Origin of the sequence: Bacteroides sp. HPS0048, assembly GCF_964240755.1 — a bacterium.
In the GTDB taxonomy this organism is placed as follows: domain Bacteria; phylum Bacteroidota; class Bacteroidia; order Bacteroidales; family Bacteroidaceae; genus Bacteroides; species Bacteroides nordii.
Genome location: NZ_CAXSVC010000001.1, coordinates 1 through 57,671, shown reverse-complemented (window position 1 = coordinate 57,671; position 57,671 = coordinate 1). Strand labels below are relative to the sequence as shown.

49 protein-coding genes and 1 tRNA gene (1 of these 50 running past the window's edge) are annotated in these 57,671 nt (G+C 39.3%); 21 read left to right on the top strand and 29 right to left on the bottom strand.

All coding sequences use genetic code 11. The features are described from left to right. The 6 genes from ACESQI_RS00250 to ACESQI_RS00225 all read left to right on the top strand — a co-directional run. On the top strand, positions 1–1,127 hold the 3' portion of the coding sequence (locus tag ACESQI_RS00250) for an FG-GAP-like repeat-containing protein (RefSeq protein WP_281961834.1). The gene continues 5,791 nt to the left of window position 1, outside the view; 1,127 of the gene's 6,918 nt are visible here — the last part of the coding sequence; the start codon falls outside the window, past its left edge; the stop codon is at positions 1,125–1,127. Positions 1,128–1,136: 9 nt separating this feature from the next. Further along, positions 1,137–1,670 carry an imm11 family protein gene (locus tag ACESQI_RS00245; protein WP_195661043.1) on the top strand — a complete coding sequence of 178 codons (534 nt, stop codon included), beginning with the start codon at positions 1,137–1,139 and terminating at the stop codon, positions 1,668–1,670. Between the two features lie 99 nt (positions 1,671–1,769). Continuing rightward, entirely contained in the window at positions 1,770–2,300 is a 531-nt protein-coding gene (locus tag ACESQI_RS00240; RefSeq protein ID WP_195661044.1) for a hypothetical protein, read from the top strand. A gap of 11 nt (positions 2,301–2,311) precedes the next feature. Next, on the top strand, positions 2,312–2,749 hold the full coding sequence (locus ACESQI_RS00235; protein ID WP_195661045.1) for a hypothetical protein: 438 nt from the start codon (positions 2,312–2,314) through the stop codon (positions 2,747–2,749). Between the two features lie 101 nt (positions 2,750–2,850). Further along, positions 2,851–3,111, top strand: a complete 261-nt coding sequence (locus tag ACESQI_RS00230; protein WP_373125315.1) for a hypothetical protein — start codon at positions 2,851–2,853, stop codon at positions 3,109–3,111. A gap of 244 nt (positions 3,112–3,355) precedes the next feature. Continuing rightward, on the top strand, positions 3,356–3,844 hold the full coding sequence (locus tag ACESQI_RS00225; protein WP_122201202.1) for a hypothetical protein: 489 nt from the start codon (positions 3,356–3,358) through the stop codon (positions 3,842–3,844). A gap of 1,068 nt (positions 3,845–4,912) precedes the next feature. Here the strand turns inward: ACESQI_RS00225 and ACESQI_RS00220 are convergent. The 20 genes from ACESQI_RS00220 to metK form a co-directional block, all read right to left on the bottom strand. Next, complete coding sequence (locus ACESQI_RS00220) at positions 4,913–5,203, bottom strand: helix-turn-helix domain-containing protein (RefSeq protein ID WP_182416612.1); 291 nt, start codon at positions 5,201–5,203, stop codon at positions 4,913–4,915. Positions 5,204–5,207: 4 nt separating this feature from the next. Then, positions 5,208–5,558, bottom strand: a complete 351-nt coding sequence (locus ACESQI_RS00215) for a type II toxin-antitoxin system RelE/ParE family toxin (RefSeq protein ID WP_373125314.1) — start codon at positions 5,556–5,558, stop codon at positions 5,208–5,210. A 193-nt stretch (positions 5,559–5,751) separates the two neighbouring features. Then, positions 5,752–5,822 (bottom strand) — tRNA-Gln (locus tag ACESQI_RS00210). Between the two features lie 80 nt (positions 5,823–5,902). Beyond that, a complete protein-coding gene (tyrS, locus tag ACESQI_RS00205) occupies positions 5,903–7,195 on the bottom strand; it encodes a tyrosine--tRNA ligase (RefSeq protein ID WP_007483200.1) in 1,293 nt (430 codons plus the stop codon). A gap of 68 nt (positions 7,196–7,263) precedes the next feature. Further along, positions 7,264–7,905, bottom strand: a complete 642-nt coding sequence (locus ACESQI_RS00200) for a TatD family hydrolase (RefSeq protein WP_256142113.1) — start codon at positions 7,903–7,905, stop codon at positions 7,264–7,266. 6 nt (positions 7,906–7,911) lie between these two features. Continuing rightward, positions 7,912–8,133: a membrane protein insertion efficiency factor YidD gene (gene yidD, locus ACESQI_RS00195; protein WP_195350415.1), complete on the bottom strand. Its 222-nt coding sequence runs from the start codon at positions 8,131–8,133 to the stop codon at positions 7,912–7,914. Continuing rightward, positions 8,130–8,510, bottom strand: coding sequence for a ribonuclease P protein component (rnpA, locus tag ACESQI_RS00190; protein ID WP_002558556.1), 381 nt, complete (start codon positions 8,508–8,510; stop codon positions 8,130–8,132). The genes yidD and rnpA overlap by 4 nt, the downstream gene beginning before the upstream one ends. A 100-nt stretch (positions 8,511–8,610) precedes the next feature. Beyond that, positions 8,611–9,363, bottom strand: a complete 753-nt coding sequence (locus ACESQI_RS00185) for a uroporphyrinogen-III synthase (protein ID WP_002558555.1) — start codon at positions 9,361–9,363, stop codon at positions 8,611–8,613. A 4-nt stretch (positions 9,364–9,367) separates the two neighbouring features. Continuing rightward, positions 9,368–10,093, bottom strand: coding sequence for a DUF4271 domain-containing protein (locus ACESQI_RS00180; protein ID WP_002558554.1), 726 nt, complete (start codon positions 10,091–10,093; stop codon positions 9,368–9,370). Next, a complete protein-coding gene (locus ACESQI_RS00175) occupies positions 10,090–10,677 on the bottom strand; it encodes a TIGR00730 family Rossman fold protein (protein ID WP_256142110.1) in 588 nt (195 codons plus the stop codon). The genes ACESQI_RS00180 and ACESQI_RS00175 overlap by 4 nt, the downstream gene beginning before the upstream one ends. 220 nt (positions 10,678–10,897) lie before the next feature. Then, positions 10,898–15,793: a C25 family cysteine peptidase gene (locus tag ACESQI_RS00170; RefSeq protein WP_373125313.1), complete on the bottom strand. Its 4,896-nt coding sequence runs from the start codon at positions 15,791–15,793 to the stop codon at positions 10,898–10,900. 4 nt (positions 15,794–15,797) lie between these two features. Next, complete coding sequence (locus ACESQI_RS00165) at positions 15,798–16,820, bottom strand: leucine-rich repeat protein (protein ID WP_368107029.1); 1,023 nt, start codon at positions 16,818–16,820, stop codon at positions 15,798–15,800. A gap of 21 nt (positions 16,821–16,841) precedes the next feature. Further along, on the bottom strand, positions 16,842–18,491 hold the full coding sequence (locus ACESQI_RS00160; protein WP_256142107.1) for a leucine-rich repeat protein: 1,650 nt from the start codon (positions 18,489–18,491) through the stop codon (positions 16,842–16,844). A gap of 17 nt (positions 18,492–18,508) precedes the next feature. Beyond that, complete coding sequence (locus tag ACESQI_RS00155) at positions 18,509–19,594, bottom strand: leucine-rich repeat domain-containing protein (protein ID WP_256142106.1); 1,086 nt, start codon at positions 19,592–19,594, stop codon at positions 18,509–18,511. Between the two features lie 13 nt (positions 19,595–19,607). Next, entirely contained in the window at positions 19,608–20,888 is a 1,281-nt protein-coding gene (locus ACESQI_RS00150) for a tail fiber domain-containing protein (RefSeq protein WP_256142105.1), read from the bottom strand. A gap of 54 nt (positions 20,889–20,942) precedes the next feature. Further along, positions 20,943–22,181 (bottom strand): T9SS type A sorting domain-containing protein, encoded by a 1,239-nt coding sequence (locus tag ACESQI_RS00145; protein ID WP_256142104.1) that lies wholly within the window; start codon positions 22,179–22,181, stop codon positions 20,943–20,945. A gap of 318 nt (positions 22,182–22,499) precedes the next feature. Continuing rightward, complete coding sequence (locus ACESQI_RS00140; RefSeq protein ID WP_373125312.1) at positions 22,500–22,907, bottom strand: DUF3244 domain-containing protein; 408 nt, start codon at positions 22,905–22,907, stop codon at positions 22,500–22,502. 176 nt (positions 22,908–23,083) lie between these two features. Beyond that, on the bottom strand, positions 23,084–24,790 hold the full coding sequence (locus ACESQI_RS00135) for a tetratricopeptide repeat protein (protein WP_373125311.1): 1,707 nt from the start codon (positions 24,788–24,790) through the stop codon (positions 23,084–23,086). A 332-nt stretch (positions 24,791–25,122) separates the two neighbouring features. Beyond that, entirely contained in the window at positions 25,123–26,913 is a 1,791-nt protein-coding gene (locus ACESQI_RS00130; RefSeq protein ID WP_279209722.1) for a helix-turn-helix domain-containing protein, read from the bottom strand. Between the two features lie 525 nt (positions 26,914–27,438). Further along, complete coding sequence (gene metK, locus ACESQI_RS00125; protein ID WP_373125310.1) at positions 27,439–28,731, bottom strand: methionine adenosyltransferase; 1,293 nt, start codon at positions 28,729–28,731, stop codon at positions 27,439–27,441. A gap of 223 nt (positions 28,732–28,954) precedes the next feature. On the opposite strand from metK, the gene ACESQI_RS00120 reads away from it, so the two are divergent. Beyond that, entirely contained in the window at positions 28,955–29,137 is a 183-nt protein-coding gene (locus ACESQI_RS00120; RefSeq protein WP_081768103.1) for a hypothetical protein, read from the top strand. Here the strand turns inward: ACESQI_RS00120 and folK are convergent. From folK to ACESQI_RS00085, 7 genes are all read right to left on the bottom strand, one after another. After that, a complete protein-coding gene (gene folK, locus ACESQI_RS00115) occupies positions 29,112–29,579 on the bottom strand; it encodes a 2-amino-4-hydroxy-6-hydroxymethyldihydropteridine diphosphokinase (protein WP_373125309.1) in 468 nt (155 codons plus the stop codon). The genes ACESQI_RS00120 and folK overlap by 26 nt on opposite strands. A 103-nt stretch (positions 29,580–29,682) precedes the next feature. Beyond that, entirely contained in the window at positions 29,683–30,738 is a 1,056-nt protein-coding gene (gene queA, locus ACESQI_RS00110) for a tRNA preQ1(34) S-adenosylmethionine ribosyltransferase-isomerase QueA (protein ID WP_002558532.1), read from the bottom strand. A gap of 19 nt (positions 30,739–30,757) precedes the next feature. Beyond that, a complete protein-coding gene (gene truB, locus ACESQI_RS00105; RefSeq protein ID WP_002558531.1) occupies positions 30,758–31,471 on the bottom strand; it encodes a tRNA pseudouridine(55) synthase TruB in 714 nt (237 codons plus the stop codon). Next, positions 31,471–32,325, bottom strand: coding sequence for an undecaprenyl-diphosphate phosphatase (locus ACESQI_RS00100; RefSeq protein WP_002558530.1), 855 nt, complete (start codon positions 32,323–32,325; stop codon positions 31,471–31,473). Before ACESQI_RS00100 ends, truB begins: the two co-directional genes overlap by 1 nt. Positions 32,326–32,327: 2 nt before the next feature. Then, on the bottom strand, positions 32,328–32,567 hold the full coding sequence (locus tag ACESQI_RS00095) for a DUF3098 domain-containing protein (protein WP_002558529.1): 240 nt from the start codon (positions 32,565–32,567) through the stop codon (positions 32,328–32,330). Between the two features lie 53 nt (positions 32,568–32,620). Then, on the bottom strand, positions 32,621–33,502 hold the full coding sequence (locus ACESQI_RS00090; protein WP_007483168.1) for an ABC transporter permease: 882 nt from the start codon (positions 33,500–33,502) through the stop codon (positions 32,621–32,623). Further along, positions 33,502–34,401 (bottom strand): methyltransferase domain-containing protein, encoded by a 900-nt coding sequence (locus ACESQI_RS00085; RefSeq protein WP_007483166.1) that lies wholly within the window; start codon positions 34,399–34,401, stop codon positions 33,502–33,504. Before ACESQI_RS00085 ends, ACESQI_RS00090 begins: the two co-directional genes overlap by 1 nt. A 267-nt stretch (positions 34,402–34,668) precedes the next feature. On the opposite strand from ACESQI_RS00085, the gene ACESQI_RS00080 reads away from it, so the two are divergent. The 12 genes from ACESQI_RS00080 to ACESQI_RS00025 all read left to right on the top strand — a co-directional run bounded on the left by ACESQI_RS00080 (position 34,669) and on the right by ACESQI_RS00025 (position 51,937). Beyond that, positions 34,669–35,256, top strand: a complete 588-nt coding sequence (locus tag ACESQI_RS00080; protein ID WP_002558526.1) for an RNA polymerase sigma-70 factor — start codon at positions 34,669–34,671, stop codon at positions 35,254–35,256. Positions 35,257–35,392: 136 nt separating this feature from the next. Further along, positions 35,393–36,397: a FecR family protein gene (locus tag ACESQI_RS00075; protein ID WP_195661062.1), complete on the top strand. Its 1,005-nt coding sequence runs from the start codon at positions 35,393–35,395 to the stop codon at positions 36,395–36,397. A gap of 110 nt (positions 36,398–36,507) precedes the next feature. After that, positions 36,508–40,059, top strand: a complete 3,552-nt coding sequence (locus tag ACESQI_RS00070; protein ID WP_223381677.1) for a TonB-dependent receptor — start codon at positions 36,508–36,510, stop codon at positions 40,057–40,059. A gap of 16 nt (positions 40,060–40,075) precedes the next feature. Then, positions 40,076–41,554, top strand: a complete 1,479-nt coding sequence (locus tag ACESQI_RS00065) for a RagB/SusD family nutrient uptake outer membrane protein (protein WP_368111992.1) — start codon at positions 40,076–40,078, stop codon at positions 41,552–41,554. Positions 41,555–41,648: 94 nt separating this feature from the next. After that, positions 41,649–43,601, top strand: coding sequence for a putative Ig domain-containing protein (locus tag ACESQI_RS00060; RefSeq protein WP_368111991.1), 1,953 nt, complete (start codon positions 41,649–41,651; stop codon positions 43,599–43,601). Between the two features lie 68 nt (positions 43,602–43,669). Then, the gene (locus ACESQI_RS00055) at positions 43,670–45,472 is read left to right on the top strand and encodes a T9SS type A sorting domain-containing protein (protein WP_373125308.1); all 1,803 of its coding nucleotides are present in this window, start codon (positions 43,670–43,672) and stop codon (positions 45,470–45,472) included. A 4-nt stretch (positions 45,473–45,476) separates the two neighbouring features. Further along, the gene (locus ACESQI_RS00050) at positions 45,477–46,745 is read left to right on the top strand and encodes an MFS transporter (protein ID WP_002558520.1); all 1,269 of its coding nucleotides are present in this window, start codon (positions 45,477–45,479) and stop codon (positions 46,743–46,745) included. 19 nt (positions 46,746–46,764) lie between these two features. Further along, positions 46,765–47,595 carry an endonuclease/exonuclease/phosphatase family protein gene (locus ACESQI_RS00045; protein ID WP_002558519.1) on the top strand — a complete coding sequence of 277 codons (831 nt, stop codon included), beginning with the start codon at positions 46,765–46,767 and terminating at the stop codon, positions 47,593–47,595. A 21-nt stretch (positions 47,596–47,616) separates the two neighbouring features. After that, complete coding sequence (locus ACESQI_RS00040; RefSeq protein ID WP_007483155.1) at positions 47,617–48,456, top strand: endonuclease/exonuclease/phosphatase family protein; 840 nt, start codon at positions 47,617–47,619, stop codon at positions 48,454–48,456. 21 nt (positions 48,457–48,477) lie between these two features. After that, positions 48,478–49,182: an N-acetylmannosamine-6-phosphate 2-epimerase gene (locus ACESQI_RS00035; protein ID WP_002558517.1), complete on the top strand. Its 705-nt coding sequence runs from the start codon at positions 48,478–48,480 to the stop codon at positions 49,180–49,182. Positions 49,183–49,211: 29 nt separating this feature from the next. Then, a complete protein-coding gene (locus ACESQI_RS00030) occupies positions 49,212–50,660 on the top strand; it encodes a phosphoglucomutase (protein WP_373125307.1) in 1,449 nt (482 codons plus the stop codon). Between the two features lie 2 nt (positions 50,661–50,662). After that, entirely contained in the window at positions 50,663–51,937 is a 1,275-nt protein-coding gene (locus ACESQI_RS00025) for an acetylxylan esterase (protein WP_373125306.1), read from the top strand. Positions 51,938–52,080: 143 nt separating this feature from the next. Here the strand turns inward: ACESQI_RS00025 and ACESQI_RS00020 are convergent, their stop codons facing one another. Together ACESQI_RS00020 and miaB are read right to left on the bottom strand one after the other, a co-directional pair. Then, positions 52,081–53,187 carry a glycoside hydrolase family 105 protein gene (locus tag ACESQI_RS00020; protein WP_373125305.1) on the bottom strand — a complete coding sequence of 369 codons (1,107 nt, stop codon included), beginning with the start codon at positions 53,185–53,187 and terminating at the stop codon, positions 52,081–52,083. Between the two features lie 381 nt (positions 53,188–53,568). After that, on the bottom strand, positions 53,569–54,942 hold the full coding sequence (miaB, locus tag ACESQI_RS00015; protein ID WP_002558513.1) for a tRNA (N6-isopentenyl adenosine(37)-C2)-methylthiotransferase MiaB: 1,374 nt from the start codon (positions 54,940–54,942) through the stop codon (positions 53,569–53,571). Between the two features lie 331 nt (positions 54,943–55,273). On the opposite strand from miaB, the gene ACESQI_RS00010 reads away from it, so the two are divergent. Together ACESQI_RS00010 and ACESQI_RS00005 are read left to right on the top strand one after the other, a co-directional pair. Next, entirely contained in the window at positions 55,274–55,624 is a 351-nt protein-coding gene (locus ACESQI_RS00010) for a hypothetical protein (protein ID WP_234130684.1), read from the top strand. A 33-nt stretch (positions 55,625–55,657) separates the two neighbouring features. Continuing rightward, the gene (locus ACESQI_RS00005) at positions 55,658–57,157 is read left to right on the top strand and encodes an acetyl-CoA hydrolase/transferase family protein (protein ID WP_002558511.1); all 1,500 of its coding nucleotides are present in this window, start codon (positions 55,658–55,660) and stop codon (positions 57,155–57,157) included. Positions 57,158–57,671: the final 514 nt, after the last annotated feature.

Below are 57,671 nucleotides of genomic sequence, written 5' to 3'. Positions count from 1 at the left end.
GTGATGAAGTATTCAAAGCTTCCTATGATGTTTGGGGCAAGCGCACAGTAACGAATAATACCTTTAAATTCCACCGTGGCTATACGGGTCACGAACATTTGGACGAATTCCAACTGATCGACATGAACGGCCGTATGTACGACCCATTGCTGGCAAGGTTCTTGAGTCCCGACCCGTTCGTGCAGATGCCGGATTTCTCGCAAAGTTTCAACAGGTATTCGTATTGTGTAAATAATCCGTTGATATATACGGATCCCGATGGTGAGTTCTGGCATATCGTTATCGGTGCAGTTGTTGGAGGAGCTATAAACTGGATATCCAATGGTGCTGACTTTAGTTGGGAGGGGCTATCGTATTTTGCTACGGGTGCCGCCTCCGGAGCGTTGACTATGGCGTTCCCTGGTGCCGCTATGGGTATCGCCGCCGGTACAGGTGCCATTAATTCTACGCTTAACCAGGGATTCAATAACGGTTGGAATAATATCAGCCTACCGCAAATTGCGTTCGATGGCATAATGGCTGGTGCTATGTCTTATGCCGGTGGTCAGGTTGCCGGTAAGTTTTCAGCTCCTCTTGATAAGCTTACCAAAAACATACAGTCACCGCTGCTTAAGAACCTGATTACCCATGAGATTTCCGGCTTACCTTTCGGTACCCTGATGGGTGGTGTGGTGGCTGAATTGGATGACAATCCTGAGACTTCTTTCTTGGACGGCATGTGGAATGGAGCCAAAATGAGTCTCATGACAAGTGGACTATCAGCTATAGGAGCGGCGGCGCAGTATTCGCTGGATAATAAGGCAAATGTACTGACAGGGAAACCCATATTACCAAAAGAAATGCATCATTTTGCAACTAATAAGAATTCCCGGTTTACACCTCAAATGGAAGATATTGTAGAAAAATATGGCCTCAATTTGGATGGAGACTGGAATAAGGCTAAATTGCCTCACACTGGGAGACATCCTAATAAATACCATCAATGGACTCTTGATCGAATGACGGAGATTGATGCAATGCCCGGTATGAACCAACAAGCATTCATTAAACAGTTTAAATTGAGAGTAATAAAACCGGTTATTAATAATCCATGGATGTTAAAGAAATCATTTTGGATAAATAAATAAGTAGTAATTATGAACAAGAAATTTTACTATCTCCTCCTGAAGGATAATAAAAAAATTGGGGTATTATATGCCCCTAAGGGTACAGATACGCGTTTTGGAGAGAGAGTTCTCCCAGTAATTGGTTATGAGAATATGACTTTTCAATTAAAAGGCGGTATGTATGCTCCTTTTATGAACTCAAATGTTAATCCATATTTTGCCAATGAAGAGCTGAAACAATTGATAGAGCAGAATCTTCCTGCGGATTACCCCTTGGAGTTTTTACCTGTCAAAACAATGAGTGAAGAATATGGTGAAAATCTGTATTATATCATCCATTTTACCAAGATCTTTGATGTAATTGATGAAAAGCATTCGAAATATGTTCCAGGAACAGATAGTATTGCAGTACCCTGTATTGATTATAACAAAGCAAAAGATTTGGATTTTTTCAATTCGACAGCTCGTAGAGGCAGCTTCATTGTTTCCGATAAAATAAAGAAGTTGATGAAAAAACGGAAGTTGGATACCGGAATAGAGTTTTGGGAGTGGCGTTCTCTTTAATCGCTTGTTTCATTAATTAGTTTTGGAGTTACTTCGTATAATTTCGGAACAGGCGAATGGGGTTATCTTGGTAAAAAGGGGAACAAATGGTATGAAAATATGGGATATGGGTTTGGGGCGTTGGCCAATCTAACAGATGTTATATCGTTATTTGGTGGTGAAATAAATGCCGATTTGATAGTGGAAAAGAAAGATGCTATTAGTCATTCGGCTTTGGTTAATGAATCCGCAGAAATTAATGTTTCGGTAGGACCATATACAGAATTAGGAGAAGGAATTGATATGGCTGCATTAAAAAATAAAACAAGTACTATCAAAGAACTTTCAAGGACAATGAAAGGAAAAATTTGGGAAAATCACGCAAATGACGGAGCTGGTTGGAAAGTTTTCATTAACAATGTTAATGAAAATATTTTATCTAAACTTTCAGAAAGTCTTCAATTGAAAATGGACAATCAGACTTTAATGTGGAATTTACTTGGAAAAAGTTGTGTTGGTTACACATCAAAAGCCCTTTGGTCTGTTGGAATTCCTAGTTTAGGTGGAATTCATCCTTATTGGTTGCAACTTCAAATGATAACCCGACAAGTTGGTATTTATTCCAGTCCGTATCTTTATCAAATTCCATAATTTGCAATAATATGAAGAAATTATTTATAATAGTGTGTTTAGAAATACTAGTACTCAGTTGTTCCTCCATTCATAAATATAATTCAAATGATACGATGGAACAAACTGATAAAGTAGAAACAGATGATAATTTATTATTGAACGAAATAGAAAGTACATATCTCAATCGAATTTTTGAAGCTACTCGAAAAGATTTTGATTTTACAAATAAGAAAGTTGCTTTTCTAACAGGCAGTTTGGGCAAAACAATGAGTAGTAAGGAACATTATTTTGATATGCACGAAAAACATTCAACCAACGCAAACTATCCTTGCGATAATGGTACTTTGTACACTTTCAATGCTGTACAAAAATCAGAGAGCGACGGTTATGATGCTGTGATTGTATATTGGAATAAATTTGTAACACCAATAGAAACAGTAGTTGAAAGATTAAAAAAGAAACGTTAAAAGGTTTCTTAAAAAATAAGATAATAACCACCGATCGCTTCTGAGTTGTCGCTTTTGAAAAATTAAAAAAAATAGGACATATAATAGAAGCTACTGATGGAATGACATTTGTGTCAACAGGTGGACCAACTGCGTATACAAGTGCTGCCAAAGGTACTATATATGCTGAGTTTAAAGTACCTAAAAGCAGTTTGATACAAGGAGGAAAGCCTAATTGGTATAAAGTTATTGGTCCAAATGCCAATTATAATCAAAAAGCTCTCCTAAATAGACAAGGTAGGCAAATGTTGCCTGAAGTAAGAAAAACATCATCAATATTGCAAATTAAAAAGTGGAGTGATGAAAGACTTAGAATGGTTTAAGAAAGAAGTGGCTCCACTTTTAGTAGATTATGAAATAGAATATCGCTATTACAATCAAGATGATTTTAGTTCTCTTAATCAAATAGTTTTCGAGTCGTTAAAAAATGGGGACAGATAGACTTTTGAAGATCAGGTTGCCGGTAAGTTCTCAGCTCCTCTTGATAAGCTTACCAAAAACATACAGTCACCGCTGCTTAAGAACCTGATTACCCATGAGATTTCCGGCTTACCTTTCGGTACCCTGATGGGTGGTGTGGTGGCTGAATTGGATGACAATCCTGAAACTTCTTTCTTGGACGGCATGTGGAATGGAGCCAAAATGAGTCTCATGACAAGTGGACTATCAGCTATAGGAACGGCGGCGCAGTATTCGCTAGATAATAAGATAAATGTACTGACAGGAGTTTCCGACCAAAATCAGCAAATACAGCAGACTGCAATGCAATTAGGTTTGCGTAGTGCGCAACAAGGCGTAAAACAAGAAATAGTAGATATGTATTATGAACAAATGAGAAATGGTACTTTTAGTGATAAATCTGGCGCTGCTGGATTTTATCACAAGGGGACAAGAACCATTACTGATGGTAATCATCGGATAAATGCTGCTATAAAATATTATTTATCAACAGGTAATGATAAATTTATCAGTTCATTACTAAACAATGGAAATTTCATTATTAATAATCCTATAAATTATGGCTATAAATCATACAAGTTTCCAGTCATCCGATAATTATTATCTTAAGATATATAACTTGGAAAATACAAGTTCTTTTACCGTGGTTAAAGGTAAATTTTATGCATGCTTTTCTGCAATACATAATTTAGGGAGGATTGTATCTCTCAAAAATAGAAGAACTGCTTTTCCTTTATGTATATTCAACAAGAAGGTCACTTCTCCTATCATCATAGGAGAAATAAAGATAGAAAAAAAACAGATATATATTTTAAAAATTTCAAAATATTCAAACATATTAAACTTTATAGTTTACTGAAGAAGTATGATTTCTCTGATAGTGAAATAAAGCTATTGTATGAAGAGTTTAATATGGATTACAAAATATATGCAGATGATATAATACACATAAGAATAAAAGCTGCCATATTAATAAATATATTATTCAAGAAAAGCAATCTAATACTATTTCATACGGCTGGACTTACATATCCTTCGAGTATGATAATCTATCAAAGGATTTATAGGCGATTGCAAGAGTATCCGGAGAAATCGGCTATCGTGTTTGAGTATAGAGAAGAGCTTAAACGAATAGCTTTTGAAGAAGTGTCTGTGGATAATATAAATAATTATGAGGAATGGATAATAAGATGAATGTGCTGACGGAGGACCTAAAGGAGGAAAGCCTAATTAAAGTTTCCTGAATAATCCGTTGATATATACGGAGCCCAAATGAGTTCTGACATATCATTATCGGTGCGACTGTTGGAGGAACTATAAATTAGATATCCAATATCACCGACTTTAGCTGGGAGGATCTATCGTATTTTGCTACGGGTGCCGCTTCCGTATTTCTATTTCCAGTAAAGCATGGAGAAAGAAAAAAAAACGTAGATGCCGTAAAATTGTAAAGACGCACATCCTCTTCACACCATGCACTGACCTAAAAGCGATGTGCAAATCACTCTCTTTTGCCAAGGCAGATACAACCTAGCCGGGCGGTAATGATGAAGGCTACGAAGGAGAAAGCCCAAGCGTACAAACATCGCTAAATGTTCTTTATATCTTATAAGAGAAGACAAAAACAATTCGCCCGGGTGATTTCCATCATCCGGGCGAAGTCGTTTAAATTTGTACTTCAATATTCAGCTTACCACCAAGCCCCCTTTCAACTATATCTATCAAGGTTTTCAGTGTCAAGTTACCTCCGTCATTCTCTACTTTAGAGATAAATGTACGTTTCTTGTTTATACGTTCGGCCAGTTGCGCCTGCGTCATTTCTTTCTTCTGACGGGCATTACGAATTTGAATACCAATGCGCAGTGTTTCCAGTTCACGTTCTAATTCGTCTCGCCTGGATGTACCTTTCACACCGTAAATTTCATCTTTAAATTGATCGAATGTTGTAATATCCATTATTTTACCTCCTCTTTTTATCATCAAAATATTCAGCCATCAATCGGACAGCCCTATCAATCTCTTTTTTAGGTGTTTTTTGCATTTTCTTTTGGAAACCGGAAAGTAAAACCACTAACTGCCCCTTATCAAAAAAACAAAAAATACGAAATGTATCGCTACCCAAGGTTACACGTATCTCGTACAAACCGTCTGTACCCTCCATATATTTAAGATACTTCGTAGGAACACATTCTATATATTCCAGTATCTCTAAGATTTTAGCAATCTTATTCTGCACTTTCGGAGATTGCTCCCTATAGAACTCTTTAAAGTATGACTTATACAAAATGAGTTCCCTAACCTTCTTCACCATGCTGTAAAGGTAACATATAAATGACACATAGACAAGAAAAAAGTTCAGTAATTAGAGATTTTTACATACCTCTTATTTCACACTCTCTATAGAGTAGGAAAAGTATGAAAAGAAAAATCCCGCTAAATAGCCATATTTAGCGGGATTTAGTGTTTTTTACAATAAAGTTGTTGTCTTATCAAGACATTGTTCGTTGTCCCACCAAGATTCGAACTTAGACAAACAGAACCAAAAACTGTTGTGCTACCATTACACCATGGGACAAACTAACTGTGCTTTCTGTTAAAAAGCGGTGCAAAGATAGTGTTATATGTCTAATTCTCCAAATATTTTGCTACTTTTTTTTATTTAGCAATGATCAGATAATAGTTCTTCTTACCACGCTGAACAAGTAAATACTTCTCGTCAAGCAGGTCTGCAGTGGTTATAACCTGGTCAAAAGCAGCCAGTTTCTCTTTATTCAAAGAAACTCCCCCACCCTGCACCAGCTTACGCATTTCACCTTTGGATGCAAATACAGCAGCATCATCCACAAACAAATCAACTGCCTTTACACCTTCCACCAATGCATCACGGGATACTTCAAACTGAGGAACACCCTCAAAAACCGCCAATAGCGTGTCTTCATCAAGTTTTCTCAGCGCATCAGAGGTTGCATTACCAAACAAGATATTCGAGGCGTCTACAGCCGCATTATAATCCTCTTCAGAGTGAACCATGATTGTCACTTCTTTTGCCAGGCGTTTTTGAAGTACACGCAAGTGCGGAGCCTGCTGATGTTCTGCAATCAACGAATCAATCTCTTCTTTCGACAAAGCAGTAAATATCTTGATATAACGTTCGGCATCCGAATCGCTCACATTCAACCAGAATTGGAAGAACTTATACGGAGAAGTATATTTTGCATCCAACCATACATTTCCCGATTCTGTCTTACCGAACTTACCACCATCGGCTTTTGTAATCAACGGACAAGTCAAGGCAAAAACCTCTCCCCCATTCGTACGGCGTATCAGTTCAGCACCAGTGGTGATATTACCCCATTGATCCGAACCACCCATCTGAAGCTTACAACCTCTCGTCTGGTTCAGATGCAGGAAGTCATATCCCTGAAGAAGCTGATAAGTAAACTCGGTGAATGACAAACCATCACGAGCTTCGCCATTCAGACGTCTCTTAACCGAATCTTTTGCCATCATATAATTTACAGTGATGTGCTTGCCCACCTCACGAACAAAATCAAGGAAAGTAAATTCTTTCATCCAGTCATAATTGTTGACCAGCTCAGCCCGATTCGGAACATCCGACTCAAAATCCAGAAACTTAGCCAACTGCTTCTTTATACAAGCCTGATTATGACGCAACGTCTCTTCGTTCAACAGATTACGCTCTGCCGATTTACCGGATGGATCGCCAATCATACCTGTTGCACCACCGATGAGTGCCAATGGTTTATGACCACAACGCTGAAGGTGGCGGAGCATCATTACGCCACACAAGTGACCAATATGCAGCGAATCAGCAGTCGGATCAATTCCGAGATAAGCCGTTACTTGCTCCTTAGCTAACAATTCTTCTGTGCCTGGCATCATATCCTGTAACATGCCACGCCATCTTAATTCTTCTACAAAATTCATCGAATGATATTAGTTTTTAAATATTTAGTCTGGGCAAAAGTACGACTCTTTCTTCGAAGAAACAACTCTTATTCATTAAAAAATACATTCTTAATGTTACGCTGTACCCGCTCTGTGAGTTCTCCCACAGACATATTCAGTGTATCAGCCACTTTCTTATAAATTTCATGAATATCCGTCTCTGCATCATCTGTTTCCAGAAACAATCGGTCAAGTGGTACAGCACGTAAAGTATCTTCGTTGTATCTGGCACCGAATGAGAGGTAAAATCCATGTCGGATAAGTTGCAAAGCAAGAGGCTTTTTCCCTCGAAAACCATGTAATATCCAGGGAATAAGGCCAGGGCTACGACCTTTCATCAAACTGATGATTTCCGTAGATTTCACATTATGAATTAAAACGGGCTTCAGCAGACGTTCTGCAATACCCAACTGCCGCAAGAAGATACGTTCCTGAACCGGTAACAATTCTTTATGTACCAGTTTATCAATACCGCACTCACCAACAGCCAATACCTGAGGATGCATAGCTAACTCCTCAAACAAACCCCAATCAATCTCATCCTCCAGTTCTACATCCCAGGGATGAATGCCTATTGAATAATATCGCCCCGGCTCCGGAGAAAATTCTTCTTTGAGAAAACGAATATTCTTAATTGCAGAAAACGTACTTTCCGCCAAGTGATGGGTATGTATATCTAATAGTTCCATAAGCAATCAAGGCACAGGGTCATAGCCGGAACCACCCCATGGATGGCAACGCAGAATTCTTCTTACAGCCAGATAAAGCCCTTTGAATGGTCCGTGTTTCTTGATCGCCTCAATAGCATACTGCGAACAGGTAGGAGTAAAGCGACAAGAAGGAGGGGTCATAGGTGAAATACAAGCCCGGTAAAAGTAAATAGGAAGCAACAATATGTAAGACAAAAAGCGCCTCATTCCAGCTTCTCTGCTATGCGGGCAAGCAAAATCTTCACCTTGTTCTCTATTTCAGCAGAGGAGAACAATTCATTCGACAGATAGATAAAAGCAACAGCCACCCCTTGTTCCTTCTCTTCCAAAGCCTGCCACAATCCACCCTTATTTTTACGGTAAGCTTCGCGTATCTGCCGCTTCACCCGATTGCGTTTCACAGCACGCTTAAACCGTTTTTTAGGAACACTGATAAGGATAGATGCAGGCACTTCCTGCCTGTCAACAGACATATACACTGCACGCAAAGGAAAGACAGAAAATGAACGCGAAGCCCCGCCTGCAAACATCTTCTCAATAACAATCTTACTATAGAGCCTTTCGGCCTTGCACAATGTATTCATCTTCTCCGGTTACAAGTTAAAAAAATTACGAGCTACAAGCACTAACACACGTACAATACGTAGCACCCGTAGCTCGTAGCCCGTAACTTATTCCTTTCTTTTATTTTCCCTTATTGTTTTCCTTAATAAACATATCCAGTGCAGCTGTCATAGAAGGAGCCTGCACAGTAGGAGCCTCCAGGTCTAAACGAAGGCCGGCATCACGAACAGCTTGTGCTGTAGTAGAGCCAAATGTTCCGATCTTAATATTCTTTTGATCAAAATCCGGAAAGTTCTTCTTTAATGAAGAAACGCCGGCAGGACTAAAGAACACCAACATATCATAGTCAAACTCTTCTCCCTCTCCAAAATCGTTGCTGACAGTACGATACATTACAACTTCCGTATGCTGAACATTATGCTTGTCCAGCAGGTTCTTAATGTCATCATTATGCACATCAGACATTGGCACAAGATACTTTTCAGTCTTATGCTTTACGATAGAAGGAATGAGATCCTCAATCTTACCCGTAGCTCCGAAAAAGATCTTACGCTTACGATATTGCACATACTTCTGTATGTATAGCGCGATTTGCTCCGTCACACAGAAATACTTCATCGTCTCCGGAATCGTCACACGAAGCTCCGTGCAAAGGTGGAAGAAATGATCAATCGCATGACGCGAAGTAAATATGACAGCTGTGTGGTCAAGTATTGACACCTTCTGTTGTCTAACCTCTTTAGCAGAAACACTTTCCACTTTGATAAAGGGGCGGAAATCTATTTTTACGCCATACTTCTCAGCAATGTCGTAATATGGAGATTTCTCCGAAGCAGGCTTAGGCTGCGACACAAGTACTTTCTTAATTTTCAACGTCCTAAAATTTTATTACCAATATATTGTTTAGCTCTCTCAAACCCTGATACAAAAGCAAACAGGGTATGATTTCAAGGGCACAAAAGTACAAAATTAAAAGGAAAATGCTGCTAATATTATCGAAAAAAAGCTTTAACCACTTATAGAACATCAATATTTTAGTAAAAATTATCAGAAACAATCCGATTGAAACTAAAAATATGATTTTCAGATCGAAGTAAACAAGGAACAATACGAATGGGAAAAGGGAAAATCCAAGATAATAGATCAATGTAGAATAAGATTCCAGCCAAAGGCTTGTCCGATTTTTGTCAAAAAACACCCATCCTAAAAAAGAATAGAGCATCCATTTAAACAATAGATAAAGCAAACAGGCAAGTATATAGACTCCAAGCAGCAGGCGGGGAGAGACTTCTTCCATCAAAGCCGGTTGCACATCATTGAAATAATTAAAAATACAGATTCCGCTCAAAATACAGGTTTGCAGTACTAACAACAACAGATACCGAACATCTGCTGCCGTAGAAACAGCAAAGATACTGGTACGTTCCCGATGCAGTACAAAATCCTTTGCCTGTTGAGAAAGAAACTTCTTACTACGTGCCAGTGCAAAAGAAGACAAAAAGAAACAAGTCAGCAATATCAATGCTACTACATCATCCGTGCGGGGAGAGTAGGGGAGAGGCATTCCCTCAAAGCCCGATGTCAGCATTAACCACATACTCATATCGCAGCAAACTTTCGAATAGACGCATCCCAGACAGGAACCGTATATATCAGCTCCACAGCCTCTTCTGGTGTAGTAGCCACATGCCAGATCTCTCCGTGCTGACGCCTCATAAAGTTTTCGTCAATAGCACGCGTAAGCATATCGAGCAACGGATCAAAGAAACCATTCGTATTTAGTATAACAATCGGATTAAAATAAAGCCCCAACTGCTTCCAGGTAATAATTTCGAGTAACTCCTCCAATGTACCACAACCACCGGGCAACGCAATAACAGCATCACTCAAATCAGCCATCAATTGCTTGCGCTCGTGCATACTTTCCACTTCTACCAGTTTACTTAATCCTGTGTGATGCCATCCCTGTTCTACCATAAACTTCGGAATTACTCCGGTCACCTCTCCACCATTTTCAAGAACAGCATCTGCCACCGAGCGCATCAGCCCGATACTACCTGCCCCATTAATGAGCCGGATACGGCGTTTAGCAAGCAATTGCCCCAACTGTCGGGCGGCATTAAAGTAAACTTCATCTATCTTGGTACTTGATGCGCTGTAGACGCATACTGAATTTATCTGGTTCATAAGTTGGCTCTCTCATTAGTTACGCTTGCAAAAGTACAGGATTTCATCAAGATAACCACAAAAGAGGCCAAGAATTAAAAACAGAAATATTGTATATCTCAAGCAAAAAGAAAAGATGTCTTAATACAAATAATTAAAAGAAACTTAAGTATCCCTCCTCCAGTTTTCCTTTAGCATCCATATTTCAGACATCTTTTTAAGTCCACTCTATAAATATCATTTAAGGCACATCAATCGCCCCACAAGGTAAATCCAGCACTGCGCCATTCTCCATCTCAAATCCGGCACCGCTTCGTAACTTGATCAGACTGTTGTTTTTGACAACCACTGTACCCCCTTTCTGCACCACAAGCCGTGCATTCAGGATACTGCCACCGTCTACTTCAAGTGTAGCCCCCGAACGAACTATTACCGATGAAGTATTATTCAGCGTCATCGTCTTATCACCTGGAACCACCAGGCGTCCCGATTGTAATACCACGTTTCCGCAAGGAGATTCCCCATCCCATGTTTCATTGGCATTTATCAGCATTGGTTTACAAACTGTCGGAAAATACTCTCCGGTATTTTGCGGGTTACCACGATAAACGCCCCATTCTATTGCTGTAGGAATACCTTCGGTCTTCCACACATACAAATCTTTTTCATTACCGGCAATTAGCTCATTTTTACCATCATTATCAATATCTGCCACACAAGGGGCCACCAGAAATCCTTCATCCGATATTATTGGAAACCCTACAATATCACTTCCGTCATTATGTAAAGCATAAATAAAGTTTTTACAACAAAAAACAACATCCGGTATAGCATCTCCATCCACATCGGCCAAAACAGGAGCATCTATATTGGCAGCATAATTCTCTTGTGGAAACAATCCATTAATAGGTTTACTAAAAAGAAAATCACCTGTATGCTTCCATGCCTTCACCATTTCATGACCTAATATAACCACTTCCAGGTGACCGTCATTATTAATATCACCCACGGACAGAGTATGATCAAGAGTAGCCCCTACAACATTAACCGTATATGGAATAGTCTGACTACCATCCCAGCCGGCAACCGTTTTATCGCCCTCCAGGCTAATGGCGAAAATATGACTTTCGGCCATTTGCCGCTGCGAGAACAATATTTCTTTTTTTCCATCCTCATTCAAATCACATACTACTGGAGCAGATGCCAACCTAAGAATACCTGCTCCCCAGAATGGATTCGTTGTAAAAGGAGTTCCATCCTGCCGCCAGATATAAATACCCAAAGAATCATAAGAAGCTATGATTTCCATTTGGCCGTCGTTATCCAGATCAGCAACAGTTAAAGCAGAATAGTTACAACTTCTACCATCATTAACATTCGGATTTATTCGCCTCAATTCATTACCATTATGATCCAGAATAAAAATATCAGAAGTCTGATGCGATTTAATAACAACCTCCATCGTCCCATCCGAACTCCCATCTAAATTGGCTATTACCGGACTTTGAAACATTGAATAAGGAATCTTTTTTTCCCATAACAAATCCGGTTTATGATCTCCATCCTTATCAAATGGAGAATAACAGCGAACAGCGTTTTTATCTCTGTATAGATCGTCCCACGTAGATACTACAATATTTTGTTCCCCATTCCCAGCTAAGTCTCCAAAAGCCACTTGGCCTGTCAGCATTGTTGGTGTTTTAGCAAAACCGCTGACCGTAGTTACATTTCCATCGATATCAAACAATTCCTCACCCGTAGGCCGGAATCCCATCAAATAGCTGGTACGAGTTTCATACCGATCTTCGTAAATCCAAAATATTTCTTGTTTACCGTCATTATCTACATCTGCAATATTAGGGCTGGATACAGATGAATAAGCACCAGTAGAAATTCGTCGTGGGAACGGACTTACCACCGGATACGAAGTCCATGTACGATAAGCCGGGCTCCAGCTACTTTCATTCCCGTTAGTTGAAATTGTTGAGATTTTATAATGATAGGTAGCAAGTTTAGCAAGATTATCATCCAAATAATAGGCAGCAGTTAGAGGGAATTTATTCAATTTCTGATAGACACCATTTTCACCATTGTTACTGCGATATATGTTATAACCGGCCACATTGCTTACTGGTGTCCAATACACATTTATCGAAGAACTATAAGAGAGGGTATTAATGGTTGACGCATCTATCATAGCAGGTCGCAACAATGGATTCACCGGAAAACTCCAGATCTTTCCATACTCATTACTAAGCTGTAATGTTAAGTTCAACCCTCCTGTATAGTTACTTGCTGTTTGAAATTGGAAAGCAACCGTATTACTCTTAGTCTCAGCAAAAGGAATAGCCGGATATACAATTGGTGTAGACGAACACGATATCTGGGCATTGTTTGAAATAAGTACAGCTTTCACCCCTGTAGCCACAGCCTTCCCCATATTCATTAAATCAATATTCATCTTCACTGTTTCTCCTGCCTCAACTGTCGTATTTCCATTACTTGTCCAAGTAACCTTTTGATTACCAATCTCTATTTCAGGAGCAAAAACATCCACCAGGAATTTTTCATTAACGAAATTCGTACCATTTTGTATCTTTAAAGTAAACTCTATCGGGTCCTGAGCACTCTTGAGGTGCTCTCTACAGTTCTTATCAATAGTAAATACAAATTTTGTACCCGACACCTGGTTACTTCCTGCATTGATTTTACCAAATGAAACCACATCATTAATCATACTGATTTCCGAAGAATTACAAGTTAATTTTCCTGTCACAACATCCGAAACCGTACTTCCTTCATTTTTTAACGCAACAGAAAGTTCAACCGTTTCTCCTGCATCCAATTGTTTATCATTGTTCCCATTACTACCTCCCGTTTTATCATCATCAAATACCAAATCTGAAATATGAAGAACCGCTTTCGGACTTACACTGACGGGAATCGTTGTTTCAAAAGGACGGAAATTATTTGTAGTAACCGTAACATCAACCACACCGGATGTATACGGAGTAAAAGTAAAAGAATGTACCGCCCGGTCATTTATAGTTAAAGTAGAATATCCTTCTCCTTCTTTCATCAAACAGACCAGTGCCTCCTGATTTACAGGCAAATTATTGATTTGTATAGAAATTGTGTTCTCACCATTGGTTATGGTATTAGGGGTGACAGATACATTCAACGTTTGTGGAACTGCTGTCCATACAGACATTTCCGGATCTCCCAAAAGGGTTAGTCGGCAATTATCACTATTCCTACTGCCAATAGTCGCTTGAAATACATAGCCCAAATTATGATAAGTTGATTCATTGGAATATAAAGCCTTTAATAAATTATTAAGTTGAAAATGCTCATTAGCTCGTCCTCTATCTGCGTTACCTATATATGCCACTGCACCACCATTGGGATTATGTATAAAATGCTCTGCAATACAATCTTCATTAAAAGTAGCCGGTTCACAACCACTTGACAATACTATTTGTAAATAATTCCCATTTGTCAACAAATCCACATCTGTGTTATGTATCGCCTCATTTTTATCCAAAGAAGAAGCTCCCATTCCTCTTGGAGAAGAATGATCCATGTGATAAACTAAATGAAAATGATTTAACCCTGAATTCCCCCCATTTTGAAGCGCAGCCATAAAATTATTTTTATTTAGTTCTTCTCCACGAGACTTCGTTACATATTTTGAATGTTTATTGCAAGTACAATTGTAATGGTCAAAAAGAAACCAACGATTCAATTGAGAATATGAACTATAATATCCATCTATAGAACTTCTTGCATCAACACTCAAAAAACCAGTATTTTCATCTTTGTCAATGAATGCGTCTATGTTAAGACTATTAAGTATATAAGAGTAATCAATATTGGCATTAGCTTTTTCATACATCAACACTTTATTTACAAAGTTTTCAGCCTCACTAATATTTTTTACAGGAGCACGTCCTAAATATATGTCCCTTCCAAAATCAGCATGATCTAAATTTATTTTAGCAGAAGGGTATTTATTTGCTGTTTGATATTGGTAATATTCATTGTAAACATGATTATTATTCATATTCCAATTCCCATCTAATGCTGTAAAATATAAATCTTGTGCTCGTATGGTAGAATCCTTTTTATATACATCAGTCTTTTCATTATAACTATCATAGCGATCAGTCCCATTAGTACCCATTCGCTCTGGAATAATATTAGTATCTCCTCCTAAGAGAACAAAGAAATCACTTCCCCAATTCTGTCTACATTTCTTTAGATAGTTTCTTATTTTCTCAGCAAGATCACATCCTTCATTTTGTGCCTGTACTTCTTCTATTGTCATAACAACAGTTGGCACTCCTTTTTTCGTTTTCCAATCTGCCAAACGTTGAAAAGTAGGTTTTAATTCATTCTTAGTCACAATCAAATACTCAGGAATAATATTTACTATCGTATTAGAAGCACCCAAACTCCTTTCATTCATATTCAATGATTCATTGGATATTATTCCAGTTCTCTGATTTGAAAAACGATTCATGTCTTGCTTGTTCTTCACTTTAGAATAAACAAAACGATAGGCACGATTTGCCGATTTGGAAGATTGATATTGTGGATATTCAGTAACTCCGCGTGATTGCATATAATTTATTGTAAATGTCAAATCCAATAAGGACAATGCTTTATTTAGAGGAACATATTCGAAAGGACAAACTTCAACTGTCACTACATGATACCCATGTTCGTATACATCAGAAATGATCTTCACATTTTCTGTAGGGTAAGCAAGAGATGAATTATAAATGGCGCCATCCGGTTTGAGCGATGATGTTGCAAAATCATTTCCTATTGAAATAGGAGGATCAACAGGTACAATCAACAAACTTCTATTCAACAAGTTTTTCCCTTTCACAACCACATCAATATTGGTAACTTGCGCATCAAAAGGAATAACGAATGATTCTATAATAACCGGAAGTTTAGGGGTATTTACCTGTTCCGTAAATTCAGAACTCTTTTCCCACATAACACAATCAAATTCTTCCATACGCGAAAACGAAAGATCCGACTCCTCTACACGGATTGTTTCTGATAACTGAGCTTTAAGCTGTGTAGAAATCAGAATAAATATAACAATAAAAAAGTAGCGTGTCATATCCTTAAAAATTTAATTTAATTGTATAATTACTCCCATCTTCATAAATAACCTGTAGTAAACCGAAAAATCCATCAAGAGAAGAAATATCACAAATCGTATGACAACTATTCACCTGATTCTTTTCACGTACAATACTCCCATTTAGATTGATTAACCTTACCGTATCCATCGACTTTAAAGCTTCTATGTAAATTGCTCCATCCACACGATTAACTTTCAAAGAAGAAACCGAATCTTCAGAAATTCCTTGTGGAGGTCCAGGAGTATACCCTTTTATAGTCCCGAACGTATTCCACTGAGAAGCAGTTTTATATAATTCTTCAGACTCTTTTGGAACCAATAAAGTACTATTGCCAACATTGTTTTCAGTAAACACTTCACCTTCCAATTCGGGAGGAATTAATACATCACATTTAAAATTTAAATTATAAGATGATGACTTTGAACGTATTGGTATATCCTTATAAATATCATCAAATGCGTGCTCTCGAATTAAATGCACACTACCAGGAATGTAAATTCCAGAACGGAAGTAACAATCTTGAAATGCGTACCTGTCAATTATTTCAATATTCTCTAAATAACCAACTATAATTCCAGGAGCTATATGTACAGTTTTCCTATCTTCTGAATAGACAAAACCATTCTCTGACACTTGGCAATAAGAATTACCCTGACTAACTTCAAAATACCTTTCAGCAGTTAGCCCAAAAACATGATTTCCAAGAATTGGAAACTTTCCTGTAATGATAAAATGGGATGCCCCATAATAAAAAGCAGAATCGTTTATATGAGTTAATGTAGTTGGCAATGTCACTTTTTCAACCCAAGCTCCTACAAATGCTTTTTTACCTATGATCTCCGTACCTTCAGGTATTATATATTCTTTATAAAACTTATCTGTAGGATACTTTATCAAAGTCTTTCCATCAGCTGAGAAGGTAACTCCATCAACAACTCTATTTTGTGAACACAACAAAGTGCTCCAAAATATGAAAATCGAAAATTGTAAGATTCTATTCATAATTCTTTCCGATTAAATTAATTAGAAGTTTAATTTGAGAACTTCACTATCTCCGTCTTTAAAAATCACATGTAGTAAACCGAAAAATCCATCAAGAAAAGAAATATCACAAATCGTATGACAACTATTCACCTGATTCTTTTCATGTACAACATTTCCATTTAAATCGATTAATCTTACTGTTTCCAATGGCTTTAAAGCTTCTATGTAAATTGCTCCATCCACGCGATTAACTTTCAAAGAAGAAACTGAATTTTCAGAAATTCCTTGTGGAGGACGAGGAGTTTCTATAGTTCCAAATGTATTCCACTGAGGAGTGGCTTTGTATAATTCCTCAGATCCTTTTGGAACCAATAAAGTACTATTGCCAACATTGTTTTCAGTAAACACTTCACCTTCCAATTCGGGAGGGGTCAATGCATCACAGGCAAATTTGAAATTATAATACGAAGGCTCTGAACGTGTTGGCAAGGCAGGTTTAATATCATCAAAGGCATGCTCTCTAATCAAACGCACACTATTAGGAATATAAATATCTCCATAACGGAAGTAAGTATCTTGAAATGCATACCGGTCTATTATTTCAACACAACAATAAGAATAATGCTGGAAATCTCTTGGAGCAAAATGTAAGACTTTTCCGTCATTTGAATAAACACTCCCATCCTCTGATGTATGACAATATGGATTATCGTTATCAGTAATAATAGAAATACTTTTATCATAAAAAATATGCTTCCCGAGAATTGGAAATTGTCCTGTAACAACCAAAAAAGAATTATAAGAGATATTATCATAAAAAGCAGAATCGTTTATGTGAGTCAATGTGGTTGGTAGTATCATTTTCCCAATGTTAGCTCCTCCCATAACCTTTGTACCAATTTCTCTAACCCCCTCAGGAATTCTATCATATGTTTTACATGCCGGCACTAAAAGCAAACACTTATTATCTTTTGAATAAAGAGCACCATCGATAGAAACACAATTACAATCATCTCCCATGACATTAAATGAAGAAATTTTAGTTCCCGCAAATATCCCCAATCCTCTATTGGCAGGGAACTGCTTCCAAGTAACCGAAATGGCTTGACACCAGGAAAATGCATAATCTCCAATCTCCTTCAAAGTAGAAGGAAGTATAAGTTCATTCACATGAGCCCCTTCAAAAGCATATTCAGAAATAATTTCTGTACTCTCGGGAACTATATACTTATTTTTAGGTTCAAGACTGTTATATGTAGGAAAATGGAGTAATACCTTTTTGTCAGATGAAAAAAGTACGCCATCAATTGCAATACAATTTAGACACGTTTCTGATGTCTGAAACTCTTTAATTGGATTATTAACAAATATGGGACTTACTATTTGCTGAGGATATGTGTTAAAAACTACAATTTCCAAACAAGAACAAGATTTTATAGCTTGCGAATTCATTTTCATTAAAGATGAAGGTAGAGTAATCTTGCGTAAATGTTCATTCATATCAATTGCATATGACATTATAATTTCCGTACCTTCGGGTACCACATACTCCTCGTCTGTTTTATCTTTCGGATATTTAATCAGAGTCCTTCCATCTGTTGAGAAGGTAACCCCATCAACCACTATATTCTGAGAATACAACAAAGTACTCCAAAATATAAAAATCAAAAATTGTAATATTCTATTCATAAATTCTTTCCGATTAATTAAAAGTTTAATTTAATAACTTCTCTATCTCCATCTTTATAGACTACTTGTAGTAAACCAACAAACTTACCACATATAGGAATATTTAAAGAAAAACTATTATCAACTACCTTTTTATATATAATATATCCATCTATGTTTACTATTTCTACTGAATAAATATTTTTCTCTGAATCTATATGAAGGTTATTATCAGAAATATTCATTCTCAAAAATGATACTTCATTATTCGAAATTCCTTGTGGTAGATGAGTCCCAGATATACACCTAAATTCATTCCATTGAGGAGATGCTTTATACAATTTTACAGATTCCTCCAAAACAAATAAATAAGTATAACCCACATTTTCTTTATTGAAAACTTCTCCATCTAATATAGGAGGTTCTGATGCCCAACAAGTATACGATACAACTCCCCCAGAACGAACAGGTTCAACACTTTCTACATTATCAAAAGCATGTCCACCGATGACTCTTACAGAAGAAGGGATTACTATTTCTCCGTAATCAATCCAGCAATTTTGAAAAGCGCCTCTATATATGATTTCAACTCCCTCCGGAATACGAATGATTGCCCCCATAGGAGCAGCATACAGAATCTTATCATCCATGGAATAAATGAATTCATTATCTGTCATTTTGCAATACAAATTATTTTCATCAACATAAAAATGTCTAATGGCATTTGCAAAAACATTTCCTTTTAGAATTGGAAACTCACCTGTAATCGTCAGATTAATCCCAATACTTCTTAAACTATAAAAAGCACTATCACCTATACTTTTGAGCTTCTCTGGTAATTCAAGATAATATATATTACTCTTGCAAAATGCTTTGGCAGGAATTTCTTCTATATCTACTTCTCTCATAACCAATTCTTCCAATTGAGGCATGTATTCTCTGAAAATAACAAAATCATTATCATTCATTCCACCAATTAAGGTTAACTTTTTCACTTTAGCCAATTGTGTTTCTGTGAGATTATCTTTCAATGTACCAGGAGTAATATGCAAAGTTAAAGACTCTTGTGCTTGAAGTAAATCACAGCAAATACTAATAAAGAAATAGAGCATTATTTTTTTCATAATTACCTCACATTTATTCGGTTAATATCATCTTTTTCGTATCAACTTCTTGGCCATCTACAATCAATGAATACATATACATTCCCGGAGTCAACTCATAGCCATTGATAGTTACCGAACCATTTCCTCGTGACTCAATATTGAGCTGTTTTATCTGTTTTCCTTGAAGGTTATAGATATGAATACTGGCTCTGGAAGATGCTTCGGGGATAAAGAAAGAAATAGTAGTCTGTTCCTTAAAAGGATTGGGTATATTGGAATAAAGTTTGGCTTTCAGCTTTTCATCCAGCAATGAGTTTACATCTGATTGTTCATCTACAGCACCAATAGCAGATCTGGTTTGAACGATCTTAGATTGTCTTAATTCATCAATTTCGTTCTGCTGTTTATCTATTTCGTTTTGTTGTTCTTTGATGGCTTCCACTAATAAAGGAATAATTTCAGAATAAGCAATGGCCTTCTTTCCATTGGGTAATGTATAAACAGCTTCCGGGAATATTTCTTCCAATTCCTGAGCGATAAAACCGGACTTCTTTCTTTTCTTTTCAGCTTTTATCTTATTAACGATTTCAACCGGTACAGGAGACTGAGCGGATAAAGTATCTCTGGAAGAAACATCACTTTGAAGAGTGCTTGCAGTAGTTGATTCATCAGCCTGTTCCTTTAACTTATAGGTAACACCTCTCATTTGTCTGATCGTATTCAGGCTATTGTTTATTGAACTTATATTTTCTTTATAGGATTCATCAGAAGCTGTCAGTATACTACCCTTTGAATAGACACTTCCATCACCGGCTACATAAAAAACAAGCGGACTCCCACCATTACGCACGTCTCTTACAACATAAGCCATATCGGTATCACGCCATGAATAAACTTTTATGATATCACCATAATCATAGGGGTACTTTGCATAAGCCATTAATGCAGATCTCTCCCCATAAGTATATATGTTAATATACTCAGGAGTATCCAGTTCTATAGAGGGATCGGCTCCAAGACCAATACCACCATCTTTACAGATTGTTATTCCATGTTTTGCTATTCCTCCAAAATTTAAATAGCCATAATCTCCGTTAGAATATAATTTAAAAAGAAGAGGATTGGACAATGCGCTGTTATAAATAGCCAATCCGCCGGCAGTACCTGCCTTTCCAATATCCAGAAGGCTGTACTTGGGAGTAGTAGTACCAATTCCAACTTTACCATTTGAAAGCACTTTCAATTGTGCATGACTCGCTGAGCAGCAGAAGAAAAGAATAATTGAGATGAAAATTGCATTGTTAGTTTTCATGAGTGTGTGTTTTTAAAGTTATTAATAATAGCAATAGTTTAGCCCTAATTTCTCCTACTTAGTTAGGATCATTCTTTTCACATCAATCACATTTCCATCAACGATCAAAGAATACAAATACATACCTGCCTCCAGTTGGCTACCCGCCAAAGTAACAGAGCCCTCACCTTTTTGAGATAAAGTGAATTGCTCAATCTGTTTACCGCTCATATTATAGATAAGTAAATTGGCTTTTTGGGCATCTTGTGGGATAATATATTTGATCACCGTATTATCTGTAAAAGGATTAGGCATATTTTGAAATAATTCCGGTGCTATGATATCCCTGTACTCAGAAGAAGAGTCATCATCTCCACCTTTTGATACAGCCGCTCTCGTAAAGCCTTTATCTGATTTCAGATTATTCACTTCCATGGCCAACTCTTGAATAGATTGTACCAATAGAGGAATCATTTCAATATAATTAATGCTCAGTTCGCCTTGTGCATTTTCATACACCAGATCGGGATATACTTCTTTCAGTTCCTGTGCAACAAAGCCATAATGCGCTTTAGAATAAGCCTGAGCCTCCTCCACCGAAAGTTCCAAAGAACTAATCGCCAGGCTATCGCCTGCATTTCTAACCTTGGAAACATTCTGTGCGGCAGGTTGCTCTAAATTGTAGCGAACAGAATTCAACAGCCTCAGTTTATCTGTTACATTTACATCAGCAGCAGAAACCCTCGATAAAGGAGACAGACTTTGCTGAGAAATAGCCGTAGGAGTTAATAGCTGACCATAAATACTAGCAGTCACGTATACATTGCCTCTGAAAAAGCCGGCATAACGCCCCGGAACAGATTCTCCCCAATCATAAGCATTGGAAGTGCCATATATACCCGCTCCATTGACAGAACCATCAAGAGCTCCTAAAACACCAAAGTTATACCCGGAAGTACAATTCCCGGCTCTTCCAAATACCCCATACGCACGCCCACCTCCTAAAGGTGAACTGGCAACGGTATATCCACGTGTACCTATATTGAAAGAATTTGCCTCAGGCGTAGCATCTCCTGTTATACCGATCCCCCACCCACCGTTCGGTGCTACTCCTGTACGATGCACCATTATACCTCTTTTCGTTGATTCAACAAAAACATCACTTTCCGTATTACCATTCCCATTTACACTTATCGTAGATAAAGGAGTTACTCCACTTTTAACAGCAACATTACCATTAGGATTCACTGTTAATTGAGCAGATGCGAATGAACAGACAAACAGCAGACATGTAAAACATAAAATCTTTTTCATAAGTAAATGTATTTTAAGATTAGACATCCAAAATCAGTGATATGTATCAGAAATATAACAACAGCCAATAAACCTCTAAAGATAAACAAAATTCTATAATAATAAAGCAAAAAGATGTCTTAATACAAATAATTAAAAGAAACTTAAGTATCCCTCCTCCAGATTTCTTTCAACATCTATATTTCAGACATCTTCTTAAAATTGTCTTACAAGTATATAATAGTTATTTCATTGCTGATAAATTCACTTTTCCATACTTGTAACCATCTCCTAATTTCAATACTAACACCATAGTACTTTTTAAGTAGATATACATCATTATAACGAGAATTCAGCCCATAAAGCAGTAGCATCCCCCATAACATCCAATCGATAATCACCAGCCTCTTCTGCATCTAAGTTTATAAATACCACCTCCGGCGTAGCAAAATTCTCAGAATAAACCACTTCGCCCGTAGAAGCATTAACTACTGTAATAATAACATCTTTAATGGAAGACGAAAAATCAAGACGCATCGTTTTCTCACACATGAAAGCCTTTACAGGTGTAAGGGCTGGACTACGCAGTATTGTATCATCACTTGAATTTGAAGAATGCCCTCTTAAAGGAATCGAATACCATACCAGTCCATTCGTTACATCATCTTTTAGAACTTCTTCAGCCGCAACCGGCTGACTATACAATGCAGTAGAAATAATGAATAAAAAAAAGAATAATTTTGCCATAATATTTTTGTTTTATATTTACTGTCAAAATTACACGATTTATTCACAAATCAGGGTATAATACATGTGTAGTTATTTGTTAAAGCGCAAACCTATAAATAACTGATTTACAATAAATTAATAAATAAAATAAAAATAGAAAAGTGTAATTTACATGAATACTCCTCCAATTTCAATCAATATGCCTTAATAAAAGTCTCTAAAGATGAAGAAATATTTAGCTCGATCCTTTCAATCACCAGGTCACGCCGCTTATACATCATATTAATGGTACGTCCACAAAGACAAGCAATATCCGAATATTTAAATCCCATTTTCAGTAAACAACAAAAGTGAATATCATCTTTCTTCAACATAGGAAATTGATTGGACAACCTTATGGTAAAGTTATTAGTAATATCATCCAACTCTGATATTATCTTTCCCCAAAGCTTAATGTCTATTATTTCTTTTGATCCTTTCTCATCCTTATTTCTCTCTATCATTAAAATCAAGCTTTTAAAGACGGGAAGAGAATGAATAAGTTTATCAAGCAAATTGTCTCTCTCAGCATATACCGTTTTTAACTGCTTATCCAACACATAGATCTTCGCTTTATCCCCTTCACACTGCCCAATAAGTTCGTGCAAACGTTGTATCTCAGCCAATTTATTATTAAAAAGTTCTTTTATAGAAGATCGCTCTTCATCCAATTGCATAAGTCTCTTACGATATTTTTTCCGTTTACATACAAAATAAATCAACGACAATATTAATATAGTAACAATGGAAGAAATAGCAAGCCATTGCCACTTTGCAAGAGATTTATACTGAATAAGATAACGTTGGTTTATCATTCTTTCCAGACTCTTAATTGTTTTTACCGGATAAGATAAAGTAGAAGCCAAATTATCATAAACGATGCAAGAGTCTTTCCATTGCAGTGATTGAACCAAAAGTCCTTTCTCTGCTGCGATATCACTAAGAAGCCTATATGCCCAATACTTTGTATGATAGTTAGAAGAAAACAAACTCTTCTTTAAATAGAAATTTGCAGAATCATTCTGATTCAAATGATAAAATGCATCACCCAATATCAAATAACCATCTATATTTTTAATCGAGTCCAGTTGAGTATAAATATATTCTCTCCCGAGTTGTATAGCATCATCATATCGTCCCATATTACTATACAAAAATAGTAATGAATTAGTAGCTGCTCGTTTTACGGACATATTGTTATTACTTTCCGCATATTCAAAAGCCTTCAATAACTTATGCTCAGCTTCCCCATAATATTCCTTACCTCTCTGAATAGCAATAGACGCCCGATTAATCAATATAAATGCCCAATACAAAGAGTCTCTCTTTGATAATGCCACTTCTTCTGCTCTCTGATAATAAGAATCAGCTTCATCAGGCAAATCATGCTCCTTTAAAAAATGCCCTAAATTAGCAGCAGACAAACAGATAAAATCAGAATCCTTCACACCCTCAGCCAATTGTAAAGCAATCAAGAATTCACCCACGGAAGCAGATACACTATCCATATCCTGATAAACCCGGGCCAGATAATAATGAGCTTTCATCCGCAAAACATCATTATTTCCCGAATCATAATAGTCCACTACTTTATGCATCACTGAGTCAGTAGTATGTTTTATGTAATTCTTGTCTTTGGCCTGCGTTAGCAATAATGCATAATATGCCCTGTCTGCCCGTAAAAGTGTATCTGTATTGTCAATGCTTTCAAGCAGTGATAAAGCACTATCGGGATGATTTACCATCAGAGAATCAACCCGTTGCAAGACAGTAAGTCGATTATTGCCACCGGAAAAGTAGCAAGAGGACAAAGATAGCCCTATCAGGGCAAACAGAATAGCGCGTCTTATAAGATGTGTCATAGTTGCAAATATAGAAAACCTTTGGTTATTTAAAATGAATACCTAAGAATATATTCTTTAAGGGTATAAATCTATATACCTGAAAAGAAGAAAAAAGAGCGTACCTACAAACATAAATACAAGAGTTTAAGCTTCAAAACATCCGGATGTTCTTACATACAACACCCGGATGTTATAAATCAGAACATCCCCATGTTTTCATCCAAAACATCCGGATGTTTTGACTCTATCTCACAAGGAGGAAGTACATGAGAAGAGTACATCTTATAGTTATAAAGAACAGTTGTTTTACATGGCAAAGATACATAGAAGTATAGCATTTAAAAACAACTTTACCCTATTACATTCTCAATGTATTTCGATGGTGAAACCCGATAGAACTCTTTGAACTTCTTTCCAAAATATTTTGCATCACAATAACCTACCATGGTTGCTACCTCGGTGACACTGTATCGCTGTGTGGCAAGCAAGGTTCTGGCTTTATCCATTTTAAAAGCAAGGATATAGTATTCGGGCGCTTTCCCTATAATTTCTGTCATTTTACTATAGAATTTAGTACGGCTCATTCCCATGTCTGCACTCAACATCTTTATTGTATACTTTCTTTCAAAAAGATTCTCCTCCAGGAATTTTTGCACTTTATTCATAAACAAAATGTTTTCATCATCCTTTGTAACCATTTCAGGAAGAACAGCAGAAGAATTCTTTGCCAAAAGCTCTTTGAGACGTTCGCGCTGTAAAGTATGTCTGGCTATCAGCATCCGGATATCTGCTTTGAGCTTACAAATATTGACCATACGCCTTTCCAACTTATCAGCGCCACAATGAATATGGGTGAGGTAACTCTCATTATCATCGGAGTTTATCAGAAGAACAACAGGGACATTGGCCATATTGGTATCTGATTTTATCTGAGAGCAAAGTTCGTCTCCATACGTACCATTAACAGTTTCGTCAATAATAATAGCATCCGGAATGGATAAACCTGAAAAAGAGAAAACCTGTTCCGGCTTTTCAAGGGTTGTCATTCGAAAAGATGCTGAAAACGTTTCATTCAGATAATCACTTAGCTCTTTATCTGCCATCACCAATAGAACAAACGGAGCTTTATCCGACTCCAACGGTAACTTTACATCAATAACCTCGCCTTTACCATTGGCACAAACAGCCTTATCACCATTCTGCACACAATTCTCCGGCACCGGCTGTTTTGTTATATTACAATTTAAAGGAACAACAATTTGAAAAGTAACTACTCGTCCACGACTATTTACTATCAGTTTTCCACCATGTAAATGGATCACCTTTTTTACCAATCGAAGACTTCCGTAACGATGTACTAATCCCGGTCCGAAAATTAGTGTAAACAGTCTTTCATATTTATTTTCACACTTTGGACAGTTGGTTATTTGCAGACTCCATTGGTCATTAAGATGAGATACCCTAATATCTATACAACTATCACAGGGCGTATTATCAATCACCTTATTCAAAAGGCACCGAAGAGCAGCAGTCATAGCAATTTCATTCACATGACAACTGAGATAATTGAAACTCTTACTGACATTTAATTGTATCCGGTGTATATTAGCATACACACGGCACTGATCAGTAATCAGAGCCAGGTACGTATAAAGTTCAAACTCAGTAGTACTAAATCCAGGATGCATTATTTCCTTCATAGCACTCAATGCAATCACATTTTTATGACAATCTATGACATAATTAATGTGCCCAAGTGCCCGTTTTGCTTTTTTTGAGACAGATTCGGGAATAGTATCAGAGGTAAGATCCTCCAGCAGATTCTGTATAAGTGTCATGGGAGTTTGTGCTTTATCAATTATACTCAATGAAATTCCTAACTTTTCGTGAGAAAGTAATTGTTTGTTATGTATTATCCTATTATATGCCATCAGGGAGATAAGTATTCCTATCACCAACGTATCAAGCGGATGAAACCATAAAGTGGACCATAATGATTCAACAAGAGTGGAAACCACCTGATGTTGATCAATAAAGCATTCTTCCTCACTCAATTGAGCAGAAATTAAAAACCCGGGGTATGCACCACTAAGCCTTACACTCTGCAAAACAATTAGTAAAAATATAAAATCAAGTCTCATGTGATTAAGTAAATATTAAATTATTTATTACTCAAGAAAGCTATGATCTCCTGTTCTTCTATTACCTAAAATAATTTCTTCATACTCTTCCGATGCAAGTATATGGCTTTTTACACAGCCGGGTTGGGTACTATCTTTCAAAATATATAGGTAATATTTATCAGGAAGATTTTTTGTGGCAGTTCAAAAAATACAAGGAATGTGTAAGGTAGATCAGTAAAAAATGGTCCGAATTCAAAAAAATGTATCCGGATGAATCAAATTTAAAATTACGACTAATCGATGGGACAGAGTATGGAATACAAGTGGAATTTTATGTTAAAGAAGGGTATATTATATCACTGTTTATCAAGTAAATACCAATAATAAAATCAATGATATTATGTAGTTATATCCAAATGAGAGCTTGTGTTTATACTTGAATACTTTCAAATTATCTCTTAAAAAAGAAGAGAGCCGCCTTCTATAGCCTATGGCATAGAAGAGCGGCTCTCTATAAATAAATAGCTGTAAAGCTACGCTGATTTACAAGCCAAAAGCAGCTTTCACTTTGTCTACATAGTCCAGTTTCTCCCAAGTGAAGAGCTCTACTTCAATAGTCTTAGTGGGCTGATAGCGAGAAGAGAAAGTCTTGGTTACTACATGGGGTTCACGTCCCATATGTCCATAAGCAGCAGTTTCGCTGTAGATAGGATTACGTAACTTCAAACGTTCTTCAATAGCTTTCGGACGAAGATCAAATAATTCGTCAATCTTTTTAGCTATTTCACCGTCACTCATCTTCACATTACTGCGTCCGTAAGTATCTACATAAATGTTGATAGGACGAGCCACACCAATAGCATAAGACACTTGCACGAGCATTTCGTCGGCCACACCGGCAGCAACCAGATTCTTAGCAATATGACGGGCAGCATAAGCAGCACTGCGGTCTACCTTGCTAGGATCCTTGCCAGAGAAAGCACCACCACCGTGTGCACCTTTACCACCATAGGTATCTACAATGATCTTACGCCCTGTAAGACCTGTATCGCCATGAGGACCGCCGATAACAAACTTACCGGTTGGATTCACATGATAAATGATATTGTCATTAAACAAAGCCAATACGTCTGCATGATGAATAGAAGCAATCACACGGGGCATCAATATCTCGATAACATCTTTACGGATGATAGCAAGCATCTCTTCGTCAGCCTTCAACTGAGCCTCTGCAGAATCGTCTGCCGGCTGGATAAAGTCGTCGTGCTGGGTAGATACCACAATTGTATCAATGCGTACGGGTTTGCCGTTGTCATCATATTCAATAGTCACCTGGCTCTTGGCATCGGGGCGGAGATAGGTCATTTCCTTCCCTTCGCGACGAATATCTGCCAAAACAAGCAGGATACGATGTGCTAAATCAAGAGAAAGCGGCATGTAATTTTCCGTTTCGTTAGTAGCATAACCAAACATCATTCCCTGGTCGCCTGCACCCTGATTCATCGGGTCTTCGCGTTCTACGCCACGGTTGATGTCGGCACTTTGCTCATGAATAGCAGAGAATACACCACAGGAATTACTTTCAAACATGTACTCACCTTTGGTGTAACCGATTTTCTTAATTACTTCACGTGCTACAAGCTGTAAGTCAATGTATGCACTGGTTTTCACTTCTCCCGCCAGCACTACCTGTCCGGTAGTCACTAAGGTTTCGCAAGCTACTTTCGAACTGGGGTCAAATGCCAACAGTTTGTCAAGTACAGCGTCCGATATTTGATCGGCCACTTTGTCGGGGTGTCCTTCAGACACCGATTCGGACGTGAATAAATATCCCATTTTAATTAAAAATTAAAAGTTGAAAATTGAAAATTAAAAATCAAATGAGAAAAGACAAGATGAGTAGGGGAGTGCCATCCGGCACACAGAAAGGAATGTTGTTTTAGCATTTTTTTCTGTGGTTGCAAGCTACTCAAATCTTTCCACATTTCATTTCGAATGCAAAGGTAGAGATTATTTCTGATTAATTACTAACTTTGGTCCATATTAACATCATTTTCGTATGAAGAAGAGAATAAAAAGAGTACTTATTTTGTTGGCATACATCGGAGTAACGATAGGAATCTATTATGTCATTTGCATGCTGATGCACAAGCCATTTACAGAGCTACATTATCTATATGCAGCATTAATAGGATGCATCGCCTATCTGCCTCAGTTTATTGCGGAGAAAAAGAAGAAGTAAAAAGTTCTTTCATTGTTTTGTGAAGCACTGGATGCATCACATCGGGAGCAATCTCCGCTAGAGGTTCCATTACAAACCGGCGTTCGACCATTAGAGGGTGGGGGAGGATTAGTCCTTCTTCATCCATAATTGTATCGCCATAAAGCAGCAAATCGATATCTATAAGCCGATCTGAATATACTCCACCCACAGACTTACTTGTACGCCCCAACTCCCGTTCTATCGCCTGAGTTTCCTTCAATACCTCCAAAGGCTGGAGAGGGGCCTCTACACAAACTACAGCATTCAAAAAACTATTATCAGAAGCAAATCCCCAGGGAGCAGTCACATAAAAAGCGGAAAGGGAAACAATCTTCCCTATCCGCTCTTCTATTTTTTGTACAGACATCCGGAGATTCTGCTCTTTATTTCCTAAATTAGTTCCAAGCCCTAAATAAACCATGATAATGAGTGATGAGTGATAAGTGATGAGTGATTAGCGATTAGTGATAAGCATACGCCGCATGGCACTAATCACTTATCACTAATCATTAATCGTTATTTTCCTAGTCTATAATCAACATTGCATCCCCATAGGTACCAAAACGGTAACCTTCCTTCATTGCCACATGATAAGCATCCATTACCTGATCATATCCGCCAAAAGCGGCAACAATCATCAACAGGGTAGACAATGGCATATGGAAATTAGAAATCATCGCATTGGCTACTGTAAATTCATACGGTGGGAAAATAAACTTATTTGTCCAGCCTTCGTATTCCTTCAGATGTCCGTCTGTGCTTACAGTACTCTCGATAGCACGCATTACAGTAGTACCTACGGCACATACATTTCTACCCAGATCTTTGGCACGATTCACCGTTTTTACGGCTTCGCCGGTAACAAACATCTGTTCCGAGTCCATTTTATGCTTGGTAAGGTCTTCTACGTCAATATCACGGAAATTACCCAAACCGGCATGCAATGTGATATAAGCAAAATCAATGCCTTTAATTTCCATCCGTTTCATCAATTCACGGCTAAAATGCAAGCTGGCAGTAGGCGCCGTTACAGCTCCTTCGTTCTTTGCAAAGATAGACTGGAAACGTACCGCATCTTCTTCTTCTACCGGACGATTAATGATAGAGTGGGGCAGTGGAGTTTCACCCAACGCATAGAGTGCTTTCTTAAATTCGTCATGGGGACCATCATAGAGGAAACGCAATGTACGTCCACGTGAAGTGGTATTATCGATTACTTCAGCCACCATTGAATCATCGTCACCAAAATAAAGTTTATTACCGATACGGATTTTACGGGCCGGATCTACCAATACATCCCACAAACGAAGTTCTTCATTCAGCTCACGCAATAAGAACACCTCAATACGTGCACCGGTTTTCTCCTTATTACCATACAAACGAGCCGGGAATACCTTCGTGTCATTGAAAATAAACACATCCTTATCATCAAAATAATTCAAGACGTCTTTAAACATCTTATGTTCAATCTCACCCGTTTTACGGTGGAGTACCATTAAACGCGATTCATCTCTGTACTTCATCGGATGCAGAGCTATTTTATCCTCTGGTAACTTAAATTTAAATTGTGACAGTTTCATATCTATTCTCCTTATTACGTTAATTATCTTCTGTTATTTCAATCTCTTGCTGGTCTATCCAGTCTGCAAAGTGTTCGGGATCAAGACAATCCTCCAATTTAACCTCACCTACGCGGGTACGAACCAATCCTGTCAGATGGGCACCGCTGTGAAGCGCTTCACCAATATCACGGGCCAATGCACGAATATAAGTTCCCTTACTACAAACCACCCGGATTTTTATCTCCATCTTCTCCAAATCACATGCCAGTAACTCTATCTCGTCAATGGCCAGCAATTTAGGCTTCAATTCGACCTCTTGCCCTTTACGTGCCAGATCGTAAGCACGGGCACCATCTACTTTACAAGCCGAGAAAGCCGGAGGAATCTGCTGAATCTCTCCTAAAAACTGCTTCAATGCTTCTTCGATCTTCTCACGGGTTATATGCTCCGTGGGATAAGTTGCATCTATCTCATGTTCCAGGTCATAAGACGGAGTAGTAGCTCCCAATTGTATGGTAGCAATATACTCTTTAGTATGATACTGAAACTCTTCTATTCTCTTAGTCGCCTTACCTGTACATACAATCATGACTCCCGTAGCCAGAGGATCTAACGTACCTGCATGTCCTACTTTCAATTTCTTTACTTTCATCCTCCGGCAGATGTGATAACGTATGTGGCCTACCACCTTAAACGATGTCCATCCCAGAGGTTTATTGAAAAAAAGTACTTCTCCTTCTTTAAAATTCATTAAGCAATCTCTAAATTATATCCACACATCAACAGCACTAAAATTGTTCCTCCTACGATAATACGATACCAACCGAAAGCTTTGAATCCATACTTTGTAACAAAACTAATAAAGAACTTAATGGCCAGCAACGCCACTACAAAAGCAACCACATTACCAATGATCAAGGCAGACATATTGTTCATTAATACTTCTGTTCCGCCATCCAAAAAGAGTTTCAGCACCTTGTATCCGGTAGCTGCAAACATAGTAGGAACAGCCAGAAAGAAAGAAAATTCGGCAGCATCCTTTCGTGTCATCTTCTGGGCCATTCCACCCACGATAGTAGCCATTGAACGCGAAACACCCGGTATCATAGCAATACACTGGAACAATCCGATATTAAATGCTTTCTTTTCCGTCATCTTAAAGTCCTTGTCACTTTTAGAAAATATTCTGTCACAAAACAGCATAAATATACCACCTATCACAAGCATTACAGCCACCACTACCACACTTTCCAACAAAGCATCTATTTCGTCACTAAACAATAGGCCAAGAACTGCCGCAGGGATAAATGCCACCAAAAGCTTCCAGTAAAAATCAAACTTATGCAAAAAGCGTTTAAGGGGCGAAGCACCCTCAGGCAATGGGGTATGATTTAAACGGAAAAAACGCTTCCAGTAAAGGCAAACTACCGAAAGAATAGCACCAAACTGAATAATCACCGTAAACGCTTTTACAAATTCGGTACTTTCCACTCCCAACAAAGCCTGTGTTATAATCATATGTCCGGTGGAGGAAACAGGCAAAAACTCAGTCAATCCTTCTACAATAGCAATAATAATAGTTTGTATCGTCGTTAAATCTCCCATACTTATTCTTCTATTTTAATTTTAGGTTTGCGCAACACTGCGTATATCATAAAAATAAAGCCCAGGAAGCAAACTACCGGTGCTACTTTTATTCTTCGTACACTGAAAATATCCGGTTCAAAAACGGTCTCTGTAGAAGAAGGCCCCGTCATAAGGATAAAACCAATAATAACTACCGCCATTCCGATAGCAAGTAAAATGAAATTGGTCTTGTCAAAGGCAAATTTTTGTTTGTCAGCCATAATGTTATTTACTATTTACGATTTACAATTTACGATTGAAATTACACGCTGTGTTATATGTAATACAGCGTACTGGCTTTCATCCTCAAGTATTTATTGATGGACAAATAAGCACACAGAAACGTAATTACGACACCAAATATCAATACCGAACCGGAAACCAATAACATCACTTCAGGAGTTATCACACGAATCAGTTCCGGTTCATAAGACACCAACCAATAGGCAGTTCCCATCAGGATAGCATCGGCCATGATACCTGCCAACACACCACTCCATATATTCCGTCGTAAAAACGGACGGCGGATAAAGCCCCAACTGGCTCCCACTAACTTCATGGTATGAATGAGGAAACGCTTGGAATAGATGGCCAAACGTATGGTATTGTTGATCAAAGCGAAAGAAATGAGAGCCAGTACCACTGCCAGAGCAAGCAGTACAAGACTGATATTCCGTATATTATCGTTCACCAAATCAATTAATTCGCGCTGATAGAGTACATCTTGTATATTGGTGTTCTTCTTTATCATTTTCTCTATCTTGGCAATACTGTCCGAATTAGCATAGTCAGAATGCAGTTTGATCTCAATCGAAGCAGTAAAGGGATTATATCCCAGGAACTCTTCCGGATCAGTTCCCATGGCTTCACTCTGCTCTTTCAGAGCTTGTTTCTTTGATATGTATTCTGTTTGCTTCACAAAAGGCTCTTTATCCAGCTTCTTCTGCAACTTTAGAATATCAGCCTCTTTCATATCATCACTGATGAGAACTGAAAAATTAATATTTTCACGGACATAGATAGAAAGATTATGCGCCCCCAGAACAAAAAACACAACGAGTCCCAACAACAACAATACCAACGTAGTACTGATACTGGACGTTATGAATTGCATGTCGAAATAAGACACCGAATTATTTTTGTTTTTATTCTTCATCAGCGTTTTTTTCTAAATACGTAAATCATAGAACTACTTCTCTCTTTCTTCGTTAAGGTACCAAGCCATGCCATTGTTCCTACCCACATACCCTTCATAAAAGGGAAAGAACTACCCCGGTGCTTTTCACTCAACATTGATACATAAAATGCATCAAACGGCATCGGATGGCGTGCTGCCATAATAAAACCATGTTTGGAAGCAAATTGCTGTATTGTAACCGGAGTGAAATGCCATAAATGACGGGGTACATCATACGCCGCCCAATATTTGCCATACTTAACGGCATCATACGAAGAGCAGTTAGGTACAGCCACAATAAGAACACCTCTGTCTGATAAAAGCTCCCGAAGACGTTCCCAGGTTTCATCAAGATGTTCCAGATGTTCCATCACATGCCACAAAGTAATCACGTCAAATGAACCCGCTTCGAATTCCTGCAATTCTTCTTCCGCCTTCACATCCAGTCCGAAATGCTCTTGGGCAAACATACGTGCCTGAGCATTCTTTTCGATAGCTTCCACTTTCCAGCCACGTTGCTCCATCGTTGAAGCAAAATAACCGGTTCCTGTACCGATATCAAGCAAACGTCCTGATTTGCGATGAGACTCTTTGGCTACAAGACGTGCCTTCTTACCCAACATGTACTTACGTACCTGATGGTAAATAGCGTTCATTGCCCCTTTTTTTGTATCAGAATGGGAAATATAATCGGGAGTTTCATAATAGCGTCCTATTTCTGCTTCTACAGGAACACCCTGTGTGAAAGTAAATCCGCAGTCCTCACAGGAAAGCACATCAAACTGTTCACCCGATGCATAGTAATCCGTACAAGTCATGACACGCTTCAAGTGCGTGCCACCGCATAGCGGACAAGCATTTATAGAGAGTTTATTCATTGATTATTGCCATAAATTAAGTGCGGCATTGAGTCACAAGACCGCACTTCACCCGAATTTGGTGCAAAGAAACAAATAAAAAGTGATGTAAGGTAGTTTCTTTGAGGTCTTTTAACAGATAATGCAATCCAAATGCAATATGCTGATAAAAAGTTTATTCCTTTGATACACTACACACAGGTAAAATCAATATCAGCATGACGAATATTAGATTTTTTATTTAACTTCGTAGCCATATTCAACCAGAATACCTTAATAAGTTTAGACATGGAAAAGATAGACAAAGAAATAGTTTTATTACTTATCAACGGTAGTCATTCGGCTTTCTCCAAAATATACGTAAAGTGTCACCGGCAATTTTTCCTGTTGGCATTACGTTATCTGAAATCAAAAGAAATGGCAGAAGATGCAGTACAATACTCATTTATGAGATTGTGGGAAACCCGTACTCAGATCGATGCGGAACAGGGAGTGGAACCTTACCTGTACGGCATTCTTAAAAACCACCTGTTAAATACCTACAAATTTCATCAGCTGACTCTCGAAAAAAAAGAAGAAATAATATTGGGAATGCCGCTTTTTGAAGAAGAGAATATTACACAAACCCTGTACAGAAAGCAGCGTAACGAGGCGATACAAAAAGCTTTAACCTTGTTGCCACCCCAAAAACGCCGTATTTGCCAAATGAAAATCTTCGAAGGGTTATCCAATGCCGAAATAGCCGAGCAACTCAATATTACCGTAAACACCGTAAAAGTATCCTATTATAAAGCTATATTGTCATTGCGTGAAAGCCTCAACGAAAAAGATTTCATCTGCATTTGCATGGTATTGCTTAGTGCCTCCTTTTCCTAAACCAGAACTACACCTCGGTTTGTTTATAAATGTTAAATATCAAAAGCCGAGTAATACTTTTCTCCACTACGATTTTACTCTATATACAAGGCGAAAGTAAGGAGTATTTTTCTCATTACAACCTAAAACTAATAAAATGACAACAGAAAACCACTACCCAATCACAGACGAAGAGATCCGGCTTTATTTATGTGATGCTTTGCCACCGGAGCGACGGGCTGAAATACGTCGCTGGTTCGGCACTGAAGAAGGACAACTCTATTTATCCGAAATCATTGATGAAGATGTTGCCCGTATTCTGATGGGTGAGGAACTACAAAGCACGGAATCCATAAAGATACAGCCACTTTGTATGCCAGCCCCGGTAGAAAAAAACAAAAAACATCTTCAAGCCACCATCGGATGGTGGTTACGCCACATCGCAATATGGATCCCTGCTATTTTATTATTAGCCACCGGAGGATACATATATTACAATCAAACACAATCTCCCCGGTTTGCCGAAATATACGTCCCCAAAGGAGATATGCAAACAATTATCTTTCAGGATGGAACCAAAATTATACTGAATGCCGACTCCCGGTTAAAATATACTCCCGGTTTCAAATTATTTAGCCGGGAAGTGGAATTGGAAGGAGAAGCTTACTTTGAAGTAGCCAAAAATAAAATCCGTCCATTTACAGTACACACCTCAGGAATTGACATAAAAGTACTGGGAACAAAATTCAATGTAAAAGCATATACCGATGAGTCGGATATTACTACCACGCTAAATCAGGGTCATGTCCGGGTAAGCGATATCCGGGGGGAAAGCCTGGAATTGTTTCCGGGAGAACAAATTATCTACGAAAAGAAAAACGGAACAATGCATAAGCGTTCTCTTGAAAATGTGTCGGACTATTCAGGCTGGAAGACAAACAGCCTATACTTCACAGACACTCGTCTTGATGATATATCCAAAGAATTATCCCGCAAATTCAACAAAGAAATTGTATTGATGGATCAGTCTTTAGAGAATTCCATATACACAATATCATTTAATAACATGCCTCTGGATTCAATTCTGGAAGATTTAACGCGCATTTCTCCGATTAAATATGAAAAGATCAACGACAAGATATTAATATACAAGAGAAAATAAAAAAAGGTAGTCAATAAAGGAATAGGGCCCTTCCATCGACTACCAATTTTATTCATATTAAAATTCAAAACAAAAGTATGAAAATTTTGCCAGTTTTTATCAGAAAACGAATGATAAAGATTCGATTTTTTAATATTCTTAAAAAAGAATCACATTCATTCGTTCTAAAAGTCACAGTAGCAATACTATTCCTCTTCAACACAGGAATGCTTTATGCTCAAAAGGTTTCGGTCCGGTACAAAGACGTGCCCTTAAAAACCGTACTAAATGATGTTGCCAAACAATCTAAACTCCGCCTGGCATACAGCGGCAGTTTTACGGATTTGTCAGTGAAGGTTTCGGTGCAGGCATCCGCAAAAGATGTGAAAGAAGTACTTTCCGAGTTAACTCAAAAAACAAATGTAAATTTTGAAATACGGAACGGAAGTATCTACATTTTTCTGAAAGAACCTCCCCAAAAAGAAAAAAAAGAGAAAGCAAACTTCTCATTGTCCGGAACTGTTTATGACGAAAATAATCTCCCTTTGATAGGCGTCAATGTACTGATCAAAGGTTCCACCAAAGGAACAAGCTCCAACATGGATGGAGAATTCACCATTACAGCGGAGAAAGGGGATATTCTCGTATTGTCATATCTGGGATACACTTCGAAAGAGTTAATTGTAAAAGGGAAAGAACCCATACGGGTAGTCATGTCGGAAGATACCAAAGTTCTCTCAGAAGTAGTAGTAATCGGATACGGTGCAGTCCGCAAAACAGATGTGACAGGAGCTATCTCCAGTATTAAAATGGATGAATTAAGTGTCACTACGCCAACACTCGAGCAAGCATTGGTAGGGCATGCTGCCGGTGTTGAAATCAAACAGACATCTGGAAGCCCGGGTGAAGGTTTATCATTGCGGGTTCGTGGAGTAGGTTCTATCAATGCCGGCTCAGAACCACTTTATGTAGTTGACGGATTCCCCACATCAAAAGATGTATATATCAACCCGAACGATGTGGCTTCCATCGAAGTCCTTAAAGATGCAGCATCAGCCGCTATCTATGGTTCACGTGCAGCCGGAGGCGTTGTTTTAATAACAACCAAAAGAGGTACAAACAGCGGACGGGCAAAAGTAGAATATGATTTTCAATACGGTTTTCAACAGGTAGATCACAAAATAAAAATGCTGGACGCTTATGGTATGCGCGATTTTTCAATAGAAAGTGCTAACAATGCTTACCGTGACTGGTGTATCAAAAACGGAAAGGAATATAGTCCATTACATAATAACGAGTACCGTATGTCTGTTGCCGGAGCAACCAGTGGAAAGATTTTCCAGATACCGGATATCTTTTTCAATTTCGAAACAGGACAACCCATTGAACCGGCTTATAATACAGACTGGCAGGACGCCATATTCTCCACAGCTCCCATTATGAAGCACAATCTGAACATTACCGGTGGTAATGACCGGGTAAAGTATATGGCCAGTGCCGGATATCTGGAACAAGACGGTATTATCGCACCATCTTATCATCACCGCTTTACGACGCGCTTCAACATTGACGGTAAGCTGACCGATCGTTTGAGTATAGGAGTCAACACGGCAGCCTCCTATACCAAAAACCGAATCGTACAGGCAGAAGGACGTCATTACAATGATGGTATCATTATGAGTGCTCTCGTGATGTTCCCGCAATTCCCGGTATATAACACAGATGGTTCATACGCCGTCGATCAGCAGATGCAATATGCGAGAAAATATTCCATAGCACCGGCTGAAAACCCCGTTGCATTGGCACATGAGATTGAAGATTTCCAAAAAAGATATATGTCATCCGTCTCGGGATATCTGGATTTGGAAATCGTAAAAGGCCTAAAAGCAAAGATCTATTCCGGAATGCAATATATATCCCAGACAGAAAGTTATTATCGCCCCTCAACAGTAGGAGGTACTATCATGAACACCGACGGCACAACGGCCGGTAGCGGATATGTAGGCGATCAACGGCTTTCAAGGGCTTCTTACAGTACACAAACCAATCTTGACTGGATATTGGAAGCAACCCTTAATTACAACCGTACCTTCGGAGATCATGGGATAAACATTTTAGGAGGTTACTCTATGCAGGAAAAAGTATATGATAACTCTTCCATCGGTGCCCGCAACTTTGTAGATGATACGATTCGGGAATTAAGTGCCCATGGAACTGCTCCCGGAGACAGTTGGGGAGATACTGATAAATTCGATTGGGCCATGATGTCTGTATTCGGGCGTGTAGTATACTCATGGAAAGATCGTTATACATTTACCGGCTCTCTGCGTGGTGACGGTTCATCCCGCTTTGGAAAAGACAATCGATGGGGAATGTTTCCGTCCGTTGCTTTAGGTTGGAATATATCCAATGAGGATTTCTGGACGAATCACATCGGAGAAAATTTCGGAGCAAAATTAAGAGTAAGCTGGGGTATCAGCGGAAACAATAACATCGGAAATTATGAGCATGTAGGGTATATGAGTGATTTAGGCGGTTACGTATTAGGCGGCCAAATAGTTCCCACACGTTATCCAAGCGCTTTCGTCGACAACTTACTGGGGTGGGAAAAAACAGATCAGTATAATGTCGGAATGGACTTGAGTTTCCTTAGAAACCGTATCACCCTGTCCGCCAACTATTACAACAGTATCTCGAATGACTTATTGTTCAATAAACCGGTATCGGCCATTGCCGGAGCAACTCAATATAAATCAAACCTGTCTAATGCCAAAATACGCAACACCGGCTTCGATATTCAAGTTGACGGACGCATCCTCACCGGGGTTGTAAACTGGAATATAGGAGCCAATCTTTCCCTGAACCGGAATAAAGTACTTTCGTTACCTGACTCTCAATCCATTGTCAGCATTGGGGAAAGAAGTGCTATCAGCCACATAACAATGGTTGGAAAACCCATCGGTTCTTTTTACGGGCTGAACAGTCTCGGAGTAATTTCAGAAGAAGAGTACCAACGGATACTGGTAGATAAACAACACATAGGTGAAGAAGGTTATCAGCTCACCGGCCCGGCCGTATGGAACTACGAAAATGTACAACCAGGCGATGCCAAATGGAAAGATGTCAATAATGACGGTAAAATCACAGATGATGACCGGGAGATATTAGGAGATAATTATCCGGATTTCACCTATGGATTCAGCACCAATATCAGCTACAAAGGATTAAGCTTAAGTGCTTCCTTTTCGGGAGTACAGGGAGCACAGGTTATCAGTTTCCAGAATTACTACTTGCTGAATATGGAAGGTACCTGTAATCAATTTGCATTGGCAGCCGACCGTTACAATGCCGTCACTAATCCCAATCCGGCTATGTATCGTGCCAATATTGCCACCACTAACAAAAACACCTATGGAGTGTCATCCTATATGGTGAACGATGCATCATACTTTCGTTGTACTAACATCACTTTAAACTATAACCTGCCTCAAAAATGGGTAGAAAAAATAAAATTAAGAGGTATCTCACTTTTTGCCTCCGTTGACAATGCATTTACGATAACCGATTACATTGGCTATAACCCGGATGTAAATTACAAGTCGGGCAATCTGATGCCGGGTTTCGACTGGGGAACTTATCCACTGGCACGAGCCTATAATTTTGGTTGTAAACTATCATTCTAAAAAACAGGACCGCATCATGAAAAAGATAAAATTAATAAAGAATATAATCCTCTTTAGTTGTTTGATTACGGGATTTACCGCCTGTGACTTCTTAGAACGTTCCGACCCTGATAAACTCAATAAGAAAGACTTCTATAAAACTGAAGATGATATGTATCAGGCGTTAAACGCCGCCTATGACGGATTAAAAACAAATTATTACAATAATATGTATTATTGGACTGAAATCAGATCCGACAATACCACATTAGCATCCAAAACAGCCAATTCGGGTATATACAATGATTTTGATGTATACAATCTGACATCGAGCAATGCAGAGGTACAACGGGCCTGGTACGGAATGTTCACTTGCATCTACCGCAGTAACGTAGTGCTCGACTACATCGATGCCGTACCGATGAGTGATGAGAAGAAAAGCCAATACAAAGCAGAAGCCCGTTTTTTACGTGCTTTATCCTACTACAACCTGTCACAACTGTTTGGTGATGTTCCTATTGTAGACAAACAATTAAACAGTGAAGCGGAAGTCCTCAAATACGGTCGTCGCCCGATAGCAGAAGTTTATGACTTTATTGTAAAGGACCTGGAATTCGTAACTCAAAGCCAACTGCCGGACAATTGGGGATTTGACGGAAACAATCCCAATTTCGGACGTGCTTCAAAAACAGCCGGATATGCTTTATTAGGAAAAGTATACCTTACAATGGCCAAACGGTTAAATGATGGGGCCACTCAGGACTATCTTCAATTGGCTAAAGAAGCCCTCGAAGCCGCTTACAACGTTCGCCCATTCGGAAAACTGGAAGATATTGCCTATGGCAAAGTATTCGGTGTCGCCAATATTACCTGCAATGAAATCATATTTCAGGTAATGTACTTACAGGGAACCGACGAAGGCTCTTACTTTGCGAAAAATTTTCAGCCACTCAATGCCACAGGAATCATTTCACAATCGCAAGGTTTGGGAGATAATATTCCGGAAAATGACCTGACCAAAGAATACGAAACCGGTGATATGCGCAAAGTGGTTTCGTACAAAACTTACGGAACGACCCCTTATGTCAATAAATACGTTGATTTGGGAGACTCTCAAGGGCGCGGTGGTTCTTGCTGGATAGTGTTGCGCTATGCCGATGTCATTCTGATGCTTGCCGAAGTAAATGAGGCACTCAACTTAGAATCCGAAGCCATCACTTATATTGATATGATTCGTACCCGTGCCAAATTAAAACCTTACGATCAGGCTTCTGAAACGTACAAAACAGCCTATCCAACTCTCAAAGAGGTCATTCTGCACGAACGGCGTATCGAATTGGCTTTTGAAAACCATCGTTGGTTTGATCTTCTCCGGTTTTATAAGGCCGCCGACCTGGTAGAGTTCCTGAGCAGTAAATCGGTACAGGGGTGTTCCAAACGCGATTTATTACTTCCTATACCTTGGCGGGAAGTGTCTATAAATCCATCCGGAATGTATCAGAACGACGGATACTAAAATCCGAATACTATTTTATTTAAAAACTTTTCCGCAGGGAGTCAACTCTCTCTGTTGGTCCTTGCTATACCTATAAATTAAAATTATTACAATTATGAAAACAAGACTTTTCCTTTTCACAGTACTGGTAATGAACTGTTTAACCGGTTTTTCTCAGAAATATTTATGGAGTAGCCAATTTGGGATTGCCGATGTAGAAACTTCAGCCAAAAGTATGGCTATAGATGCCGACAACAATGTATACCTCACAGGTTGTTTCACCGGAGCAGAAATGACAATTGGTGATAAAGAAATAACAGGAACCTCCACCGTAATGGATGCATACATAGCCAAGTTTACCCCCAATAAACAATGCGTATTTGCCTCATCCATTAAAAGCACATCCGGCTCAGTTGTTATACAAAGTGTTGCCACAGATGCCTCAGGCAACTCTTACGTCGTAGGTAATTTTGAGTCTGACGCTCAAATCTCCGAAACATTTAAAATAGAATCCGACTATAAAGATTTCCTGATCGCTAAATACGATGCGACCGGAAATCCTGTCTGGCTGAAAGGCACCGACTCCGGTATAGAACCTGTTATTAAAAGTATAGCAGTAAATCAAAATGATGGAAGTTTTGTCATTACCGGAGCTTTCACCGGAAATTTAAATATGGATATAAACGGAGGTAACTCAGAAATTTCATCCGGTGATTCCGAACTCGCTTTCTTTATCGCCAAATACGATAGTAACGCTAATCTGATCTGGACAAAAACAATGTCAGGAAGCGGAACAGGAACGGGAAATCTTATATCTGTAGATGAAGAAGGGGGAATATATGCAGCCGGAACATTTAGCGGAACTATTCAATTCGGAACACAATCTATGACGGCAGCATCTGTAGAAAATACAGACAATTTCCTGGTTAAATATTCAGCTGACGGAAATATGATTTGGGCACGCAGTTTAACAGGTAGTAAATTAGACGATATTAATGCCATGGATGTAGCTGGCAATCAGGTAGTCATCGGCGGTGTGATACGAAGCGAAGATCTGGTTGTGGACAATGCACCCGAAGTAACCATGAAGACCCTGGACACTTCCGGAAGTTGGAACAGTATGCTGATTGTCTCTTTCGATACAAACGGAAACTATCAATGGAACTATATAGCAGGCAGTATCAACCAACCGACAGATGTCAAAACAATTGCCATAGACAAAGATGGCTCGATATGGAACGCCGGTACTTCTTTTGGAACTTATTATTTTAATCCAGATACAGAAGACGAGGCAAGACAGTTCCCTTCTAAAGCTAAAGGGGGACAGGATATGTATCTGATGAAATTATCATCAAAAGGTGAAGTACTGATAGGACACCGTGTAGGAGATGCTACCCGGGAAGGTGCGATGGCTATGGCAGTAGGAAATGAAGGGTTATTATATGTAGCCGATATGATATCTACCCGTAGCGGCGGTACGGCTTCTCCCGTAAACCTGTTTGGCGACCCGATTACAATACCAACTATCGGCAGCAACTACAGCGTAGCTTTACTATGCTATCAGCAAATCTACGCAACTCCGGCTGTACTACCTGTCATTAAACCCGGCACAGCTTTCAGTCAGATTATTAATGCAGAAAATGCCAATGGTGATGCCGAATTCACACTATATAATGGTACTCTTCCCGAAGGGCTCAATCTGAATCCGGCAACCGGCGAACTAAGTGGAACAAGTACTACTACAGGAATTTATCCGATTGTGATCAGCATGAAAGACGCTGATGGAAACGTTGGATTTGCCGAATATACACTTACTGTTTCTACCGGTACCGGACTGAAAGACTATCAACAGGAAGCTATCAGGGTATGGGGAGACCACGGTGCTATCGAAGTATCAACAAGTACATCGAATTGCAGAGTGATGATATTCGACCTGTCTGGCAGATTGGTAATACAAAACCGTTTAAAAGGTAATGACCGTTATACTGTAGACAATGGTATCTATACCGTAGTTGTAGAAGATAGTATCTCGGGAAAAAAATCGGTACATAAAGCAAGCGTCTACTAATATTAATCAATGGAAGGATGCCCGGAACGACCGAATTCCGGGTATTCTTTCCCTACGATATGTATATCATGAACAAAATTCTAATCATCATTATACTCTCTATTTGTACTGTATCGTATGCTCAACAACCCGAAACGGTTCATCACTTCGGAAGTATGACGACAGCATACGGACGACAGATAGTAGCGGGTGGCAACAACATCTGGTTAACAGGAGAATTTAGCGGAGAACTCATTTCCAATACGGAAACCGGATTGATGTCCGAACTCCCGGCTATTTTTGCTGCCAGATATTCGGTACAAGGTATTCGCGAATGTTTAATCAGAATTGAAAACGAATCAAAAGTGAAATCCGCAATATCCGATGAGGCGGGAGTACTATGGCTTCTTACCGGAAATGACGGAAACGAAAAATTATATTCGGTATCTCCGGAAGGAGTAGTATCTTCACCTGTTTCGTTTGAAAAAAGTGCAGACTTCATCATTCAGGATTTTATATTATTCAACCAAACAGTATATCTCTGCGGAAATTCGGAAGAGAAGTGCTTTTTAGCTGCTTATACTCTATCCGGGAAACAACTGTGGTACTCTGCTGAAGAGGGCTACTTATCCGCCTCCGGAAAAAAAATAAAGACTGACGGCACGGATATTATTCTTGCCGGAACATATCAGGGAACGACTACAAACAACACAGATATATTTGTCAGCCGTTTCAATACATCCGGCGAAAAGAAATGGACATGCCCGATAACAGGAGCAGGGAATGAAACGATTTCCGATATAGCATGCCTGAGTGACGGTAAGCTCATTTTATCCGGTTCTACAACCAGTCAGCAGCTCTCCATCGGTTCTTCCACACAAACCACTACATCCACGGGAACACAGCATGCTTTGTGTATTATGCTCAATCCGGACGGTAACTACTTATCCATCTATACAGCCGGAGGAACATCTACAAGTAAAAATACGGTAATCAATACCTTATACGTCAACGATAACGATGAAATATACGCAGGAGGTTATTGTATGGGAAAAGTAATATTCAACCCATCCGGAGATAATCGCTATAACCTCCCTGATAAAGGTGCGAAAGATGCTTTTATCGTAAAGTTATCTTCTGAAAATCAGGTATTGAATGTGAAACGTTTCGGTAATAAAACAGACGAGGAAATAACCGATCTATTATTTATACCGGATACAAAAGAATACCGTTTATTTATGCTAACCAATTTCAAAGAAGCCAACGAATACGGCACTATTTACAATACTACCAACCTGACTCTGTCCGGAACAAACACATTCCCGTTAGAAGCAATCGGATCGGGCAATAATGTCGTTTTAGCTTCTTACGCACATATCCGGATATTCACCAATCATGTGATACCGGCACAGGAAGGAGTTTCTTACCACAATTGCGTCTATCATCGGGGAGGGGCACGAAAAGTGACTTATCAATTACTTTCCGGTGATTTGCCTTCCGGCATGCATTTTTCATCTCAAGGGGATTTGTCGGGTACTCCTTCTGAAAGCGGTTCTTTTCCTTTGGCAATACGAGGTACCGACGAACTTGGAGACAGCTCGGACTCTGCTTGTATATTACAGGTAGAATCCAATGGAGGAGTAGGCTGGGCAGAAACTGAAGAAACCACATTTCAAGTCTATCCGAATCCTGTGGAAGATAAGTTTTTCATTAAAGGCTTAACGGGAAAAATACGACTTCAGATTATATCTACACAAGGACAGTTAATGGTTGACCATGTCCTTCAAGATACTTCCGAAGCAATTCATATATCTCATTTCCCCCAGGGAATCTATATTATCAAATGTTTTTCAGAACAGAATATCCTGTCAAATAAAATAATCAAAAAATAGGAAGATGAATCAAACTCAACAAAATCAAACGAATCGGACCAAATGGGCTGTATTTACAGCAGCAACTTTGGGTTATGGGCTTTTCTATGTTTGCCGGCTGAGTCTGAATGTGGTTAAAAAGCCAATAGTAGACACCGGTTATCTTACTGAAACAGAGTTAGGCATAATCGGTTCGGCTTTATTTTTCTCCTATGCAATCGGGAAATTTGTCAATGGTTTTTTAGCCGACAGGGTAAATGTGCGCTATCTGATGGCAGGTGGACTTCTCATAGCTACCTTGGTAAATGCCGCACTCGGATTTGCCGTACCATTCTGGGCATTTGTCATACTTTGGGCAGTAAACGGTTGGTTTCAGTCAGTAGGCGGGCCCTGTAGTGTTATTGCGTTAAACCGATGGTTTACAGAGAAAGAACGCGGAACGGTATATGGCTTCTGGAGTGCCAGTCACAACATCGGAGAAGCGCTTACCTTTATCTTTACATCATTCATCGTTGGTGCTTTAGGATGGCAGTGGGGATTTATGAGCGCTGCATGCCTGGGAGCTGCAGGGGTCGCTCTAATATTCATTTTCTTAAAACCGGCTCCTCCCGAATGGAAAGCAATCCCATCCGATTCCGCAGAAAAGCAGACAGCCTCATCCGTTAAAAGTAAGCAGCTTGAAGTCTTAAAAAGCCCGATGATATGGATGCTTGCACTTGCCAGTGCATTTATGTACATCAGCCGGTATGCCGTCAATAGCTGGGGGGTATATTATTTCGAAATAGAAAAGGGCTATAATATTGTAACCGCCAGTACCCTTGTATCAGTCAGTTCGGTCTGTGGCATTGTAGGTACTGTATTTTCCGGTCTCCTATCCGACAAGCTATTCCACAGCAACCGGACCATACCGGCTTGCTTGTTCAGTTTGCTCAATCTGCTTGCATTGGTACTATTTTTATTCGGTCCGCAGCATTGTGAGGTTCTGGATATTATTTCTATGATACTGTTTGGCATATCCATTGGTATTCTGCTATGCTTTTTGGGAGGACTCATGGCCATAGACATAGCTCCCAAAGAAGCAACCGGTGCAGCAGTTGGAGTCATTGGAATAGCCAGTTATATAGCAGCCGGCTTGCAAGACGTAGTCAGTGGTTTTCTGATAGAATCACGTAAAGTTATCATCGACGGAAACCCTATCTATGATTTCTCCGCCATACGTATTTTCTGGCTTTCCGCAGCTTTCATATCCTTATTATTCCTGATAATAATCTGGAGTGCGAAAAGAAAAAATTAACTACTAAACAATATAAATCATGAAAAGAGTATTTCAAATCCTATTTCTCTTATTATCCGTCTCAACAGGAATTATTTCTTCCGTTCAGGGAAAGAATAAGACAACCGATTGTAACATCCGTTTTTGTACTTATAACATCCGGGGAGATCTGCCCAATGACGGTATCAACTCCTGGAAATTCCGAAAAGACTCCTTATGCAAAATAATCAAACATCACGATTTTGATATCGTATGTATGCAGGAAGTATTAGCCAATCAGCTTGAAGATATAGAAAAGGCCACAGGGTATGCTTTTGTAGGAATCCGAGGACTTTACAACCCTATTTTCTATAAAGCAGAGCGTTTTGAGCTATTGCATAATGAAATGTTCTGGTTATCCGAAACAATGGCTCCTTTTTCAAAAGGATGGGACGGAAAGTACGACCGTTATTGTACATGGGCCAAGTTCCGTGACCGTAAAAACGGAAAGGTATTCTATGTTTTCAATACTCACCTCGACCATAAAGGCCGTATAGCACAACAAGAAGGTGCAGCTCTGGTCTGTGCACAGGCCCGGAAATTTGCAGGGAACTCCCCGGTCTTTATATGCGGAGATATGAACAGTTTCGATACAACCGATGCCTACAAAGAGTACACTTCTCACTATAAAGATTCCCGGGTTATTGCTCCCCATATCTCAGGACCGGTAGGTACGGCTCACAATTTCGGACAGGTAGAACCCGTACGTATCGATTATATCTTCGTAAATGATAAAATCAAAGTGTCAGAATACGAAGCAGATGACGAACATTATCCAAACGGTTTCTTCCCATCTGATCATTACGCTGTATTTATCAACGCCCGTTTATAACTCAATAAAAAGATTTCAGATATGGCTTTCAGAATATATATATTACTCCTTGTTTGCCTGAGCCTGTCAAGCTTCCCGGTACATGGTGAAAATTACGAAACCGAAATTACGATTTGCAGCTTTAATATTCGTGGTTCAAACATGGATACCGGAGTGAACGCCTGGTCAAACCGAAAAAAGATGGTAATCAGAGAATTCGGCAATTATCAGTATGACATTGTGTGTATGCAGGAACCATTGACCGATCAGATACAGGATTTCCTGTCCATCGGTATCTACGAGTGGCTCGGTGTATCCGGCCAAGGTACACCGGACAGTGATGTATTTACTCCCATCTTCTATAACAAGAAAAAGCTGAATGTATTAGATTACGGCACGTTCTGGCTATCCGAAACTCCGGATGTTGTCAGCCGGGGATGGGATGGTAAATTCCCCCGCATTTGTACGTGGGCAAAATTCAGGGATATAGAAAACTGCCGTAGCTTTTACGTGTTTAACACTCACCTCGACCACGTAGGAGAAGTTGCCAAGTTAGAAGGGGCCCGGTTAATCTGCCGGAAAATAAAAGAAATGACAGCAGAAGAGGCCGTGTTCATCACAGGAGATATGAACAGTACTCCCGAAACTCCCCCCATTCACACCTTTCTCAGTGAATTCAGCAATTCACGGGAAATAGCGACAGAGAAATCAGGGCCGGCAGGAACAGCACACAGCTATGGTAAATTGTATCCACCCTCACAGATAGATTACATTTTTGTAAACGAATATATATCGGTAACCAAAGCAATAACCATCACTAAAAATTCAGATCCGGTATATATGTCGGACCACTATCCCATAGTTATTACTGCTGATTTTTAAGAACTTACTATACATAAAACAATGATTGACATATTTCAAAAAGTTAAAGGCCGGCTCATCGTTTCGTGTCAGGCCGAGGAAGGCTCACCCTTTAATTCACCCGAAGGAGTAGGAGCATTTGCTCAATGCGCAGCCCAGGGAGGCGCTGCCGGTATTCGCTCCTGCGGTATAGAAAAAACGGACTATCTCATCAAACATAGCCATTTGCCGGTAATCGGTCTGACAAAGTCTCATTTCCCGGACGGATTTGTACGTATTACCGGTTCATTCAGGGAAGTAGAAGCACTGATTGCAATTGGTACGCCACTGATTGCTGTGGATGGAACATTCCGCCTACGGGAAAATGGACTTACCGGACCGGAATATATCCGGAACCTAAAAAAGAAATATACAGGAGTAAAAATAATGTCGGACATATCAACCGTTGACGAAGCCATTGCATGCCGGGAAGCCGGCGCTGATTGTGTATCAACTACCCTATGCGGTTATACTCCGTATACGGTAGAAGAATCCCATAATGGGCCTTCTTTGGAAATACTGCGCCAATGTGTCAACGCTCTCCCCGAGTGCCCTGTATTTGCCGAAGGACGCTATAATACCCCTCTCGAAGCTGCAAAAGGTATTGAAAACGGTGCCTGGGCAGTTGTTGTAGGTTCAGCCATTACACGCCCCCACCTTATCACAAAATGGTTTTCGGAAGCCCTGCAACAGGTAAATATTCTCTAACAGTCAGAAACATTAAACAATAAAAAAACATGAATATATTTTTTGGAACAGATGGCTGGAGAGCACACATCGATACGGAAATAAATCAAGAGACCGTATCAGTGGTAGCCCAGGCATTTGCAGATTTCATACACAACAATTATAAAGAAGAATTCCCCCGGGTAGCCTTGGCTTATGACACACGCAAGAACTCACAATTGTTTGCTACGATTTTTGCCGAAGTACTATCAGGCAACCATATAGAAGCATTATTATCCGACCGCATCACTCCGACACCGGTATTATCTTATGCTACTTTGCATACAGGTTGTTGTGCCGGAGTGATGATTACCGCTTCACATAATCCTCCTTCATATAACGGCATCAAATTCAAATCACGTTTAGGAGGTCCGTTCAATTCAGACGACACGCGAAAAGTAGAAAGTTATTTATACGCATCCCCCATAAAGCGTTCTGCATCGAACATACATCCTATGAATTTTATACCAGCTTATACAGAACATATTGAAAAATTAATTGATTTCGAAAGAATAAAAAAAGCAGGATTACATCTATTGGCAGATAGTATGGGAGGAGCAGGGCTTACGCTCATCCAGGAGATTCTGAAGGCCCATAACTGTCCGGCGGATACCATATACTCCGAAGCGTCCGAAACTTTTCACGGACGACTGGCCGAACCGATTGAAAAAAACCTGCTACCACTAAAGAAAGCATTAAAAGAAGGAGATTTTGCTTTTGGTGTAGCAACAGACGGAGATGCGGACAGGGTAGGGGTATGCCTGGATACAGGTGAATGGTTATCGGCCCAAAATACGATATTATTGTTAGTAGACTATCTGAAACGAGTAAAACAAATGCCAGGCGGTATTGTAAAAACGTCTTCCGTTTCAGACAAAGTACGCAGCATCTTCGAATCTCCTCAAACACCCATATATGAAGTTCAGGTCGGTTTCAAATACATTGCTGATATCATGACTACCCATTCCATAGCTTTTGGTGGCGAAGAAAGTGGAGGATTCGGTTATGGCATGCATATCCCCGAACGGGATGGCATATTCTCTTCACTATTGCTCCTCGAAATGCTTTCTGCATCACCTTACTGCAAACTTTCCGACTACCTGGAAGAGAAGCAAGAAAAGATGGGAGTTATATGTTATGACCGTATTGATATGGTTTATACACAACCGGATAAAAATGAACTGTTACCCTGGTTACATCAAAATCAGCCTCATGAAATAGCAGGTTTTGCAATTCGGAAGATTCTGCCGTTTTTAAGTAGCCGTAATCTTGTAAACGGACTCAAATTCGTTTTTGAGGGAGATTGCCGATGGCTATTAATCCGCAGTTCCGAAACGGAAGATATCATTCGTTTTTATGCAGAAGGACAGACGGGGGAAGAAGTAGCTACTTTGCTTCAATACGGTCAGAATCTGCTTTTTAAAGTATCCGGCAGCATAACCAATCTAACAAAACATTAAATATGAAAAGAATATTAATTTTATCCGTTTTATTTCTTTTTACTATCAGTACACAAGCAGCAAAAGGGAATAAAGACCTGGTGACTATCCAGATTACACCCGACCACTATGATTGGAATTATAAAGTAGGCGAAACGGCACGTTTCACTATTTCCTTATTTCAAGACCAGCAAAAACTGAAAAATGTAAAAATAGAATATAAGATAGGTCCAGAAAAAATGCCTCCGACACAAAAAGACTCCGTACTTCTAAAAGACGGTACTGCCGTAATACAAACAGCAGGACTACGCTCTCCAGGATTCCTGTCTTGTGAAGTCAAGGCTACAATAGACGGATTTCCCTATCGGAATTTGATTAACATTGCATATGATTGTGAAAAGATACAACCTACCACTCTGCTTCCAAAGGATTTTCGTTCGTTCTGGGACAGTCAAATATCCCGTATGAGGGAATACCCCATGCAATCGGAAATGACATTTATACCGGAAGAAAGCGATGCCGATGTAAAAGTATACCGTGTGAAAATATCCCATTATTCACGCGGTAATTACCTGTATGGAGTATTATGTATTCCTAATAAAGAGGGACATTTCCCTGCTGTTTTGCGTCTGCCGGGAGCCGGTGTGGCAAAGCATACCGGAGATAAAGAACTTGCACGTATGGGAGTTATCACATTCCGGATAGGGATTCATGGTATCCCTTTAGACCTAAAACCGGAAGCATACGCAAACTTACAAGCCGGAGCACTCAAAAACTACATGTATCATCGCATGGATAACCGGGAGGAGTATTATTACAACCGTGTGTTCCTTGGTTGTATACGGGCGAACGATTTCATTGCCTCACTTCCACAATATGATGGTGAGAATCTGGCGGCTTATGGTGGAAGCCAGGGAGGAGCACTGACCTTGGTTACTGCCGCTCTTGATTCCAGAGTGAAGTACCTGGCGGCTTTTTATCCGGCACTTTGTGACATAGCGGGATATGCACATAACCGGGCAGGAGGGTGGTTTGGAGTAAAAAAGCTTACCCCCAAAGAAACACAGACATTGGCATATTACGATGTAGTCAATTTTGCACGTTTTATTCATATTCCCGGATTTTATTCCTGGGGATATAGTGATGAGACTTGCCCGCCTACTTCATTTTACAGCGCATACAATGTTATAGAAGCCCCCAAAGAACTTTACCTGCTAAAAGAAACCGGGCATTGGCGTTATCCGGAACAGAATGTAAAAGTCAATCAATGGTTAATAGACAAACTGACGGGAAAGTAAGAAACTATACCATCACAAAATGTGTCAAAACTCACCACAGAGTAACACAGATATGATTTTAAATCGTTGATTATTAAAAAAAATACTCTGTGTTACTCTGTGGTGAGTTTTGACATACCTTCATTATATTTATATATACTTTATTAACGGGACATCTTATAAATCTGATTTCCGGCTAACAGGAAAGCACCCACTCCATACACTTCCGTCATATCACGGGTCACTTTCTTAGGGTCGGCTCCAATGGGTTGTACATACCCCAACTTACCATCTGTTTCAACAGCAGAAACCAATGCCTTCCATCCTTTTTCAACAATAGGCAGATAAGTATCTTTATCCAACAAACCTTCATTGACCCCATACGCCAGCGCATATACGATAAACCCGGTAGCACTGGTCTCAGGCGAAGGATAAGAAGCCGGGTCAAGCATACTTGCATGCCAGAAACCATCAGCACTCTGCAACTCGGCCACACGGGCAGAAAGAGTTACAAAAAGCTCTTCATAAAACTTACGGTTCTTATCATTCTTTGGAAAGTCCTGAAGCATTTCTGCCAATCCGCCAAGTACCCAGCCATTACCGCGCCCCCAGAACACTTTCGCTCCATTCGCCTCTTTTTGAGTGAGATATCTTGAATCACGATAAAACAAGCGTTCATCTTTATCAAACAGAAGATCATACGTTGCTTTATACTCTTTATTCATAAATTTGATAAACCGTTTATCTCCGGTCAGCATATAGAGTTTCACATATACGGGAGGAGCCATATAGAGTGCATCACACCAAGTCCAACGTTCCAGGGTCTCACGTTTTTTATAGTCAAGATCCATCGGTCCGTCCGAAGGATGGTTCACCACCCACTCCGCACGTGCCTGGGTAGGATATAACATATTCTTATCTTTATACTTATTATACAAGTCTATAAAAACCTGTCCCACAGCAATATCATCAGCATGATACATTCGTTTATCGGGCTGCCAGCCATAACGACGACCCAATTTTACCAACCAACCATAATAAGAGGCATCCCCCATTTCCGTCTCAGCCAGTTCAGCCCAATCGAGCATTCCCATGTAAAGTGCGGCATTTGTCCAATCCAGTGCTCCGTGTTTCACGTCCTTTTGATGAGCGATCTGCCAATCGGCCACTTTTTTCATAACATCCTTTACGTCTGTCTTTTGAAATGGCAACTGCCCCATCATCGACAATGGGAAGAAAAGTGAGAGTGTCAAAAGAAAAAATCTGTTCATAGTAGTACAATCATTTAGTGTTTATACGGCAAAGATAATGCAAACCGAGAGCAGAATAAAATGAACTCGTTTATTTTTTTATACCAAAGTGCAGCTTATCTTCGCTTTAGAGCAAAGATAAACCTTTCTTGAACAAAAAAATAAAGAATCACTCATATTAAAATAGTTTTGAGTGTATTACACCACAGAGTAACACAGAGTTCCACAGAGTACTATTTATCTGATGAAACGCGGATAAACACAGATTAAAAGACTGTAGTTCTTTATCTTAGATTTGTTTCCCTTTGCGAAAATCTACGTTAATCTGCGTTTCAATAAAGATTTAAACTCTGTGTTACTCTGTGGTGAGTTTCGCTCATTTCCATACTGAAATAAACGAGATTAAGCTATTACTTCTTCACCCTTCAGTGTTGCCGAACTGGATTCAGTAATTCTCACTTTTACAAAATCACCGATCTTATGCGTACCCCGGTCAAATACCACGACACGATTCTGTTCTGTACGACCGAAAAGCTGTTCGCGCGAACGCTTGGAAACCCCTTCTACCAAGACTTCATAAACATTTCCGATACAACGCGCATTAGATTCAGCAGAAAGCCGATTTTGCAAAGCTATAATCTCATTAAGACGACGCACTTTAACATCTTCCGGGACATTATCCTCCAAATGCTTGGAAGCATACGTGCCGGGGCGTTCTGAATATTTAAACATAAAAGCAGCATCATAACCACAGGCCTCCATTAGTGAAAGAGATTCCTGGTGGTCTTCTTCCGTCTCTGAGTGGAAACCGGAAAAAATATCAGTAGTCAATCCGCAATCGGGGATAATACGCTTGATAGCAGCTACACGATCCAGATACCACTCACGCGTGTATTTCCGGTTCATCAATTTCAAAATACGTGAACTTCCGCTTTGTACCGGCAAATGAATGTGTTTACATACATTGGACACCTGTGCTATTACTTCCAGCGTTTCGTCACTCATATCTTTGGGGTGCGAAGTAGTAAAACGAATTCTCACGCCTGGTGCTGCTTCGGCTACAGTACGCAGAAGCATCGGGAAAGTAATAACCTCTCCATTTTCTCTTTCAAAACGATAAGAATTTACATTCTGTCCTAACAGCGTGATTTCTTTATATCCCTTTGCCACTAAATCGGCCACCTCATTAAGGATACTTTCCACATCCCGGCTACGCTCACGTCCGCGGGTATAGGGGACAATACAATACGTACAGAAGTTATTACATCCACGCATAATAGACACAAACCCGGAAATGTGATTTCCGCAAATGCGGGAAGGAATGACCTCGCGATACGTTTCTGTTGTAGACAACTCCACATTAATCGCCTTCTCCCCGGCCTCTACCGAAGCTATCAATTCGGGCAAAGTAAGATAAGCATCAGGACCTACAACGAGATCAACATGATGGTGCTCAATCAAATCATCCTTCACACGCTCTGCCATACATCCCAGTACACCTACTATCAGATGTTTCTTCTTCTTTTTCAGCGAATGGAAAAACTCCAGACGATTCAAAATCTTTTGTTCGGCATTGTCGCGAATGGAACAAGTGTTCATAAATACAGCATCTGCTTCGTCCAAAGAATCAGCAACGGAATACCCAGCCATCTGCATCACAGAGGCAATTACTTCACTATCGGCCACATTCATCTGGCAGCCATACGTTTCAATAAACAACTTTTTGTTGTCATCAGCAGTTGCGGATTTAAAGTCCGCTCCCGTTAATTCACTCATAATTTTATCATTATTTAAATTAGATGTTGCAAAGATACGGCTTCGGAGCCAATAAGTGGCAATTTGAAACAAAAATAACGCTTCAAGTTAGTAATCGAAGCTAATAGTTATAATTAATGTTAAAGAAACAAACATTTTCCAAGTCACAACTTGGAGATTTCAACTTTATTTCACACTTTTGTGCAATGAAAGAAACATTAGATTTTTTCATAGTTAAGGTTTAGGTTAAAAAAATTAAGGGGAGCTGTGAAGCTGCCCTTTTTTCATGCTAAAATGTTAGCTCTAATCAGATTAAATAGTTACCTTTGGCGGACAAAAATCCAACGAACCTATGGAAGATGTTATGCAATTTCTTTTGGTAGCAGGTATTCTCGCTTTTGGAATTTACAAACAGTTCAACAAAGAAAAGTCCAATAAGCCAGAAAAAAGTATGCCTATGCCAACTCCCGAATATGAATACGAGCCGGAATTTGAAAAACCTGTGATTTTTGAAAAGCCACAGAAAAAAACAGTACCACCTCCCAAACCATCCCTTCCTCAGGAGGGTATCAGAAATACCCATGCTCCGAATAATATATCTGAATCTATCAAAGAAGCAGACAGAAGTGAATTTTCCATTCAATCGGCAGAAGAGGCAAGGCGTGCCATTATCTGGTCCGAAATATTGCAAAGAAAATATTAATGTAAATTCTAACACGAAAAATATACAATTTATATGGCATTGAATTTTATCTCGGCAGCGGAAGCTGCCAGCCTTGTAAAACATGGCTACAATATCGGCCTTAGCGGGTTTACTCCTGCCGGAACGGCCAAAGCCGTTACGGCTGAAATTGCAAAAATAGCAGAAGCTGAACACGCTAAAGGAAACCCGTATCAGATTGGCATTTTTACAGGTGCCTCCACAGGCGATTCATGTGACGGTATATTGTCACGCGCTAAAGCAATCCGTTACCGTGCTCCGTACACAACTAACTCAGATTTCCGTAAAGCGGTAAACAATGGCGAGATTGCTTATAACGACATCCACTTGTCACAAATGGCACAGGAAGTACGCTATGGATTTATGGGAAAAGTAAACATAGCCATCATCGAAGCCTGTGAAGTAACTCCGGACGGAAAAATCTATCTGACAGCTGCCGGTGGTATTGCTCCGACTGTCTGCCGCCTTGCAGATAAAATTATTGTAGAGCTAAATAGTGCACACAGCAAGAATATGATGGGAATGCACGATGTGTACGAACCACTTGACCCACCTTATCGCCGCGAAATACCAATCTACAAACCAAGTGACCGTATTGGTACACCTTACATACAAGTAGATCCTAATAAGATTGTCGGTGTAGTAGAAACCAACTGGCCTGACGAAGCCCGCAGTTTTGCAGAGGCTGATCCTTTGACTGATAAAATTGGCCAGAATGTAGCCGACTTCCTGGCTGCCGATATGAAACGTGGTATCATTCCTTCTACATTCCTTCCGCTACAATCGGGTGTGGGAAATATTGCCAATGCTGTATTGGGTGCATTGGGTCGCGATAATACAATTCCGGCCTTTGAAATGTATACAGAGGTTATCCAGAATTCTGTAATTGGTCTGATTCGTGAGGGTCGTGTTAAATTTGGTAGTGCCTGCTCTCTGACTGTGACCAACGATTGCCTGCAAAGTATTTATGATGATATGGACTTCTTCCGTGACAAGTTGGTTCTTCGTCCTTCGGAAATATCTAATAGTCCTGAAGTTGTTCGTCGCATGGGTGTCATTTCTATAAATACCGCCATCGAAACAGATCTCTACGGTAATGTAAACTCCACACATATCGGTGGTACGAAAATGATGAATGGTATCGGCGGATCGGGAGACTTTACCCGTAATGCTTACATCTCTATTTTCACTTGTCCTTCTGTAGCCAAAGAAGGTAAGATCAGTGCCATCGTTCCAATGGTGTCTCACCTCGATCATAGCGAACACTCGGTTAATATTATTATAACCGAACAAGGTATAGCCGATCTTCGTGGCAAGAGCCCGAAAGAACGCGCACAGGCTATTATTGAAAACTGTGCTCACCCAGACTACAAACAGTTACTTTGGGATTACCTCAAACTGGCAGGTAGCAAAGCCCAAACACCACACTGCATCCAGGCTGCATTAGGTATGCATGCAGAGCTTGCTAAAAGTGGAGATATGAGAAATGTAAACTGGGCAGAATACGCCAAATAAGAGTCACAACCCCAAAATCTCAAATATAGCGGCATAAATCCAAAATTGGATTTATGCCGCTATTATTATTCCGAATATCCACAAAACACCAATCATATATCATATTTGTAAATATATAAAAAATACCAAAACATTTCCAAAGCCAAAAGAATAAAAGAAATAACAAGACAAAAAAAGCTCATTCAGAAGTCCGGTAAACCACTCATAATCAACAAATTGCATTAGTCACTTTTTTCTCTACGAGAAACGACCCGAAACTCTACGGAGATCAGTACGATTCTCTACCATTATCTTTGCCATGGAAAACATAGTTCTTTATGAACGTTAATAAGAATAAATTTCTTAATATTGTCTCGTAAACAAGAAAGCCTCCATATGTCGCGTTAGCTTACTTCCTCTATTAATCTTTTAGATTATTCCTCGTATTAAGCACGACATATTTATTGAACCTAAGCCAGAGAGTATTTCGGGAGTTGGATCCCATTATCATGGTAGTAGCCGTTCAATATCGGAG

Coding starts and splice junctions, on each gene's coding strand:
- ACESQI_RS00230 (WP_373125315.1), top strand. CDS start 2,851: ATGACATTTGTGTCAACAGGTGGACCAACTGCGTATACAAGTGCTGCC.
- ACESQI_RS00075 (WP_195661062.1), top strand. CDS start 35,393: ATGACAACAGAAAACCACTACCCAATCACAGACGAAGAGATCCGGCTT.
- ACESQI_RS00035 (WP_002558517.1), top strand. CDS start 48,478: ATGATTGACATATTTCAAAAAGTTAAAGGCCGGCTCATCGTTTCGTGT.
- ACESQI_RS00180 (WP_002558554.1), bottom strand. CDS start 10,093: ATGAGTATGTGGTTAATGCTGACATCGGGCTTTGAGGGAATGCCTCTC.
- ACESQI_RS00085 (WP_007483166.1), bottom strand. CDS start 34,401: ATGAATAAACTCTCTATAAATGCTTGTCCGCTATGCGGTGGCACGCAC.
- ACESQI_RS00155 (WP_256142106.1), bottom strand. CDS start 19,594: ATGAAAAAAATAATGCTCTATTTCTTTATTAGTATTTGCTGTGATTTA.
- ACESQI_RS00095 (WP_002558529.1), bottom strand. CDS start 32,567: ATGGCTGACAAACAAAAATTTGCCTTTGACAAGACCAATTTCATTTTA.
- ACESQI_RS00220 (WP_182416612.1), bottom strand. CDS start 5,203: ATGGATATTACAACATTCGATCAATTTAAAGATGAAATTTACGGTGTG.
- ACESQI_RS00060 (WP_368111991.1), top strand. CDS start 41,649: ATGAAAACAAGACTTTTCCTTTTCACAGTACTGGTAATGAACTGTTTA.
- yidD (WP_195350415.1), bottom strand. CDS start 8,133: ATGAGGCGCTTTTTGTCTTACATATTGTTGCTTCCTATTTACTTTTAC.
- ACESQI_RS00030 (WP_373125307.1), top strand. CDS start 49,212: ATGAATATATTTTTTGGAACAGATGGCTGGAGAGCACACATCGATACG.
- metK (WP_373125310.1), bottom strand. CDS start 28,731: ATGGGATATTTATTCACGTCCGAATCGGTGTCTGAAGGACACCCCGAC.
- folK (WP_373125309.1), bottom strand. CDS start 29,579: ATGGTTTATTTAGGGCTTGGAACTAATTTAGGAAATAAAGAGCAGAAT.
- truB (WP_002558531.1), bottom strand. CDS start 31,471: ATGAATTTTAAAGAAGGAGAAGTACTTTTTTTCAATAAACCTCTGGGA.
- ACESQI_RS00090 (WP_007483168.1), bottom strand. CDS start 33,502: ATGAAGAATAAAAACAAAAATAATTCGGTGTCTTATTTCGACATGCAA.
- ACESQI_RS00050 (WP_002558520.1), top strand. CDS start 45,477: ATGAATCAAACTCAACAAAATCAAACGAATCGGACCAAATGGGCTGTA.
- ACESQI_RS00040 (WP_007483155.1), top strand. CDS start 47,617: ATGGCTTTCAGAATATATATATTACTCCTTGTTTGCCTGAGCCTGTCA.
- ACESQI_RS00150 (WP_256142105.1), bottom strand. CDS start 20,888: ATGAAAACTAACAATGCAATTTTCATCTCAATTATTCTTTTCTTCTGC.
- queA (WP_002558532.1), bottom strand. CDS start 30,738: ATGAAACTGTCACAATTTAAATTTAAGTTACCAGAGGATAAAATAGCT.
- ACESQI_RS00165 (WP_368107029.1), bottom strand. CDS start 16,820: ATGAATAGAATCTTACAATTTTCGATTTTCATATTTTGGAGCACTTTG.
- ACESQI_RS00010 (WP_234130684.1), top strand. CDS start 55,274: ATGGAAGATGTTATGCAATTTCTTTTGGTAGCAGGTATTCTCGCTTTT.
- ACESQI_RS00160 (WP_256142107.1), bottom strand. CDS start 18,491: ATGAATAGAATATTACAATTTTTGATTTTTATATTTTGGAGTACTTTG.
- rnpA (WP_002558556.1), bottom strand. CDS start 8,510: ATGAATACATTGTGCAAGGCCGAAAGGCTCTATAGTAAGATTGTTATT.
- ACESQI_RS00045 (WP_002558519.1), top strand. CDS start 46,765: ATGAAAAGAGTATTTCAAATCCTATTTCTCTTATTATCCGTCTCAACA.
- ACESQI_RS00025 (WP_373125306.1), top strand. CDS start 50,663: ATGAAAAGAATATTAATTTTATCCGTTTTATTTCTTTTTACTATCAGT.
- ACESQI_RS00055 (WP_373125308.1), top strand. CDS start 43,670: ATGAACAAAATTCTAATCATCATTATACTCTCTATTTGTACTGTATCG.
- ACESQI_RS00065 (WP_368111992.1), top strand. CDS start 40,076: ATGAAAAAGATAAAATTAATAAAGAATATAATCCTCTTTAGTTGTTTG.
- ACESQI_RS00140 (WP_373125312.1), bottom strand. CDS start 22,907: ATGGCAAAATTATTCTTTTTTTTATTCATTATTTCTACTGCATTGTAT.
- miaB (WP_002558513.1), bottom strand. CDS start 54,942: ATGAGTGAATTAACGGGAGCGGACTTTAAATCCGCAACTGCTGATGAC.
- ACESQI_RS00070 (WP_223381677.1), top strand. CDS start 36,508: ATGATAAAGATTCGATTTTTTAATATTCTTAAAAAAGAATCACATTCA.
- ACESQI_RS00100 (WP_002558530.1), bottom strand. CDS start 32,325: ATGGGAGATTTAACGACGATACAAACTATTATTATTGCTATTGTAGAA.
- ACESQI_RS00200 (WP_256142113.1), bottom strand. CDS start 7,905: ATGGAACTATTAGATATACATACCCATCACTTGGCGGAAAGTACGTTT.
- ACESQI_RS00215 (WP_373125314.1), bottom strand. CDS start 5,558: ATGGTGAAGAAGGTTAGGGAACTCATTTTGTATAAGTCATACTTTAAA.
- ACESQI_RS00240 (WP_195661044.1), top strand. CDS start 1,770: ATGGGATATGGGTTTGGGGCGTTGGCCAATCTAACAGATGTTATATCG.
- ACESQI_RS00145 (WP_256142104.1), bottom strand. CDS start 22,181: ATGAAAAAGATTTTATGTTTTACATGTCTGCTGTTTGTCTGTTCATTC.
- ACESQI_RS00225 (WP_122201202.1), top strand. CDS start 3,356: ATGGGTGGTGTGGTGGCTGAATTGGATGACAATCCTGAAACTTCTTTC.
- ACESQI_RS00170 (WP_373125313.1), bottom strand. CDS start 15,793: ATGACACGCTACTTTTTTATTGTTATATTTATTCTGATTTCTACACAG.
- ACESQI_RS00120 (WP_081768103.1), top strand. CDS start 28,955: ATGAAGAAGAGAATAAAAAGAGTACTTATTTTGTTGGCATACATCGGA.
- ACESQI_RS00135 (WP_373125311.1), bottom strand. CDS start 24,790: ATGACACATCTTATAAGACGCGCTATTCTGTTTGCCCTGATAGGGCTA.
- ACESQI_RS00020 (WP_373125305.1), bottom strand. CDS start 53,187: ATGAACAGATTTTTTCTTTTGACACTCTCACTTTTCTTCCCATTGTCG.
- ACESQI_RS00130 (WP_279209722.1), bottom strand. CDS start 26,913: ATGAGACTTGATTTTATATTTTTACTAATTGTTTTGCAGAGTGTAAGG.
- ACESQI_RS00175 (WP_256142110.1), bottom strand. CDS start 10,677: ATGAACCAGATAAATTCAGTATGCGTCTACAGCGCATCAAGTACCAAG.
- ACESQI_RS00005 (WP_002558511.1), top strand. CDS start 55,658: ATGGCATTGAATTTTATCTCGGCAGCGGAAGCTGCCAGCCTTGTAAAA.
- ACESQI_RS00245 (WP_195661043.1), top strand. CDS start 1,137: ATGAACAAGAAATTTTACTATCTCCTCCTGAAGGATAATAAAAAAATT.
- ACESQI_RS00080 (WP_002558526.1), top strand. CDS start 34,669: ATGGAAAAGATAGACAAAGAAATAGTTTTATTACTTATCAACGGTAGT.
- tyrS (WP_007483200.1), bottom strand. CDS start 7,195: ATGAATTTTGTAGAAGAATTAAGATGGCGTGGCATGTTACAGGATATG.
- ACESQI_RS00235 (WP_195661045.1), top strand. CDS start 2,312: ATGAAGAAATTATTTATAATAGTGTGTTTAGAAATACTAGTACTCAGT.